Here is a 57,671-nt window from a genome sequence, read left to right on the forward strand (position 1 = left end):
TAATCCTTGCTAGTTTTTGCTAGCTTTTTCTATCCTTCAATCAATGGAATTGATTGGGTTTTATTTGGTGTGCTGTTTAGTTTTCAAAGATCGATGATGTTAACTGCTGCTCGCTTTTTATTACTTCGCGGTCACAGCAAAAAAAATTATATCAAATATGATTTTGTTTGTCAACAACTTTTTTCAAATATTTTTTGTTGCCTCGTTGTTTCATTAATATATCATATAGCAGTAAAAAAATCAAGCCGGAAATACTTTTAAGCAGAGAATGAATTGAAGGTTCCAACTCGAGCTGGTAAACTCGGTCTGGAACCCTCATCATTATGATGCACTTCTTTAGATTATTAGAATACAGGAACAATTTCTCCGTTATAGTTGTCTTCAATAAATTTCTTTATTTTTTCGGAGGTAAGCGCTTCTGCTAAAGCCTTCAAGTCTTCTCTGTTCCCATCCCCTTTTCTTATTGCAAGGACATTTACATAAGGAGAATCAGCGTCTTCAATTGCTATAGCATCTTCTGTAGGAGATAATCCTTTTTGAAGCGCAAAGTTTGTATTAATAACTGCACAGTCTACATCTTGCAAAACCATTGGAAGTGCTGCAGCTTCCATCTCCTGGAATGTCAGGTTCTTTGGATTGTTTTTAATATCCAATACAGTGGCTGATTGATTATTTACATCATTTAATTCAATGATACCATTTCTATGAAGAAGTGCCAAAGCTCTTGCTTCGTTACTTGGGTCATTAGGAATAGCGATTACTGCGCCATCTTTTAATTCATCTAATGAAGCAATTTTTTCCGAATAAATTCCCATAGGTTCGATATGAACTTTTGCAAGGACTTCTAAATCATATCCGAATTCTGCCATTTGTGATTCTAAGTATGGGATGTGTTGGAAAAAGTTTGCATCCACTTCTTTTTCATTGAGAGAACGATTGTGAATGTTATAGTCATCGATTACCTGGATTTCTAATGTAACACCTTTTTTCGCCAAATCATCTTTAATATGTTCTAACATCTGTGCATGGGGCGCTGATGTCGCAGATACTTTAAGAACTTTGCTTTCTTTTGTGCAGCCTCCCAATATTGCTATGGTAAATAAGGCTAAGGTTAATATTGATATGAATTTTTTCATTCCTAATCTCTCCTTCACGTTTTATTTTTTTATATTGATCTATTTTTTATTCATTGCTTTCGCAATGCTGTTGCCAATCCATTGAAGAATTTGAACTAAAATGATAAGAAGTATTACTGTGGCAATAATAAGTGAAACATCGTATCTGTAATATCCGTATTGGATTGCCACACTGCCAAGGCCTCCCCCGCCTACGGTTCCTGCCATTGCACTGTAACCTATGAGATTCACTACAGTAAGCGTAATACCAAGAATTATGGAAGCCATTGCTTCCGGTATAAGAACCTTCGTAATAATTTCCCACGTGCTTGAACCCATGGCTACGGCTGCTTCAACAATTCCTTTATCTACTTCTTTAAGTGAACTCTCAACGACTCTTGCCACAAAAGGTGCTGCTGCTATGGATAATGGAACAATGGTTGCTGTCGTTCCCAGACTCGTGCCAACAATCATTCTGGTAAAGGGAATCAGAGCAACAATCAAAATAGCAAAAGGAAAGGACCTTCCAATGTTTACAATTGTACCGAGGATACGGTTTAATTGTATTCTTTCTTTGATTCCTCCCTGATCTGTAATAACAAGTATTACGCCTAAGGGTAGCCCAATAATAGTAGAAATCAAAGTTGCTGCAAATACCATATAGAGTGTATTCCCGGTTTCTGTTAGTAAAAGCCAGAAAGCCTGGTCAGGATTTTGAAAGATCATTGGGAGATCACCTCACATTCCACGCCGTTTTCTTCCAGAAAAGCAACTGCGTTCTTGATTTCTTCTTTGTCTCCTATTAACTCAATAATTAAGCTTCCAATAAATGTTTGCTGTAAATGGTCAATGCCACCAAGAAGAATATTGGCATCTACTCCACATTTTTTGATCATTTTTGACAGGATCGGTTGAGATGTTTTAATTCCTTCAAAACTCAGACGGAATAATTTCCTTCTCTCATCTATTCTGTCCAGCAATTCTTCAGGTATATCGTGACTGATATTTTGAACGAAGCTTTTTGTTGTAGGATGGGTTGGATGAGCAAATACCTTAGATACCGGACCAGTTTCTACAACTTCTCCAGCCTCCATTACAGCAACCTTGCTACAGATCTGTTTAATAACTTCCATCTCATGGGTAATGATCACGATGGTTAATCCCAGAGTTTCATTAATCTTTTTAAGCAGTTTGAGGATAGACTGGGTTGTTTTAGGGTCCAGAGCAGAGGTTGCTTCATCACAGAGTAATACATCCGGATGATTGGCAAGGGCTCTTGCAATACCTACTCTTTGCTTTTGTCCACCGCTTAGCTGTGATGGATAGCTGTCTCTTTTTTCTTCTAACTCAACTAATTTAAGAAGTTCATCGATCCTTTTTTCTCTGTCTTCTTTTGGAACCTTGGCAATTTCCATCGGATAAGCTATGTTTTCAGCTACAGTTCGGGAATTAAGGAGATTAAAATGCTGAAAGATCATCCCTATTTTTTTTCGCATTTCTCTTAATTCCGCAGGGTTCAGGCTCATTATATTCTTGCCTTTTATATAGACTTCACCCTTGGTTGGTTCTTCCAGACGGTTAATGCAACGAACAAGGGTCGATTTTCCTGCTCCGCTTAAACCAATAATCCCAAAAATATCTCCCTGCTCAATGTGCATATTAATATTTTTTAAAGCTTCAACTTTATTGCTCTTACCCTTGAATTCTTTATAAACGCCTTTTATTTCTATCACGGTGCTCCTCCTTTGCCCCAACGGTTGCCTGATACGTAACTTCTATGTGTAACTTCTGCTTTTGAGCATTAAAAAACCTCTTTCAATGAAAGAGGTTATATGCTCTCTCTCATCTTATGCAGACAACCTCTGCATCTGGAATTGGCACCTTCGCATTTTGCGGGTTGCCGGGTTTCATTGGGCCAGTCCCTCCACCTCTCTTGATGAGCTCGAATATTAAGTTGAAGATAGTATAACAGTATCATCTGGCATTGTCAATAAAAAAATTTAATAGAGTTAAACATTCCCTGGGTATCCTTATTATTTAAATTTTACAAAAACAGTCCTCCAACGAATTTCAGCAGATAATTGTATTCATATAAATACTTTGCATATGTACTGTTTTCCAGTAAAAGAAATATCTTTTCGAAAGCTGGGTTTGATTGAAATATAAAAAGTACAATAAAAAACACCCAGATTTTCAACACTCCTGAAGCAAAGCCGAAGATCAGTCCAAAAAGACGATTCACTGAATTAATCACTGGTAGTTTTGATAAAATATCCATGATCCCGATAAGAATCCTAAGGCCGACACTCACTACGAAAAACACTATAACCATAGAAATGATATTAATGCATATGTTGGCAATATAACCTGCAATATAGTCCTTTAAGCTGTCCACCTGAAAAATACTGTATATTTCTGAATTATTGTTTTCAACCAGAACTCCCTTCAAAAATTTAGGTACATTCAGATCATTAATAAAATTAACCTGTCCCTCCAAGGTATTTATTTTAGTCCCCTCTGGCACCAGTATGGTAGGAGCTATTTGAGTTTTCATTTTATCGAACAGGGACGTAGAAGTTCTTAAATAGGCACTTACAATTGGATAAAGGGTATATGATAGAATCATCGAAGCAATAGAAGATATTAATTTAAAAAGGGAAAGTACCAATCCCCTCTTATAAGCAATCCATCCATTTACAACAAAAAAAGCCAATACTAAAATATCCGCTACATTCATAGCTTGCCTCCAAATTATCGTTTTATTTCCATTAGGTCAACAGAGTCTTTAGAAACTAAAGCAACTTTATTCCCATTCTTTAATGGGATCATTTCATCCACATCCTTTAATGCAGTATATTTAAAAATTTCTTTTCCTTTTGGGTCCAGTCCATAAAAAGTTCTGTTGACACCTACAATCACCATATTATCATCACCGTATAAATAAGTGACATCTCCTTCCGGATCAAACACATGTTTTTTGCTGCCTTCCGTACTATAAAAAACAACACTCCCATATTTTTCTCCCTGTTTGCCCGGAAATTCTTCCCCCAGGGCCAAAACCAAATAAGTGGATAAATTTCTTCTATTCTCTATATTCCAGGGTATTGCCTTGATATGGTTTGATAAGATCTCTTCTTTCACATTGTTATCTTCATCAATCCATAAGATTCGGTCATCGCCTAAAACAACCAAAGTATTATTTTGCAAATAAAACATTCCAGGAAAAATCGTATCCTCTTTTTCAATGGCAAATTCGATCAGATCTTCTTTCAGTATGCCGTTTTCTCCTAAGTCCAAAAAAATTAAATTAGACTTTAACCCCTTTGTATCTGGATTAAGATAACTTACAGGCATATGGTATCCATTATCCGATACGATAGCACTAAGGGGATAACCCGCATCTTCAATAAAAGTATTTCTGTCAATTCCTAAATCTTTACCCTGGGCATCATACACTTTAATCCTGTGCCCATCCTTTGTTGCTCCAATCACAGATAAATATCCTTTAGAATTAATTGAAAAATACTCTATAGGATTTTGTGTCGTGACTTGATATACTAATCCTTTATCATTTAAGACATAAATCTTTTTCCCGCCATCTTCTCCTACTGCAAGATATGGTTCATTGACAATCAGTTTTGGTAAATTCATAGAAAAAGTTTGGTTCCAGATTTCATCTCCATTTTGAGAAATTCGTTTAACGCCATCAGGACCACACTGTATTAAGTCATTGCCATAAACATTAAAGGTATATCTATCACTTAACTCTCGTTTTACCCATTGTTTTTCTAAATAAAGAGAGGGTTCATTTCCATTAAAAAAGGAAAGATGCAGGTCCTTGCCGGCAACTTCCGAGTAAATCAAAATCCCTGATGCAATCATGAGTAGAATAAGAGAAAAAATTTGGGCTCTCTTATCTTTCTTATTCTTATAGGCTTCTATACGGCTCAATTTTTTTCCCCCTATATTTTCATTTGTAATATATGGTACTATATCTTTCCCTCGATTTCAACGTTTCTATTTACTGTCTAAATCTTTTATTAACTCTATTCAATTTCCAGCCAATAAAATATAGGAGAATTATAAAGACTTCAAAGAGCCCCACATATCCAAATAAAGGATAAATTTGTCCAACCATTTTAGAGAAACCAATCTGGGCAATTATAATAGAAGTTAATATGAAAACAGGCAGAATGCTCTTATAAGAAATATTAAACTCCACAGACACTCTGTTGACAAATCCATATCCGCTGGAAACTGCCGTTGTGAATATGGCAGCGATTAAAACAAAGAAATAGATATACCGAATAGCAAAACCGTAATGAAGCACAATCCCAAGCATTGGTATTTCAAGAGCCTCCACCCTGTCATAGTATATTAATGTTGCCATAACAATGCAAAGTCCTAAAAATCCCAAAGTTATACCGCCTATAATGCCTCCCATTTTTGCTTGTTTCCTGGAATGAATAATAGGAAGCAGGCTGCAGAGAATCACAACTGCAGTAATGGTATTATAGGATACATAGACAATAGAAGAAGTGATCCAATTCCTCGTAAGAGCATGAAATACCGACACTACAGGAGAAGAAAATACTGCTGCTTCTCTAAATAAAACTATGTATAACCCTAAAAGAATACCTCCTATTAAAAGTAACGGTGCTAAAATCGTATTAATGACGATAACCCCTTCAACATCATATAAAAAGACAATAAGGCATAAGCCTGCCATGATTAAGATTCCTATTTGCACAGGAATTTGAAACTGTTGTCTAAGGAGTGCCCCCGTTCCTGCAAGCATTGCACAAAAAGTAGTAAACATAAACAAAGAAACGACCCACTCCATGATATTGCCTAAAAACTCTCCCATAATAGGGTAAATGAATCCTCGGTAATCCTTAATTTTTTGAACATAGACCATTTCAAGGACAGCCCATCCTATAAGAGCAAATAAAATTCCTGATAAAATCACTCCATAAATGCCCTCAATACCATAGGAAGTAAAAAACTGCATAATCTCCTGCCCTGAGGCAAAACCTGCGCCTAAAACAGTTCCAGTATATACACTGGCTATTTTTATTACATTAGATCTTTTATTTTTCACAAAAAATCCCCCATATATCTGTTTGTACAAATATATGAGGGATGTTCCCATTTCATTCAAAAACTATGTATGAACTTTTACAGTCTTCTATTAATGGCTGATGCTTTTATATAATTCCATATATTTTTTAGCAGAGTCTTCCCAGGAATAATCTGAATTCATAGCATTTTTAACCAAAAGCTCCCACTTGTCTTTATTATAATATACATTTAAAGCTCTTATGATTTCCCATAACATTGCATCAGAATTATAATCATTGAAAACAAAACCATTACCCTCACAAGTTTCTTCGTTAAACGATTGAATGGTATCTGCCAGCCCTCCAGTCTTTCGAACTATAGGAATGGTTCCATATCTAAGACTAATAAGTTGTCCTAAACCGCAGGGTTCGAATAAAGAAGGCATCAAAAACAAATCACTGCCTCCATAGATTTTTTGTGCCAAATCCACATTAAACAAGATATTGGCGCTTACCTTCTCGGGGAAAGTATCTTGCATGTATTTAAACATTTCTTCATATTGGTGTTGCCCTGTGCCTAAAACCACAAATTGAATATCTTCCTGCATCAGATCGTGCATTTTTTCTGCAATTAAGTCTAATCCTTTCTGGTCTACCAAACGGGAAATAAGGCCGATCATAGGAACATCTCTTTGAGGAAGGCCCAGATCTTTTTGAAGCCTATACTTATTTTCCTTTTTTAAATGCAAGCTTTCCTTAGAATAGGGGATATAGAGAGCCTTGTCAGTTTCGGGATTAAAAGCCTCATAATCAATTCCATTTACAATGCCGTAAAGTACACTGCTTCTTTTTTGAAGGACGCCATCCAGTCCATAACCGTATTGACTGGTTTTGATCTCTTCTGCATATGTTTTGCTTACGGTATTGATGGCATCAGAATAAACTAAACCAGCTTTCATATAACTTACATTCCCGTAGAACTCTACCCCCTCTGAATGGAAACACCAATCTGAAACACCCAGCAAATCCAGCGTTTCTCTTCCAAAGATCCCCTGATACTGTATATTATGAATGGTATAGAGTGTTGAAATGGATCTATAATAAAGATCTTCATGGTATCTTTCTTTTAAAAGCAAGCAAATAGGGCCTGTCTGCCAATCATTGCAGTGAATAATATCCGGTTTAAATCCGATTCTTGGCAGCATGTCCAAAACCGCTTTACAAAAAAAAGCAAATCTTTCGTGATCGTCATTATAACCGTATAAACCATCCCTATCAAAATAATTGTCATTTCCTATAAAATAAACAGGCACTGAAGAATCATATTCATAAATATGGGCAAACTGCTTTCTCCACTCCAAATAAACGGGAAATTCCGCAACAATCTCACTGTCATTTAAATACTGCTGAAGTACACATTTATATTTTGGTATGGCTACTCTTACATCGGCACCTAATTTTTTTAAAGCATAGGGAAGGGCTCCTGCTACATCTCCAAGTCCTCCGGTCTTAGCAAAGGGTATTGCTTCCGAAGAAACGAACAGTATTTTTAGATCATTTTGACTCATTTCAATCATCCCCCCACGTAATACTTTTTTTACTATTATATCATATTGCCATTATTCTGGATAGAAAAAAAGACGACAGAATCGTCAAAAAATTAACAAATATGTTTAAAAAAAGATCAAAAAATATATGTACTGACTTCTTAGAAAAAAATATTCAGTAAGTATAGAAGTATCATCCCCGGTATTCCAAGTACAGCAATAACAAATATGGTTGCCCAATTAATCCCTACATACCATCCAAAAGGAGATAGCAAGAAATTAAAAACCAGTAGTCCTAAAACTCCTCCTATACCCTGGATCAGGGTTCTTAGCAAGATCTTCAAAGGTTTCGTGAAAACCATAAAGGTAAGAATCACCAAACCTGCTATGATTAAAAATATTAACAGATCATCACTTGTCACTTAAATCCTCCTTGCTTTGACATGATTCCCTATAAAGCTTATAAAGATCTTCTAACTTTTAACTGCCACGTTCTCTTTTTCTTTCATCTTATTGAGATAGTATTTATATCTCGTCTGGAGTGCTTTCATTTCGTAGATACAGCTGTCGATCAAATCTTTTTCCGTCGTATTTTCGAAAGCATTGAATACCAGGTCTATTTGCCTTTTGGTTTTTAGCAGCTCTTCTTTAAGCTCGTCTTCTTCTGTAATATGGCATGTCTGTCTTGTCTTAAATTTGAATGGAAAAAAACCTTTTTTGGATATTTCAATAATCGAATTCAAACTATTTGCCCCCTTAAGATTTTCTTTACTTATTATAAGTATAGTCTGATATATTGGGGTTTATTCATAGCTTGGCATATAAAAAAGCACCTATTTATATAAATAGGTGCTTTTTTGATACAGTATAAGCAATTATTCTGTTTTTGCCATTGCTTGATAAGCTTCAAATCTTTCTTTTGCATCTTTTTCTGCCTGATCAAACAATTTTTCAGCAAGTTCTGGGAATGTTCTGGTAAGAGATGAGTATCTTACTTCTCCCAGGATGTATTCTTTGTAATCTGCTGTTGGTGCTTTAGAATCTAAGATAAATGGATTCTTGCCTTCTTCTTTAAGCAATGGGTTGTATCTGTATAAATGCCAGTATCCAGCTTCTACAGCTTTCTTGCTTTCTAATTGAGCACAGCCCATTCCGCCTTTGATACCATGGTTAATACATGGTGCATAAGCGATGATTAATGATGGTCCTGGATAGCTTTCCGCTTCTTTTAATGCTTTGATCAGTTGATTTTGGTTTGCACCCATAGCTACTTGAGCTACGTATACATATCCATAGGACATCATCATTCTTCCAAGATCTTTCTTTCTGATTGGTTTACCGGAAGCTGCGAATTTAGCTACGGAACCTGTTGGAGTAGCTTTGGAAGATTGTCCGCCGGTGTTGGAGTAAACTTCTGTATCGAATACAAGAACGTTTACATCTTCTCCGGAAGCAAGTACATGGTCTAAGCCGCCGAATCCGATATCATAAGCCCATCCGTCTCCTCCGAAGATCCATTGAGATTTCTTAACAAGGAATTCTTTCTTTTCAAGCATTTCTTCAAAGATTTCTTTTGCTCTTGCGTTGTCTCCAGCATATGCTTCCAACAGTGGTACCAATGTTGCTGTTGCTTTCTTAGAAGCATCTCCATTAAGCATATTGTCTACCCAATCTTTAAGAGCAGCTTTGATCTCTTCAGGAATATCTAAATCTATTGCTTCTACTGCAATATCTTTTAATCTTTCTCTGATTTGTTTTACAGCGATATACATACCGAATCCATATTCTGCATTGTCTTCGAATAAGGAGTTTGCCCAAGCTGGTCCATGTCCTTTTTCATTGGTTGTGTATGGGGTGGATGGTGCACTGCCAGCCCAAATGGAAGAACATCCTGTAGCGTTGGCAATGTACATTCTGTCTCCGAATAATTGAGTTACAAGTTTAGCATATGGAGTTTCTCCACATCCTGCACAAGCACCGGAGAACTCAAGCAATGGTTGTTCGAATTGGCTTCCTTTTACGGTGTCAACAGCCAATGGGTTTTCTTTCTTAGAAAGAGTCATTGCATATTCCCAATTTTCGATTTCTTTGGTTTGTGTTTCTAAAGGCTTCATAACTAATGCTTTATTCTTAGCTGGACATACTTGTGCACAGTTTCCGCATCCAGTACAGTCTAAAGTGGATACTTGAATCTTGTACGCGTAGTTTTCTAAACCTTTACCAATTGCTTTCTTTGTAACGAATCCTTCAGGCGCATTCTTTACTTCTTCTTCATTGAGTAAGAATGGACGAATTGCAGCATGAGGACATACATAAGAACATTGGTTACATTGGATACAATTTTCTACTTGCCATTCTGGTACATCTACTGCAATACCTCTCTTTTCGTATTTGGCAGTACCTTGTGGGAATGTACCGTCTTCTCTTCCTACGAAAGCACTAACAGGAAGGTTGTTTCCTTCTTGTCTGTTCATTGGTTCAAGGATATTCTTAATGAATTCAGGTACATCTTTGGTTGCAGCTGCTTCTTCATCTGCACTAGCTTGTGCCCAATGAGCAGGTACTTTAACTTCTTTAACTTTTTCGATTCCCTGATCAACAGCAGCAAAGTTCATGTTTACGATGTTTTCACCTTTTTTGCCATAGGAAGCTACAATAGCATCTTTCATGAATTTAACAGCATCTTCAATTGGAATAATGTTGGCAAGTTTAAAGAAAGCTGCTTGTAAAACTGTATTAACACGGTTTCCAAGACCGATTTCTTTAGCAATGGTAACCCCGTCAATGGTGTATAATTTAATATTTCTTTCTGCAATAATCTTTTTCATTTTTGCAGGAAGTTTTTGTTCTAACTCTTCAAGATCCCATCCGCAGTTTAATAAGAATGTTCCGCCTTCTTTTAAGTCGGATACCATATCGTATTTATCTACATAGGATGGGTTATGGCAAGCAACAAAGTTTGCTTTTTTGATTAAGTATGTAGATCTGATTGGCTCTTTTCCGAAACGAAGGTGAGAAATAGTAACCCCACCGGATTTCTTGGAGTCATATTCAAAGTATGCTTGTGCATACATGTCTGTATGGTCTCCGATAATCTTGATAGAGTTTTTGTTTGCACCTACTGTTCCGTCGGAACCAAGTCCCCAGAACTTGCAGCTGATTGTATCTTTTCCTGTTACGTCTAATTCTTCTCCTGTTGGAAGAGATTTGAATGTAACGTCATCTACGATACCGATTGTAAAGTGGTTCTTTGGTTCGTCTGCTTTAAGGTTTTCAAATACTGCTACAATTTGTGCAGGTGTTGTATCCTTAGAACCTAATCCATAACGTCCGCCAACGATCACTGGACGATCCGCTTTATCAACGAAAGCAGAGCATACATCAAGGTATAATGGTTCTCCAATAGCACCTGGTTCTTTTGTTCTATCTAATACAGCAATCTTCTTAACAGTTGCTGGTATTTGTTTTAAGAAATGTTCAATGGAGAATGGTCTATAAAGACGTACTTTTACAAGACCTACTTTTTCTCCTTTGCTGTTTAAGTAGTCTACTGTTTCTTCGATCGCATCCACTGCAGATCCCATAGCAACAATTACTCTGTCTGCATCTGGTGCTCCATAGTAGTTAAATAATCCATAATTTCTTCCTGTGATTTTGTTGATTTCATTCATGTATTCTTCAACGATAGCAGGTACTCTGTCATAGAACGGATTACATGCTTCTCTAGCCTGGAAGAAGATATCTGGGTTTTGAGCTGTACCACGAAGTACAGGATGTTCTGGATTTAAAGCATTCTTTCTGAATTGCTTTACAGCATCCATATCGATTAATTTCTTGTAATCTTCATAATCGATCACTTCAACTTTTTGAATTTCATGGGATGTTCTGAATCCATCAAAGAAATGCAGGAATGGCACTCTGGATTTAATAGCACTTAAGTGTGCCACAGAACCTAAGTCAATTACTTCTTGTACATTTGTAGATGCAAGAAGCGCAAATCCTGTTTGGCGGCATGCCATAACGTCGGAATGATCTCCAAAGATGGAAAGTGCATGGCTTGCTACCGCACGGGCACTTACATGGATTACTCCAGGAAGTAATTCCCCTGCTACTTTGTACATATTAGGAATCATGAGCAATAATCCCTGAGATGCTGTGAATGTAGTGGTCAACGCACCCGCTGCCAAAGAACCATGGAAAGTTCCTGCTGCTCCTGCTTCGGATTGCATTTCAACAACTTTTACTGTTTGTCCAAAAATATTCTTTTTGCCATTTGCAGCCCATTCATCCACATGTTCAGCCATGGTTGATGATGGTGTGATCGGATAGATACCAGCAACTTCTGTAAATGCATAAGCAACATGAGCCGCTGCGGTATTTCCATCCATTGTCTTCATTATTTTTGACATCTTATTTCCCCCTTACGATGAAAAAAATATTTTTACATACAATGGTATACAAAATATTGCATACTCTTATTATAGCACAGAATTAACATTAGTGAATAGTATTTTAATTTTTTTAGCCTAAAATGACGGAAAAAAACCGATAAACCCTTTCGGCTTATCGGTTTTGATTTAAGCTTTAAATCCTCTGTTGGCATTTTCCATTATAGATTCGTTTAAACTACCCTTTCCGTAGGTAAGTCCAGCATAAATCTGCTGTGCGTTCTCAATAACAGGACCTGCTACTTCTTCAGAAGCTACGGCCTCTTTCCAGCCTATTAAAAGGGTGTTTAAAAGTTTCTTCGCCTCTTCTAAGGGCTCTTCTTTTAAAGTAATATAGCTTTTAATGATCATTTTATTAATATATAGATATAGTCCCATTAAATCCAATGAGATACTATAGGATAAATCTAAGGATTCCATTAATTCTCTTAATAATTTCTGAGCCTTATCAATAGTCCTTTTGAATTTTTTCTCATCTTTTACCGCAAGTTGTTTTTGCGCTTCTTCTAGGGTTTCTATTATTAGTTCATAGGTGATCACAATAAGCTGACCCGGTGTAGCATTCACAATCTGTGCGGTTCTGTTTTCAATCATAGATTATCCCCTTAGCCTTGAAGTAGTTGTAAAATCTGCTGTGGTCTTTGATTTGCCTGAGCAAGCATAGCCATTCCGGCTTGAGAGATCACATTCTTTTGAGTGTATTCAGACATTTCTTCTGCCATGTCCGCATCCTGGATTCTGGACAGGGACGCTGTCATGTTTTCTGCAGCTACATCCAGGTTGGCTACGGTATGTTCAAGGCGGTTTTGATATGCCCCCAGTTTAGAACGTACGGAAGAAATCATATTAATCGCTTCATCTACTACAGTGATTGCCTTTTGTGCTCCATCGGCAGTGGATAAGTTAATCTTGTCAATTCCCAGTGCCTGTGGAGATAAGTTCTGGATACGAATTTCCATGAATTGTCCTTCGTTGGCACCAATTTGTAAATCCAGCGGACCAGCATCCAGTACTTTTACATTCACAGACTGTCCTGCTGCTCCCTGTTTTGCTTCGAATTTCATCTCAAAGCCGTCAATATCCGTAACCGTAACAACATTCCCTTTTGTCGCAACCGTTGCTGTCGCTGAAAAACCACCTGTAGCCGGACTAATAGTAGCTACTGCATCTGCTCCAGATACCTTTTCAGTTTGAAGGCCTAAAGCTGCTAATAATTTACTATTTGTCGCATTAATATCGATTGAGTATTCTGCGCCATATTCTTTAGCTTCCAGTTTCAGGAACATTCCATCGCCAAACTTTGTGGCAGCCCCATAGGTTGGTGGATTAGTAGTATCATCATATGAAACATGGGCTGTGATATTAACCCCTACTGTTTCACATAAAGTTCTTAATTTATTAAATACTTCATCTGCTGTATCGCCCACTTCAATCTTTACTTCTTCCCCGTTAATATTAATTGTACCTGCATTTACAGCAGTAATAGGGAATGAACCAAAATTAACTGCTCCGTTAGTAGTCGCAATAGCTTTTGCAGCATCGTTTTGAATATTAAGTGTGTAAGTTCCTGGCTGTACTGTATCACTTAAAGATATAATAGTTGCCACAGTTTCATCATCCGGGAATGCTCTTCTGTCGATTTCACCATTTAATAATTTTCTTTCATTGAATTCGATATGATCAGAAATTCTTTGAATTTCATCCTGAAGTTGTTTTACTTCATCCTGAACGGCTTTTCTGTCAGTGGCATCATAGGTTCCATTGGATACCTGAACCGCCAGTTCTCTGATTCTTTGAAGCATAGCATGGACTTCGTTCAGTGCCCCTTCTGCAGTCTGAATAAGAGAAATACCGTCCATGGCATTTCTGTTGGCTTGCTTTAACCCTCTTACCTGGGTATCCATCTTTTGAGCAATAGCCAGCCCTGCCGCATCATCGGCAGCACGGTTGATTCTAAGACCGGAAGACAGTCTCTCCATGGTCTTGTCCATCACAGTATTTGTTTTGTTTAATTGATGAAGTGCTCTAAGAGCTGGTATATTATGATTAATTTTCAATGAGAACACCTACCTTTTATTTATTTTCTCTACATTAATTATCGACTTATTATTTAAATCCTTTAGCATTTTTTCTTCATTTGCTTTTTGCCTGTCCATACTGTCAATAAAAGAAACCATTTCAAAAGCTACTTTTAATAGTGCCGGCGGGATTTTTTTGTCTTCTTTTTTCTCCATAGCCCTCTCCTAAATAATGATTTCGAATCCTGAATCCAAATGTTTCTTTAAAGGTATAAGCAAAGGATTCTTCTCCATATTTTCATTTGGCTCATCTTCTTGTATTTGTCCTTTTACCACCTTGTAGCCAATTTCTTCGATGGATTTTCTTAAAAGGCTTTCATGGGATCTTAGATAATCGGTGATTTCTTTTGACTCACCGCTTATTTTAAAGTCGACATTCTTCTCATCCATGTGAATATACATGCGGATGGTACCTATGTGTTCTGTACCCATGGATATAAATGCACTGATGCCGTCTTTTTGTGATTGCTTCTCGTGCTTTCTGTCCTTCATGACATAGATATTCATATTGGTAATTTTATTATTGATGACAACAGGAATTTGGTAAAAACCCTCCTGTTTTTGAATCTGCTTTTGAATATCCATGATTTTTTCAATAGTGTTACCCGTCTTCCATGCATTCTGTTTTTGTTCTGAGGAGGAGTGAAGGAATTCTTCTTTGATTTCCTGTACTTTTTCTTTAACTTCATCCAAGACTTCTTCTACTTCTTTTTCATCCTTCATGTCATTTATGGCTTCTCTTATGATGGTATGAATGTCTTCTTCTCCTCTGGCTTCCCTGATAATATGGCTGAATTTTTCTAAGTGCTCTCCAAATTCAAAGGGATTTTCAAACATGGAAGATACTATTTGCAAGTTTTTAATGTTCATTGGAATTTGATTTTTCTCCATGAAAAATAGTGTGGCTTGTTTCACTTTTTTAAGGCTTTCTAAAGTATTCAGGAATTCCTTTACCTCTTCATCTTTAACAGATGAAGTAAGTGGTGTACTGTCTTCTAAGCTTTTTGGTTCAAATGATTTATGATTCAATGCTTCTTTTACATATTCTCTGTAAATTGATTCTATGTCTTCTTCTAAGAAATCAGGATGACTGCTTAACCACCCTTTTAATTGATCGGGCGATGCAAGCTTAGCAAAATCTTTGATAATTCTTTCAAGGTATTCAGTTTTCATGGTTTCGCTGGGGGCGCTTAAATCAAGATTTTGTCTTGCAATGCTGATCTCATGATCGATGGCTTTTAAATCCTGTATGTTTTGGTTCGTCACTGCTATATTATTTTGATTTAAAATTTTTGCATAACGCATATTTTCCCTGACAGGTTCCATACCTGCTTCTTTTAGCGCAAGCCTTATTGACTCTTCTTCATTTTCTGTCAAGCCGGCTTCCTGATTGATGGATGGATCATTGTTTATGGGTTCATCATTTTGATCGGAGATTAATTCTAAGATCTGTTCTCTGTACAAATCCTTAAGAATCTTAGGATTTATACCTTCTTGATTTTGACTGCTCATCTCCAGATTACCCAGGGCATGATAGATCTTTATAATGTTTTCTCTTTGCTGTGCTGTTAATGAATCGGCTTGATCGATTTGCCCTGTAAATTTATTCAGCGCTTCTTGTAATTCTGGCCCTAACAGGTCTTTTCTTAATCCTTCAGTTTCCTTTATATCATTAATGATTTCCTGTAAGGTTCTTATTCCTTCCTCAGAATTGAGTTGAGGGTTTTCCTGACCAGAGGAAATCTGCACAGCCATTTTTTCCAGCATTGTGATATTGTCCCTGGTCACTTCCATGTTGTTTTGTCTTAAAATTTTTGCATAAAGAATGTTTTCTCTTGTTGGCTTAAGGTTTGCTTCTTTTAGTGCAAGCTTTATTGGTTCTTCCTGGTTTGCATGATCTTTTGAATGGATTTCGATTTCTTGATTATTTTCTTTGTTGTTACCCTTTAGCGCCATTTCTTCGCTATCTGATAATTCTTCTGATATCTGGTCCTTATATAAATCCTCCAGGACTTTAGAGCTTAATAATTCCTGGTTTTTAGTGATTTCTTTTTCGCCAAAGGCTTTTTCCAGCTGAGCTTTAATGCTTTTTTCAGGGAAATTGAGCTCTTTTACAACTCCAAATGCATCATCGATAGACACATCCATATCTTGCCTTTTCCCTCCGGTTCTGGCAAGATATTTTGCCCCTTCCATAAGGTTATTTAGCGTAAAATTCATATTGTTTTTCATCAGCCAGCCTATGACTTTGCCATTGGTTTTTTCAATGGTATGAAGCATACGGTATATTGCGATCATACCTTCTCTTTCTTCCTCTGTCAGGACTTTTTCTTGGTCCAATTCCAATATGAACTCACTGAGTTTATCCCGGACATCAGAACCCAACAGCTCTTCAAAATGGTTGATGTACTCTATAACCTCATCTATGGGAATTTGATCCGGCCTAAAGCCCTCTTTGATCATCTCTGCTGCAATAGCAGGATGAAGGTTGGCCCCAACATAGGTTACTTTTTCATCCAGAAGTTTTAGTTGAAGGATGTTTTCCTCTGTGACATCTATATTATTTTGAATCAATATTCTTGCACATCTTATGTTTTCTTTGGTCGGCTCTATTTCTTGAGCCCGAAGCAAATCCTCTATTTGCCCTTCAACTTTTCTGATGGTATCTCCAAATCTTTGCTCTGGTCTGGTCTGCATTTCTTCATAGGCAGATACTGCTGCTTCAGCTTTAAAGGGCTCGATTATTTCTCCGCTTATTTGTTCTTTGTACAAATCATCAATAATAAAGTTAATCTCTTTTTTGATCACCTTTGGAAGTACTCTTTCATCCAAGTCTTTGACAACTTCCAGCTTTTTATAGAGAGCTTCCATCTGTTCTATATTTTCTTCTGAAGGCTCTGCCCCTGCTTTTTTAAGACAATCACCGTAATATTCTTTTTCTAAAGCTTTGAGCTCTTCAACCACCTCTTGCAGAGGCGCCGTATCAATTTGAATTTTTTGATTGAGCTTGATGGCTGCTTCCAGAGTCATTTTTAAACGTATTTCTTCTATCTGCCTTTTAGCTGTAATAAAGCTGGGGCTAGTTTCTACAGCATCTTTTTCTGATTTTGCTTCATTTTTTTGTTCAGCTTGTGCAGCTTTTTCTTCTCTAAGGTTCTTAATATTGATAGGGATATTTTCCCTGATGACTTTTTTAATCGTTTCGTCATCTATTTCTTTTATATCTTGAACAATTTGATGAATTTCTTCGTAGGTTAAAGGATTTTCTACGGAACGAATTTGCTCTGTCAGTTCAATGGTTCCCGGATTTTTATTCTCTTTTAAGAGCCTTGTACTTTGATCCAGCACTTCTTCATCGTTGATCTTATTGATTTGCTCTTTTAATGTAACAATGGTCTGCACTCTTTCCGGATCCACTTCTATATGATTTTTTATCAGGATTTTTGCAGCTTCTATATATTCATCCTCAGCGGGAATCTTCTGGCTTTTTAAAAGAGATATGATTTCTTCTCTGGTGAATTCATAATCCATAGGCTCAGGATAAATTCCCGCATCTTCATAAGGAGATTTGGGCTTTGCTGCTGATTCTGCTTTTCCTGATGAAAAAATGGATGTGTACAAATTATTAAGAGTTGCCGGTAAATCTCTTTTAACAAATTGTGCAATGGCCTGGTCATCCATTGCTTTTACAGCTTCTATTTTCTCTTGTACTAAGATCAGAGAATCTATATTTTTCTTAGTAACAGGCAAATCGTTTTCAAGTAATGCTTTGACTGCTTTTTTGATATTTTCTTCTTCGTGATCGATATGCTTTTTTAATTCTTCTTCTATTTCTTTATCTGAAACTTTCTGTTTAGTTTTTGCACTTTTTGACAGAAATCGGGTGATCACATCAAGGGATATTTTCTCAACATCGTAAGGACTTTCAAGAAGCTCTTTGGCTTCTTCCTTGGTCATGGTGTTGATCAGTTGATCGATTTGCTTTTTTGCCTGAATCACTTGCTCGAAAGTTTCTTTTTCCACTGTGATGCCGTTTTCTATCATCTTCTGGGCAATTTCTATATTTTGATCCGATATGGGAATGGATTCTTTTCTTAGTATAGACTTTATTCTGTCATACTGCCTGATTGGACGTACTGCTTCCTCTTCTAATGGCTTTAGGCGAATTTCCCCCTCGGAAATACTTTCTATCTCAAGTTTAAGTGTATCTCCTGCTTCGCCCAGCTTTTGGCTAACTTTTACCTGCAGACGATTGCCTTCTACTTCTATTACCGCAGCATTTTCTTCGCTGGAAATAATCTTTCCTTCTAAGATATCTCCCTGCTTCCAATCCAGCGATATAGAGGTACTAACATCTATGTCATTTTGTCTAATCACTAAATCTCTGGCCTGTATTGAATTGATCATAGCATCCTCTCCTGCTTATTTACTACTTTACATTTCGGCTGATTGCTTAAAAATATTTAGGTTAAGAAAAAGGCAAGAAAAAACATCTGCTTATGCAGATGCATTACCAAGGGTTTGAATATATGAAATGATGGGCTCAATGGTCTTTTGATCCGTAAAGTCCACTTTGCTTCCAAAAGTCTCTAACACTCCTCTGTCCTCATCCGTCATTTCCTCTGGCTTTTTCCTGGATATTATGGACTTTAGCATACTCATCATAATCTTATGGATAAAGTTAAGTTTTTTATAATCAATGCCTCCCCGAAGATGAAAGATCTTGATCTTGTTTAGGATTTCTTGGGTAAAATTTTTTTCTAAGATAGGCTTAAATTTTTCTTTTTCATCCGTTGAGGATAAGCCTACAGTAAAAACAATGATCTGTTTATCTTTTATGCGCTGAAAATTTTTAGTAATAAGGGAAACACCATTAATACCGCTGGCATATAATCCTCCCCCGAAAACTATGGTATCGTAGGATAATAAGCTTTCAGGTTTAATCTTAGAACATTCATACAGGTCACAGTTTAATGCATTGGCAATCCATTCTGCATATTTCTTTGTACTGCCATATTTTGATTTGTATAGCACAACCGCTTTACTCATGTTCATCCCCCTCAATGTAAAATATTAAATAATATTACATTCCTCTGCTGCCGGTTTTAGTGTTATAAGCTATTTTAACAATTTTTTGAATAAAAGAAAAGCATAGCTTATAGCATATGCTTTTCTTTAGCATGTATGATTCAAAATTAAAATAAATGGATGTTGTCATTGCTCTCTAAAAATCTTTCTATTTCATCCGCTGTTGCAAACTTCAATACTTGTTCTGCAACAGCCTTCATTTCTTCCCTGGAATGCTGCCTGATCATCCATTTTACTTCCAGAACTGAAGCAGGATTCATGCTAAATTCATCCAGACCCATACCTATTAATACAGGTACCAATTTAGGATCGGATGCTGCTTCACCACACATACCAACCCAAACATTTTCTTTATGGGCTGCATCAATAATATTTTTAATGCTTCTTAATACGGATGGGTTGTATGGACTGTATAAATGGGATACATGGGGATTTAAACGGTCTACAGCAAGGGTATACTGTATGAGGTCATTGGTTCCAATACTAAAGAAGTCAACATGTTTTGCAAATAAATCTGCGAGTAAGGCAGCAGAAGGAGTTTCCATCATCATGCCTACTTCCATTTTTTCATTGAATGCAATACCTTCATTTCGGAGAGACTCTTTCACTTCCTCTAAAATCTGTTTTGCCTGAACCAATTCATCAAATATTGATATCATAGGAAACATCATTTTAATATTTCCAAATGCACTGGCTCTTAAAATAGCCCTTAACTGTGTCTTAAATAAATCGATGCGTTCAAGACAAAATCTAATGGCACGGCAGCCTAAGAAAGGATTCATTTCTTTTGGAAAGTCTAGATAACTTAACTCTTTGTCCCCACCAATGTCAAAAGTTCTGATGACCACAGGTTTTTCTTTCATTTTCTGAGCAACCGTCTTGTAAGCATCAAACTGTTCTTCTTCTGATGGGAAATCATTTCTGTTCATGTATAAGAATTCTGATCTAAACAGTCCTATGCCATCTGCATTTTTTTCTATCACACGATCAACATCAGCCGGACTTCCGATATTGCAAGCAACTTCCAGTCGAATGTTGTCTTTTGTAATGGCTTCACTGTTCTTTAACTGTTCAAACAGCTGAATGCGCTGTTCATATCTTTCTTTCTTTTCTTTGAAATGCTTTATTGTTTTTTCATCAGGATGAATATAGACTTTTCCTTCTGAACCGTCAAAAGCAACCATATCCCCATGCTTTACTTGCGAAGTGATGCCACTAAGGCCTGCAACGGCTGGAATTTCTAAAGATCTGGCTATAATGGCAGAGTGAGAAGTCTTGCCGCCTTCTTCTGTAATAAAGCCAATCACTTTATCTTTATCCATCTGTGCTGTATCAGAAGGTGTTAAATCCTTTGCTACAACCACAGCCGGTTCTTTAAGAAGTACAAGGCTATGATCCTCAATGCCTGATAAATTCCTTAGCATTCTTAGCGTAACATCTCTGATATCCAATGCTCTTTCTTTTAGATATTCGTTATCCATTTCTTCAAAAAGTTTAATAAATTCATCCGTAACTTCTTTTAATGCCCATTCGACATTTTTGAATTCTGTACGAATTTTCTCATTTACTTTTTCAATCAGTTCTTCATCTTCTAAAATCATGGTATGGGCAGCAAAAACCTGCGCTTCATGTTTTCCTACTTTTTTTAAAGCGTATTCGTACAGCTCCTGTAATTGCTGTTTACTTTTTTCTATGGCATCTTTAAATCTTTTTATTTCCTCTTCTGGATTCTGTATTGTTTCGTTTTTAATCTCAATGGCAATATCTTCTTTTAGAAATACTCTGCCTATAGCAATTCCGGGTGATACTCCAACTCCCTTAAGAAAGTCCATCCGTATCCCCCTTATTCGCCAAATTTGCTTTCTACAAGCTTTTTAAGTTCTTCTACAGCTAAATCCTCATCTTCTCCCTCTGCTGTAATCAATAATGTATCTCCTTTGGCTGCACCCATGCTCAGTACGGATAAAATGCTTTTAGGGTTATACTCTTTATCCTTATTTCCATTCTTGTATACTTTAATGTCTGATTTGAATTTAAAAGCAGTTTTTGCAAAAATACTTGCAGGTCTTGCATGTAAACCTTCCTCATTCATCAATGTTACTTCTACTTGCTTCATATTAAATCCTCCTTTATTTTTTTTAATGCTTTTGTAGTATTTACAATAATCTAAAAGGTTATAAAACCAGAAGTTCAAATTCTACTCGATCTTTCCAGAACTCAATCTGATCTTTTGTACCCATCTGGGTTCCTTCATTCGTAATACTGGCTGTAGCTGCTGCCACCGCCAGTTTGATAGCTTCTTTAAGGGATGCATTTTTTTGAATGGCGTAGGCAAGGGCTGCAACCATTGAGTCTCCAGCTCCTACCGTGCTTTTTACCTCTACAGGTATTGCTTTTGCAAAATATATTTTATCCTTTGTAATAAAAGCGCATCCATGGCCTCCCATAGACAATGCAATAATTTCTATGTCATAATCCAACAAATTCTTAGCGAATCGTATGGCTTCTTCCCTGGTTTCAAATTTTTTGTTATAAAGCATTTCCAGCTCATGGATATTAGGTTTGATGAGATATGGTCCAGCTTCAATGCCTTTTTTAAGCAGTTCTCCATCTGCATCCAAAATGGTCTTTATACCTTTTGCCTTCACTTTTTTAATCCAGCGCCCATATATATCTTTCCCAACGTTACTAGGTATACTGCCCGAAAAAACTACAACCCCATCTTCCGTTGCATATTTAAAGATTTTTTCTTCTATCTGGTCCAGTGCTTCTTGGGAAAGCGGAGTGCCTGGTTCATTGATATCCGTATACGTTTTTAAAGAAATATCTACTATTTTTGTATTGGTTCTTGTATTGCCTTCTGTATGCACAAAATCATGAGGTGTACCCAGTTCATCCAATTGTTTTTCAATAAAGTCTCCCACTGCACCGGCCACTGCACCGACAGCGATTGTCTCTCCGCCTAGACTATGTATAAGCTTGGATACATTGATGCCTTTGCCCCCTGCATCTTCTCTGACAGATAACACTCTGTTCACTTCAGAAATGCGAAAAGTATCTATCTGAATGGTTTTGTCTAATGCAGGATTTAATGTAACGGTTACAATCATAGATTTCACTCCTCATTGTCGTGTAAGTACCTTATAAACGAATTCTGCATCAGCTGTATTTTTCATCTGCTCTACGATCTTCTCGTCTTCTATAATGGCTGCGAGATTTGACAAAATGCTTAAATGCTCATCGTCAGTTCCTGCAAGGCCAACAACTAAATAAGCTTTTTCAGTTCCAAAATCTACTCCCTCTGGGAACTGTAAAATGGAAATGCCTGTTTGCTTTATTTCTTTCTTTGCTTCTCCAACTCCATGGGGGATAGCTACTCCATTGCCGATATAGGTCGATAAATCTTCTTCTCTTTGAAGCATCGCATCGATGTAATTTTCTGTTACATATCCGCTATCCGCTAAAACTCTTCCTGCCATTTTAATTGCATCTTTCTTGCCTACAGAAGGCAGCCCTAGCTTTATATTGTTCATTTTAAGTACAGGAAGTTTAAGACATTCAGCTCCATTCTGTATAGGTTCGTCAGCAGATAATTCCATAAAACCCCCCCTTAATTAATATTTAAACTCTTTTGCAAATAAAATCGCTCCAGGATTTCACTTAGTTCGCCATAAATCTCGTGTTCTAATTTTTCCCTGATTAGATAAGTAAATCTTGAGTTTTCCATTAATTCTTTTGTGATTTCACTTAAAACATCAAGACCCTCTTGTTCTGTTTTTTTCGGCGCCAGCATAACAGATATAATGGCTACAGGTTTATTATTACCATCTAGATCCTTAATATAAAAAATATTATTGGGACGTATAATCCAAAAATATAAGGAATCCACTGCAGCACTCAGGCAGTGAAGAAGCATAATCTCTTTCTGTTCTAATAAAGTTGAGCCTTGTTTTTCACGATGGATCAGATCATCTATGAGCATTTTGCGTGCCTGTTCGCCTTCCACCACTTGACTTGTAACAAATGCGATGGCTTCATCTACATTTTTAATGCTTACATCCCGTAAAAGTCGAAAATGATCTAATACTTGTATGATTTTTCTGTTATAGATATTGAGAATTTCAAGTTTTTCTTTCAGGGACATGGTTTTTTGCTTAAAATATGTTCCATTTTGATTTTCTTGCCGGTTTGCCAAAAACTTTTCCAGTTCTTCTTTGTTCTTCTCATTAAAAAGCGGGTTAACCACAACAACGGGTAAACTGCATTGGGGAATGGGTACTGTAGATACGATAAGCTCAACATCTCTGCTTTTAAGCATCTCACTGTCAATATTCAGGGTAGAAATGCAATCCACTATATGAATATAAGGAAATTCCTTTTCTATCCTGCTGGATAACATCCTTGATGCCCCAATTCCACTGGAACAGGCAACAACTATACGATGGTGTATAGCACTGCGTTCTTTTTTTCTATGCTCCATTGCAGCTCCAAAGTGCATTGCAATGTATGCGATTTCTTCTTCAGGTACATGGATGGCTTCATACTTTTCCATTACTTTCGCACATTCCCCTGCAACTTTAAAAAGCTGGGGATATGATTTTTTTATTTCTTGCAACAATGGATTTCTGATGTCTAAATTCATTTTCATCCTGTTGATTGCCGGTCCCAAATGTCGTACAAGCCCAACAAGAAGCTTTTCATTCTGTTCTAAATAATAGCCCAGGCCAATTTCGGCAATACGAATCATTTCTTTGGCCATTTTAATTAATTTAAAATCTTCTATCATAGAACTTTCAGTGCCAAATAGTGTGTCTTTGCCTCCGCAGCCTTTTACATGCATGGTTATATCAATAATTTCAGGCTCTGAAAATTCTATACTCAATTTGCTTCCTAAAGAATGAACAAGCTCTGAAACGATTTTGAATTCCTTTGTTGCTTTGATCTGTTGCAGTATTTTATACTCGAACGTAATCTTTCCGTGGTTTTTTATTCTTCTGATTGCGATTGCCATATGCACAAGCAATGCACAGTATGCATCGTCTGCCAATTGGTAACCTAGTTGCTTTTGGATCTCTGTAATCAATTCATCCAACCATTTAATCGTATTAAGATCCATAAATCCCAGAATTTTATCTTGTATCGTAGGCTCTGTATGATCCATAACTTTAACGGTCTGCCGTATGTTGCTTCTAATGAAGTTTAATATATAAGATTCATCTATATATTCATAAATTAAAGCTTTACAGGCCCGGCGAATATCTTTTTCTTCACCTTCAACATAGATTCCCAGCCCTCTTTTTTTGACAATCCGAAGGCTGAATTTCTCTAACCACTCTTCGACTTTCTCCAAATCGCTTCTTACTGTGCCCTCTGTAATGTCAAAGATATGAGCAAAGTAATACATCTTTATGATTTTTGCGTTCAGCAATAATTCACTTAATATAAGGGGTTGCCGTTCTTCTGCCAAAAATACTTTCTCTACTTTTTGGCTTTCAAGAATTTCCAAGATATGTTTCTTCTGTTTTTCATCAACTTTCAGCCGGATACCAGTCCCTTTTTTCTTGTCTAATTTATACCCATTGACTTTAAGCCATTGCTCCACATCGTCAAGTTCTCGCAATATGGTCCTTGAACTTACCTCCAACTGCCTGGCAATGGATTCAATCGTAATATAATTGGATTTTTCACATAATATACGAATGATTTTACTTACTCGGGGACTGATATACATTTAAAACGCCTCCTAAGGTTTTAACCTTTCAAACGATTTACCAAAAGATCATATTGGGGATCATTGATAAAGTTTTTTATGGAAATATGTTCAGCGTTGGGTGCCATGTTCCTGGCTTGTGGTGTGAATTTTTCATGACTAATAATGATCTGGGCATCTGCCGGAATCTGTTCTATAGGTGTATGAACAACACTAATATCCAGACCTGCTTTTTTAAGCTTATTCCTTAATATCGTTGCTCCTATTACACTGGATGCTATTCCTGCATCACATGCAACAATAATTTGCTTAACGTTTTTTTGCCCAGTCCATTCAGTTAACATAAATATACTTCCTCTCAACTTTTCTTTTACTGACCATCGACGTATCCTCGCTAAAATTGACTGTTTCTTTAATTCAAGTATAGCCGTTTTATACTGAAAATAACAAGTTAAAGATGCGTTATTATGTCACTAGAGAAAGTGACATCATTACATAAACATTCAACTAACTATAGTGTTGTCAGTTAGTCTTGTAATGCAATCATAGCAGTAAATATAAGGTTTTATTATAAAATAGGATATAGGCGAGTATGTATCCTGCCTGAAGATTTTATTGTATAAGAAATCCTTAAGAATTTTCTGTGCAATAAAAAAACATGATCTTATAAGTGTTTTATCTTATAAAACCATGTTGCTTAATGTAGTCCAGAAATAAAACTGTTCAAACTATAAAGTAAAGTCTTAAAAACTTTAAATAAGTTTTTATGTACAGATTTTACAGTTATATATGTTTATATCTGCCTTCAAACTTTTTAATGATAAATTCCCTGAAAGCATTCAGATCCTCTACATCTTTTTTCCTTACCAAGGATGCCTGGTTTCCCGTTAAATAGAAAATAAAATAATCTTTTGTTTCCATTAAAGCAAAAAATTGATCATACTTTAGCTCGCCAGTGGATTTAAGTCCCTCATTCTCTATAACCAGTCTGTCTTCATAAAATTTTAAGGTGTTTATGCTATCAAAAGCGCCTGTTTTATCTGTTTTGATGCGCTGTGCATTTTTCCTTTCAACTTTAAATATAACGACGACGATTGCCAGTGCAAACAAAAAGATCCAGCTTATAATAAGTTTTATAAAATTAAACTGGCCATTATCCAGACTCACTATGGTGCTCCCAATCAAAGCAAGGAATGCTATGAAAGGAATGATCGCCTTGTTTCTTCTGAAGGTTGCAATGTACAAAAATTTCCTGTAGTCTTCTTTGGACATCGTTGTATGAATAGTGATTTTAGGTTGTTCCATTTTATCCCTCCTGTGTTAATTATAATGATATCATCCCATTGATCTACATACGCGCAATATCAAATGTATTTGCATTTCTTCAACAGAGTGAGTTTATACTGTTATCTCAATTTGATTTCCCTCTATACCAATTATGCAGCTTTCATAATATCCGTCGCCAGTAATTCTTGGACCACTAATTACTTTATAGCCATCTTTTCTGAGGCGCTCTGTAAGTTCATTAACCTTTTCTATGCTTCCAACACTGAAAGCAATATGAATTAGCCCAGTACGGAACAAAGTTTTATCTATATCCTCCATATTCGGTTTATTCATAATTTCTAATCTTGCCCCATGATCAAATGTTAAAAAATATGATTTAAAATTAGTATTCTTATTATGGTATCCATCATTTGATTTCGCATTGAAGTAAGTGATAAAGAAATCCTTTGTCTTTTCCAAGTCATTTACATACATTGCAACATGTTCAATTCTCATTCTATACCTCCTGTAAATTATATATTTAGTTTTCATTAGATTACAATTGTGCAGTAAATTATAATTAAGTTATACACTAATTATAATATTAATTTCAAGATAATATATATACTGACATCCAACTTGGAGAAAACTAGAGCAAAAAAAACAGGAGAAATTTTAGGATTAAATCTAAAATTTCTCCTGTTCTAAAGAACTTTTTTACGCATTAAAAAACTTTATTACAGTTCCCGTCGTCCTTCCAATGCCCTTGATAGAGTAACTTCATCTACATATTCCAAGTCTCCTCCAACCGGAACACCGTTGGCAATACGGGTCACTTTAATGCCCAGAGGTTTTAAAAGTTTGCTGATATACATTGCAGTGGCTTCTCCCTCTATGTTGGGATTGGTTGCAAGAATGACTTCATTAACCTCAGTATTTTGTATTCTTTCTAAAAGTTCCTGAATTTTTATATCCTTAGGCCCAATACCCAGCATGGGTGAAATGGCGCCATGGAGTATATGATATAAACCCTTATACTCTTTCGTTCTTTCATAGGCTGCCATATCCCTTGGGTCTTCCACAACCATTATGGTTTTTTCATCTCTTTTAGGATCAGAACATATATCACATTTTTCTTTATCCGTTAAGGTATAACATACACTGCAATATTTTATATTTTTTTTTGCCTGAATAATTGCATTGGATAAATTTTCTACATTTTCATCCGGCATATGAATAATATGAAAAGCAAGCCTCTGCGCAGTTTTTGCTCCAATACCCGGAAGGCTGGAGAGAGCTTCTATCAGTTTCACCATGGGATCTCCATAATACCCCATTTAGAAAAGACCTCCTGGTAAATTGATTCCTCCTGTAATTCTTCCCATTTGCTGATTAGCGAGTTCATCCACTTGGCGAAGTCCTTCGTTAACAGCCGCAAGAATTAAATCTTGAAGCATTTCTACATCATCCGGATCAATAACTTCTGGCTTAATGGTAATAGACTGCATTTGCTTCTTGCCGTTAAATACAACTTCTACAGCACCGCCTCCTGCAGTTGCAGTGATTGCTTTTTCTTCCAGCTCCTGCTGCATCTTTTCCATTTCTTTTTGCATCTTTTGAGCTTGTTTTAATAAATTATTCATATTTCCAGGTATTCCACCGCCAAAACTTCTTTTTGCCATCAAAATCCTCCTCTTTACTTCTATATCATATTTATATTATCATGACTACTTAAAAAAATAAATATATTTACCATACTTCCAAATGAATGTTTTGATCCTGGAAAAACTGTATTACTTTTTCGATGTGATCTGTTTCTTCTGATGATTCTTTTACATTTCCATAGATTTCTTTATACTTCTTTTCATATTCTGCAATGGATATGAACTTTACATTCACTTCTTTTTTCAAAGTTTCTTCTATTTTTTCTATTATTGCATTCCCATGGTTCTTTTTTATAGCGTCTATGATCACAGAATCTTTAAACACAATGTAATAAATATCGTCTTCTAAATAACCAGCCTTGGTATCTGTAAGCAGTGCCTGCAGCATCGGATCAAATCCCAGCTTGATATCATTCCACAGATCGACTCCCTTTTTAATATCTTTAGAAACTGCTTTAGGTTTTACAACTTGAGGTTTAGTTTCTGTCAGAGCTTTGAGCTCAGGTTTAACTTCTTCTTTAGTGGCTACCATAAGCCCTTGAGACAGCTTTTGCTCCAACAGCTTAATTCTATCGAGCAAAACATCTCTGGATTCATCCATTATCGGCTGACAGATCTTTATAATGTTCACTTCAAGCAAGATTCTCTTTTGATCCGTATATTTTAATTCATTGGATAACTCTGAAAATATACGAATCCATCTTAACAGTGAAACCCCATCCACTTCTTTTGCCTGTTTCTTTAGAATCTCAACATGTTCTTTGGTCACATCCAGAATACTTTCCGGATTGCTTGTACTTTGTACGATCAGTAAATTTCTAAGATGAGAAATAAAATCCATAACAAATTGGCCAATATCCCGGCCTTTCATCATAATTTGATCAATGAGCTCTATGGCTTTTAAACTATCCTGATGATGCAGTATGGATGTAAATTCAAAGAAAATATCACTATCCACTGCCCCCAGCATATCCAATACATGTTCAAGAGTAATGGATTTTCCATAGTGGAAAGATATACACTGATCCAATATACTTAGGGCATCCCTCATGGATCCTTCTGATAAACGAGCGATATAATGCAGTGCTTTATCTTCAATATCAACATTTTCTTCCTTCATGTATTGCTTTAACCTTAAGGCAATGTCTTCGATAGAGATTCTTCTAAAATCGAATCTTTGGCACCTGGATAAGATGGTGGCAGGAATTTTCTGAGGATCAGTCGTTGCCAATATGAAAATAATATGGGCAGGAGGTTCTTCCAGAGTTTTTAAAAGTGCATTGAATGCTCCCGTAGAAAGCATATGCACTTCGTCAATAATATAGATCTTGTATTTGCCTTCTGTGGGAGAATACTTTACCTCTTCTCTTATCTCCCTGATATTATCCACTCCATTATTGGAAGCTGCGTCTATTTCGATGACATTCATACTTCTTCCTTCATCCATGGCTTTGCACAAACTGCATTGGTTGCAGGGCTGTCCGTCAACAGGTTCTTTGCAATTGACAACCTTGGCAAAAATCTTTGCAGTAGAAGTTTTCCCCGTCCCCCTCGTTCCACAGAAAAGGTATGCATGAGCAATTCGCCCGGATTTAACCTGGTTTTTTAAGGTCGTTACAATATGATCTTGTCCTAATACATCTTCAAAACTTTTAGGTCTCTTTTTTCTGTACAGGGCCATGTAGGACATAGTTACACCTCTTTTTATCCTTTCGCTTTAAGTGTTCGCATTTTTTAATAGTTTATCCTTATATTTTAACATAAAATCCATATTTGGCTAGAAGAAAGAATGAGGGCTTTTTTTATTACATAGGAAATCAAAAAGGATTTCCTATGTATTCCTATGTAACATTAAATAAAAAAACAGATGGCTTGACCATCTGTTTTATATTTATTTATTATTATGATCCGTGCACCTGCCTTCGACAATTCTCCCCAAGCGTTACCTTTGCAGTTAGCTCAAACTAGGCACCCTTACGGCACATAGAGACATTTACTTAGTGCTGCTTCCTTCCGGACCTGACACGGTTCGTAAACTTCTATTGCGTAAGACCCGATTCTCATCGCCACTTACAAAGGGCAGACCTTAAAGAGATAAGGCCTCAGGCAGGCATCACCCCTGCTACAGCGGATTGCAGGTTACAGGGCACCGCTAACTCCCCGGCTAGCACGGAAATCTTATTAACTATATCAAGTGATGCATTACCTAGTATACAGATTTTTAACTCATATGTCAACGTCCATTTATTCCCTTTTTAGGCGCATTTTTGAAAAGAATTCTTTTAAAATGCTGCTACATTCCTCCATACAGACTCCTTCCACAATTTCTACCTGATGATTGAAAGCCTTTTCTTGCAAAATATTAAGAATAGAACCTCCACAGCCTGCCTTGGGATTCCTTGTTCCAAAAACCACTTTATCCATTCTGGCTTGCACAATGGCACCGGCACACATCGGGCAAGGTTCTAAGGTCACATACATGGTACAGCCCTCAAGGCGCCAATCCCCTAAGTAAACTGCCGCTTCCTCTATAGCTTGAATTTCTGCATGGGAGAGAGGATTTTTCTTAGTATTTCTTTGGTTATATCCTCTGCCTATAATTTGGTTATTATAAGTAATAATTGCTCCAATCGGTACTTCATCTAGTTGAAAAGCTTTTTTGGCCAAAAGCAAAGCTTCTTTCATATAGTAGATTTCCAAATCTTCCATGACAAGTCTCCTTCTGTATATAGTACTATTTTGCCATAGAAACTATGAAAATTCAATTGCCTTACAATAAAATTAATGCTAATCTATTAGTATCATCCATTTTTACCAATATATTAATAGCGGGAGGTAGCCTATGAAAACAGATTTTTCTATAGTCCGCAAGGGGTATGACCCACAGCAGGTGGACTCTTACATCTCTACATTGCAAAGCCAAATAGATAACTACAAAGAAAAAGAACAAGCCATCACTCAGGCAATCGTAAGCGCTCAAATGATTTCAGACCAGCTCATATCCGACGCAAAAAAAGAAGCGGAGCAAATAAAAAATGATGCCAAGTGCCGCCTTTCTAAAATGAAAAATATGCTCGATCAAGCAGAAGAAAATTTAAAAGCTTTCCAAAAAGAATACCAAAAATTAGTCTCTAATTATCTTACTCAATTTGATGAAAAAAATATTCATCCTTTAATAGATGAAATCCATTCCATACGGGAGTCGCTTGATTTAAAAGAAGAAAATATAGATGAAAAAAGCTTTGAAGGAACCCAGGCTCAAAATTTGGTGGAAAAAGTAAATACAGAATTCTCTCAAGGCCTATCAAAAGAAGAAATGGATTCTTTATTTGGCAAAATTGAATAAAAAAACAAAGCCCAACATAAATCTATTTATGTCAGGCTTTATTAAAAGCTCGAAAGAGCTTATTTTTTATTAGGAACGATATTTATACCTTCAATATATTTGCCGATGGACGCGTTATTGAGAAAAAGTAAAGGAAATTCTGGTTTACTCTTTCCTTATGAAGATGGAAGGAACTATTTAAAAATCACTCCTAATAAAATTTCATTTAAAAAATTGAAACATAGAAGAAAGCTGCAAGCAAACCTCCAATAATTGGCCCTAATACAGGAACCCAGGCATAACTCCAATCGGAATCACCTTTCCCAGCTATAGGAAGAATCGCATGGGCAATGCGAGGGCCTAAATCTCTGGCTGGATTAATAGCATATCCTGTAGTTCCTCCAAGGGATACGCCAAGGGCTAAAATAACAAGTCCTACCGCAAATGTTCCAAGACCAGAAGCCATTTCAACGGTTCCTAATCCTAAGATAAAAAATACCAATGCAAAAGTACCAACGATTTCAGAAATTAAGTTTGCTCCATAACTTCTAATTGCAGGGCCGGTACAGAAAACACCCAGTTTTGTTCTTTGATCTTCTGTTTCGGCCCAGTGCGGGAGATATTGAATCCAAACAAGTACTGCACCCAGCATTGCACCTAGCATTTGTGCAATGATATAGATCGGTACATCCGCCCAAGAGAAGTTACCAATAGCAGCCAATGCAATAGTCAATGCAGGATTAAAATGCGCTCCGCTAATGCCGCCAAATATTAATGCAGGGATAAATACTGCACAAGCCCAGCCCCAGGTAATTACGATCCAACCAGAGTTTGCGCCTTTAGTCTTTTTGAGTATTACGTTTGCAACTACACCGTCCCCAAGAAGAATAAGACACATGGTCCCTACTAACTCAGCCAGGAAAGCTGACATATCATTACCCCCCAATAATATTTAAATATACCTCTCCATTAATTTGCCCATCCTAAGGATCTCTTTACAGCTTCTCTCCAGCCTTTTAACAGTTCTTTTCTTCTGTTTTCATCCATATTGGGCATAAAGCTTCTTGAAATTGTCCAGTTCTTTTTGATATCTTCTTTATCTTTCCAATAGCCTACTGCAAGGCCTGCCAGATAAGCTGCCCCTAATGCAGTGGTTTCAATTACTTGGGGTCTGTCTACCTGAACACCCAATACATCTGCCTGGAACTGCATTAAGAAGTTATTGGCACAAGCGCCTCCATCCACTTTTAAGGCTTTAAGGGTAATTCCTGAATCTTCTTCCATTGCTTTTAATACATCATTGGTTTGATAAGCCAAGGATTCCAGGGTTGCTCTTACGAGGTGTTCTTTTTTAGCTCCTCTTGTAAGCCCTACAATCGTTCCTCTGGCATATTGATCCCAGTAAGGGGCGCCAAGTCCAACAAAAGCAGGTACTACATACACGCCATTTGTATCTTCAACCGACTTCGCCAGGGCTTCTGAATCTGATGCCTTTTCAATGATTCCCAGTTCATCCCTTAACCATTGAATGGCTGCACCAGCTATAAATATGCTTCCTTCAAGGGCGTATTCAACTTTTCCATCTACTCCCCAGGCAATAGTTGTAAGCAGACCATTCTTTGATGTGACTGCTTTTTCTCCAGTATTCATGAGTAAAAAACAACCTGTTCCATAAGTATTTTTTGCAGTACCTGGATTAAAACATGCCTGGCCAAATAAAGCAGCCTGTTGGTCTCCGGCAGCTCCGGCAATAGGAATTTCTCCTCCAAGGATTTCAGGATCTGTATAACCATATACACAGCTTGACGGTTTTACTTCTGGCAGCATGGAAGATGGGATGTTTAATCTTTCGAGTATTTCCTTATCCCATTCTAAGGTATGGATGTTAAAGAGCATCGTTCTGGATGCGTTAGTATAATCGGTAACATGGACTTTTCCTCTGGTAAAATTCCAAATAAGCCAGGTATCTATATTTCCGAACAGTAAATTGCCTTTTTCTGCTTCTTCTCTTGCTCCTGGCACATTGTCAAGAATCCATTTTACTTTTGTTCCTGAAAAGTATGCATCTACTATAAGGCCTGTTTTTTCTCTTATAATTTTGTCGAAGCCTTCAGCTTTCAGTTCATCACAGAATTCGGAAGTTCTTCTGCACTGCCATACAATTGCATTGTAGATAGGCTCTCCAGTTTTTTTATTCCATACGACAGTTGTTTCTCTTTGGTTCGTAATGCCTATTGCCGCAATGTCTTTGGCTGTAACATTGAGTTTTTGCATAGCCTCCTTCGTAACTTCGATCTGGGTCACTAAAATTTCCATCGGGTCATGCTCAACCCATCCAGCTTTGGGATAAATTTGGGTGAACTCTTTCTGCGACAGACTTTGAATGAATCCCTTCTCGTTAAAAAGAATACATCTGGAACTGGTTGTGCCTTGGTCTAAGGCAATGACATATTTACCCATTGTAAAACCCCCCCTATGTATTAAAAACTTTTATCAAAAGAGCCTTAAGTCTTAAAGACTCTTTTCTTCAAATTCCCAAAGCTCCGAACAAGAAGTAGATATGGCTTTTGCCCCCGCATTCAGTGCAGCTATAGCATCTTTTTTACTTTTTATAAGCCCCCCTGCTATAATTGGCTGAGTGATTTCTTTTCCCAGAGTTTCTATGGCTTTGGCCGCAATACCAGGAAGCACTTCAACCGCATCTGGAGAAAAAGTATGGACACTTTTTATTCCCGTATCAAAAGAAAGCGTATCCAGCATAAATATTCTCTGTATTGTAAGCATGCCTAAATTAGAAGCATATTTAAGAGTCATTCCTTTGGTGGAAATAATACCATAAGGATTAATCACTTCTTTAATAAACTCAATCCCTTTTTGATCAGATTTTAAGCCTTCCAGCATATCAAGATGAATGAATACAATTTTATCATTTTCTTTCAAAGTCTCATTAATCTTTTTAATGCTCAAAATGCTGCCATAAAGTACAAAGACAATTTTTATACTGCTTTTACATATTAGGTCAAGATCTTCGTCATTTCTTATAGCGCCTACTATAGGATTATCTGCTAAAAGCATTTCAAAATTACTCATGTAACTTCACCTCTACTGAAACTGTATGACAAGCCTTATATATTTATAACTACTAATTTACATCTTTCTCTTAATAATTTTCAACATTTCTCGTGGCTACTATATTCACTCCCGTACCAAGAATGTTTTCGTATATAATATCCCCTACATGAACAGGCGCATGAACGGTCAGATCTTTTAAAGCTTTTAAGCATTCAAATATTTTATCTTTTGGTATATCCTTAGAAGTTTTAACTGAAACAGTGGGATATTTTCCCCCGACAACTTTAACTGTAGTCGTTACGATTCTTGTAGGATTCGTGCATTCTTTAACAGCGTAGGTCTCACCTATTTTGCAGGCATTGCCAGTTACTTTTACAGGAACATTTTCATTCAATTCTATCATAAGACTGCAGCCCATGGGACATCCAATACAGGTAAGCTCTTTTTTTTCCATAGGTTTTAACTCCTTTCCACCTTAAGAGTAATCGTTTTTGTGCCTGGATATTTACTAAATAGATCTGAAGTTAACTGAACCTCTTCCATTTCTCCAGGAGTCAGGATTCTTCTCTTTTTATGCAGAACTTTAGTATCGTCAAAATAAACCCCTATGGCTGCGCCTTTAAATACATCTCCAACTCTAAATCTTACAATAATATCATTTTCTACGGCAGAAGGATTTATAAAATGAGGAACTGTATATCTTACACCGTCAACAGCTTCTACTTTAATGGTTTCTCCCTTTTTAAGCAAGCCTTTTATATACCTGCTGGCATTTTTTCCTGCATGATAGCTTTCTAATGTCACATTGTCCACTAAATCGTGCACATGAAGGACATTTCCGCAGGAGAAAATGCCTTCCACACTGGTTTGAAAATTATTATCAACCACTGCTCCTCCTGTTATAGGGGATAGTTCTACACCCACTTTTCTTGATAATTCATTTTCAGGAAGAAGACCAACTGAAAGCAGTAGCGTATCACAGGGTATATATTCCTGGGTCTCTTTAATAGGTTTTCTGTTACTGTCTACTTTGGCAATCGTAACGCCTTCTAATCTTTCTTTTCCATGGATATTGACTACTGTATGGCTAAGCTTTAAGGGAATATTGTAGTCATCAAGACATTGAACGATATTTCTTTTTAAACCACTGGAATAAGGTAAAAGTTCAATTACCGCTTTAACTTTAGCCCCCTCAAAGGTCATTCTTCTTGCCATAATAAGACCTATATCACCAGAACCAAGGATAACGACTTCTTTTCCTGGCATATAGTTTTTCATATTGACGAATTTCTGTGCGGCACCGGCTGTCATAATACCCGAACATCTGCTTCCCGGTATTGTTAAAGCACCCCGTGGCCTTTCTCTGCAGCCCATGGCCAGTATAATGGCTTTCGCATGAATCTCTAAAAGGCCTTCTTTAGGGTTAATCGCATAAATGGTTTTATCTTCTGTTATATCTAATACCATCGTATCTAGTTTGTATTCTATAGACAGTTCATTGACTTGATCAATAAATCTTTGAGCATATTCCGGTCCTGTGAGCTCTTCCTTAAAGGTATGAAGTCCAAATCCATTATGAATGCATTGGTTTAATATGCCCCCAAGCTCTTCTTCTCTTTCCAATATGACAAGATGATCTATGCCTTCTTTCTTAGCCGCTATTGCAGCAGCAAGCCCTGCCGGTCCTCCGCCTATGATTACCAAATCATAATTCATATTCTTCCCCCTCCTTAAATAAATTCTTTATTCGTACCCACAAGTATTTTGGACGCTTTTCCAAATTTCGTTATTTCTGTTGGGGGAATATTTAATTGTAAGTGCAAAAGTTCCATAGTTCTGGATATGCAAAAACCTGCCTGACATCTTCCTGCACCAGCTCTGGTTCTTCTTTTGATGCCATCTAAATCCTTTGCCCCCAGAGGTCTGTTAATGGCATCTAAGATTTCCCCTTCTGTAACCGATTCGCACCTGCAAACGATTCTTCCATATTCAGGTCTTTCCTTAATCATTTTCCTTTTCTCTTCAAGAGACAGTTCATTAAATCGTACGATTCCCTTACGTTTTGGATTAAAGTTTTCATTTGGCTTAGGGTTAAGCTGATCTCTAATGATATCAGAAACCATAATCCCTATAAGAGGTGCACAGGTTAATCCGGGAGATTCAATGCCAGCTGCATTGATAAATCCTGGCACATCAGGAACTTCTCCTATAATAAAATCATCTTTTTCACTTCTGGCTCTTAGGCCGCTAAAGGAAGTAATGATGTTGCCTTTTGGAAGGGATTTAATACTAAGCGAAGCTCTTTCCATTATATCATCCAAGCCTTCCCTTGTAGTACTGACATCTTCTTTATCTTCTATATCTACTGCATTGGGGCCTACCAGTAAGTTCCCATCTACAGTAGGTGTCACTAAAACGCCTTTTCCAAACTTTGTAGGTAGTTGGAATAAGGTTTTATCCGTTAAGTTACCTACATATTTGTCAAAAAGGTTGTATTCCCCTTTTCTCGGTATAATGGTAAACTTATGTGCACTTACCTTATTGTTGATTTGATCTGCATAAACTCCAGCTGCGTTAATAAGAATTTTAGTTCGTATCGTTTTATCTTTAGTTTTTACTTCAAAACCATCATCTAATTTATGAATATCTGTTACTTCTGAATTAAAGTTAAATTCTACCCCGTTTTCCTTGGCATTTTCAGCCAATGCTATGGTTAGATTAAAGGGACATACGATCCCTCCTGTTGGTGCATATAAAGCAGCAACCACTTTATCCGATACATTTGGTTCCATTCTTCTTACTTCATCTCCTGATATAATCTGAAGATCTGGAACTCCGTTTTTTTCTCCTCTTTCTTTTAATGCATAAAGTCTATCCTTATCATTTTCATCAAAGCAAAGAACCAAGGAACCATTTCTTCTGAAAGGAAAGTCTAATTCTTCTGCCAGCTGATCAAACATTAAATTGGCTTTAGCATTAAGTTTTCCTTTAAGAGTTTCAGGAAGCGCATCATATCCTGCATGAACAATGGCACTGTTTGCCTTGCTTGTGCCGCAGCATACATCATTTTCTTTTTCCAACACCAAAGATTTAAGCTGATATTTTGAGATCGCTCTTGCAATTGCACAGCCAACGACTCCTGCTCCTACAATGACAACATCATACATAACTTCACCTCATTTCTTAAATTAAACAAAAAGAACCTAAGGACAACTCATCAAGTTGTATCCTTAGGTTCTCATCGTCTCAACCTAAATACATATATATTATTTATATTCTTGTATAATAATACTATATTCTATTTTTGGCCAAAATATAGTATTATGTTCATAATGTTAATGCAGAATATTAGAAAAGTCAAGCATCCTTAAATTATTTGAGTTTTCTACAAATGGTTGCAATCATTATTTGTGGAAGTTTAAATACATAACTTTTATCTTTTTATCCTGGAATTCAATTTTATATTCACTTATTTTAACAAAGATTCGTTTATAATTTAACGATTTTGTTCATAAAAAACAAAAATAAAAACCCCGCATTTACGAGGTTTTAAACATCGTTCCCGGCGGGATTCGAACCCACGGCCTACTGCTTAGGAGGCAGTCGCTCTATCCTACTGAGCTACGGAAACATACAATATAAAAGAAGGTTTTATAGTCATAATCATCTTTTATATTGTACATATTTTATATTTCTTAGTCAAGTAGTACTATGAAAATACAATTGTTCCCTGCATCCAGCATATGCCCATAAATCTCATTCCAACTAAAGGTGTTCCGACCAATTCTTTTTCATTGATGACAATTTCAATCTTCATTTCCATGGTTTCAACCAGCATCCAATATACTTTTTCTTTAGATTTAGAATTTATAATCGTTTCTACTTCTACAATCGTACCTAATACTGAATAGGTGGCATCCAAATACTCAATCGGAATAAAATACCCTTCTACTACAGACAAAAAGTCTTCATACTGAAGCCTTTCTTCTATAATTTCAGCAGTTTCTTCTGCTTCCATATCCAGTATTTCCTGGGCCTCCTCGTCGCCCTCTTTAGCCCTTTTTAACAGTTGTCTTCTCCATTCTTTTTGCTCTTTTTCATATTCCAAATCCGACTCTGTTTTTTCTACTGGAAGAATAACTGTTCCTTTAGAGGATAACCCAACAATCTTAATGCCTTCTATAAAGGCTTCTTGTTCATCCTCAACTTCAAGATATTCTATAACATTTTGAAGCTGAAATACAATTTCTGTTCCGGTTTGCTCTTCTTCACAAACTGCAAAATAATAATACTCTTCTACTTCTTCAACTTCTACCTGAGATACATCAATCATATACTTTGCTTCCGCATAAGGTTCACAGGTTTCTAAATCAATATCTTTGTCATTATCCAAAAGGCCCCTAAGTACAATACCGATTCTCTGCCCGTATTCTTTGAAATATTCTATAAACACATGATCTTTATCATGATTGGTTACAAACTTTTTCGTCGCACTTTTTAAAATCTGATCAATGATCTGATCCCACTGTTTTTTTTTCGTCGTACTTTTAAAACCTACTGCACTCATATATGTTTCCATAGTTTCCCTCCTTCCTATCCAAGAAATGTACAAAAGCACATCACTTGCGAAATAGGAAAGTTGTATCCTTAAATATTAAGATAAACTTTCCAATTTCATATTCATAAAAAAACTATAAGACACTAAAGTTCTTTATGGCTTTATCTTACAGAATTTTATATATTGGATTATTCTATTTTATAAAAAGAAGCATAAAAAACTTGCTATTTATATTAACATTTTTTAGGTTGTATATCAATAATTTAATCATTATATAGTAATATAAAAATAAAACCTCTACCTTGATTTTTATCAAAGGTAGAGGTTTTTATACCACACACAGAAGGATTCCAATCTCGACGCTCTGACTAAAGGCCAAGGAAAATATTTTATTCTTCAACTAATTTCAACTCCTTCAAACTTTTATCTTTATAAGTGATTCTATTCTTTTCATTTCATAAAACTATAGTATCAATTATTTTCCTTAAATCTATTTAGATTCCCCAATTCGTTCTTAAAAAAATGCCCGCTTCTTTTCTAAAAGGTTTGCATTCACTATTATATTTATTTGCCATTTTAAAATCCTCAAACAGAAGATAAAACAACAGTATTTGTGGTTTTAATTCTTGGTAAGTTCTTATTCTTCCTTTACTGTCTTCTATTATATATTCGATTTCCTGTTTGTCTTCATTGAATCTGTGCCATACTTTCCAGCCAAAAATATTATTGTAAAGAACATAGTTGACTATACCATCTTTTTCACAGATTTCAATATATGGAAACTTCCCTTTCTTCAGAATTTCATCCTTACTATATTCATATACTTTTAAACTTTTTCCTATTCTAAAAAAACGCGATTGCTCCATAACGCTCTCTCCCCCATAACTTATCCTAATTTTGATTGCTTATATTGTATTGTGACGTGATAAAACGATGAAATTTATATTATTGCATATAAATTTATACTGCAATATAGTAATCGACATTTTATCATATCATAATTATACAAATTTCGAAATAGGTCTTATAGAATATACAATGAAGGGGGGATAAACACAAAAAAACCTCTATCCTTGACTTTTGTCAAAGATAAAGGTTTTTCATACCGCACGCAGAAGGATTCGAACCCTCGACACTCTGATCCGAAGTCAGATGCTCTATCCAGCTGAGCTATGCGTGCATTTATTATTTATTAATGAGCGAAAATTATTATATCACATATGTCATATAAAAACAATGGATAATTTTTGAATAATTAATAATAAGGAAGGAGGCTATTTTGCCTCCTAATTAAAAATTCTATTGATCTATTCAGATTGAGCAATGAGTTTCTTTTTTAATCTTGCATATCTGGGCAATCCATTCTCTGTAGGAATCACAACTTCTCCCATAATAAGAGGCACAAGATACTCAATACACTCTTTAGTGACGAAATTTCCTTCTTTATTAATCCAGTGGCTCGGCAATTTCTTCTCAAAATTGGCAACTTCATGAATATCAACAAGCTCTGTTTCGCAAATATATGGATCGTTACTTATTCTTTTTAATCCTACCATATATCCAGATTTTCCCTGAACACCATAGATTACAGCCTGCTTCCCTACCATATAAGCTTCTTCTATATCTGTTTTGGATCCATAGTGCATGGCACATCTCTGGAGGATATTTAATTCAATTTTCTTTACTCTTTTCTCGATATGTTCTTTTACATATTGCTCCAGAACAGAACCAACGCCTCCTAATTGGGCATGTCCAAAATTATCATGTCCATCGACGGATTCTAAAGTGGATACATATCTTCCATCCTTATCCTTGATGCCTTCTGAAACAACAATCATGACTTTACCTTTTTCTTCGTATATTCTTCTTACATCCTTCTCAAATTGCTTAAAATCAAATGCTGCTTCTGGAAGATAAATTAAATCTGTAGCTTTTGTCAAAGCAGAAGCTGCAGCAAGCCACCCCGCATTTCTTCCCATCACTTCAACAATGGTAACAATATTGGACTTATAAGAATGAGCATCATGAGACATCTCTAAAATACTGGTTGCAATATACTTAGCAGCGCTTCCAAAACCAGGACAATGATCTGTACCTACTAAATCATTATCAATGGTTTTTGGTATGCCTATTACACGGATCTCATAGTTAATTTTTTGTGCGTAATCATGAATCTTCTTGACCGTATCCATACTGTCATTTCCGCCGATATAAAAGAAATATCGGATATTGTACTTAGTAAATACCTTAAAAATCTTTTCATAATCAGAAGAGTCATCCTGCTTTAACCGGTAACGACAGGAACCGAGAGCTGAGGAAGGCGTTGTTTTCAGGTATTTTAATTCCTCTGCCTCTTCTTCTGCAAAGTCAAAAAGCTCTTCGTTTAAGATCCCTTGTATACCATTTCTTGCACCAAAAACTTTTTCTATAGACTTTTGATTTAAAGCTTCAAAAATTGCCCCACAGGCACTGGAATTAATGGCTGTAGTAGGACCTCCGGATTGTGCAATGATACAATTTCCAGAAATCATATGTTCACTCCTTACTTATTTTTATCTGTATCGATAAATCCTGATTTTTCTAAAGGACTTTGATAATTGCTTTCACAATTTCTTCATTATACATCGCTATAGAGGCATTGTAAATAAGGCGATGTATTTCTTCTGGAAAAATCAATAAAATGTAAACTAAAAAAGCCCTGCATTTAGTTTGCAAGACTTAAGATATCATATTCTTTCTAAACTTTCATTCTTTCAAAAATATGATTAAGACTATATTCATAATAATCATGTAAATCATTATGTCTGGGCATATATTTATCTGCTATGACAGTACTAAAAATCATAGAAATCAAAAGTAAGAGGGTATATTCTAAATTGATGTCTTTACTGAATTCCTTTTTTTCAATACCTTCCTTTAAAAGAGTTTCTAAAACTTTTCCCAGAGAAAATTCATTTAATTCTTCCACTCTGGATGGGGCATGACTTATATTAGGGAATTGGTAGGCAATCTCGGCACCGGTTAATTTGATTTCATTGTCAAATTCTATAGCTTCTTTTAAATAACTACTAAAAAGGCTAGGATATTTTTCATTTTCTTCAACGATCTTATGATATACAAACTTAATTTTCTCCTTAGCAGTTTTATTAATAAAAGACTTTTCTTCCATCTCAAGTCTCAAATGAACGCCCCATAATTTTATATAATATTTAAAAATATGGCTTTTGGTAGCAAAGTGATTAAAAAAAGTTCCCCTGGATATTTCTGCAAATCGACAAATTTCATCCACCGTAATCTCATTAAAATCCTTTACTGAAATCCTTTCCATCACCACTTGTAAAATGTTTAATCTCGTTTTGGCATAATTGATTTCTCGTAGGGAAAAGCTGTCTACAAGTGATCTCATTACTTCCATCCTCTCCTAATGTTCTGCTGTTATTTTATCCTTTGGGAATAATTTTAATTCTATAATTTAAAATGAAATCTGTCAATTTTTTTAATAATAAAGAAATAAAAAAGGTAAAGCAATAAAACTTTACCTCTTTTATTTCTTTATTATATTATTCATTATTCAAAATCATCCGGATTAAAGTTTTCAGCAAAATTCATTTTTGTATTCGATTGATGTCCTTTATTTGCCTTATTGTTCGCAATATCGGTAAATTCTGTGTTTGTCTTGTTTTTAGTCTTCAAATCAGTATTCTTGGAATCAAGATCAGCAGAATATTTTTTACTTGTCATAAAACCACCTCCATTCAAACATAGTTTGGATGGTTTTATCACGTTATATTCATGATTTTAAAATGTTCTTCTTACTCTACCATTTTTAATACTTTATGAAATTCTTCTGTCATAATTTTCTTCGTTGAATCATTCATATCTTCTACCCATTTATATAAAACAGCATATTTACTTCTATTATATTCTTTGTAAATTCTTTGCCCTTCTTCTGTTAATTCAATATGTAGAACTCTTCTGTCAAAATCATTCTGCTTTCTTCTTACGATTCCCTTTTTTTCTAGTTTATCAATTAAAAAAGTCATTCCGCCTTTAGTCATAGACATAATTTCTGCGATATCTTTCATCATTTTAGGCTTTTGGCTGCTGCCTACTATTTCTATAATTCGCATTTCATTTGGAGATAGTTTATAATTCAGGTGTCCTTCTCTTAAAATAGAACTTTGATTCTCAGAAATATTGGTAATAATCTGAGTCAAATATTCCATTAAAACATCTTCCATCTTTCTCCCTCCATTTTTATACCTTTTTTATACCTTTGTTTACTTAAATAGGTTTTTTTGAATATTATACTATAGTATAACAATCAACCTTCAATTTTTCAACTATTTTCATTCAAATATCAAAAAATTTTAAATTAAAACTAAAAGGCATAAAAAAAAACTCTACATTAAATGTAGAGTTTGGACGGAGAAGGAGGGATTTGAACCCTCGCGCCGATTACTCGACCTATGCCCTTAGCAGGGGCACCTCTTCAGCCACTTGAGTACTTCTCCATGACTTCTGGTACAAAGTATAGCATACTGATTTTCTCTTGTCAACGGCTTCCACAAATCCCCTAAAAATTCATGTATTATATTGACTTATATATGTTATCATAATATTATAATATTGAAACAAATATTGGGGTGAACTTATGGACATAAAATCCTTAGAAAAAACGGCAGAAATCCTGAAAGCTCTCGGTCATCCGGCAAGACTTTGTATCGTAAAAGGACTTTTGGAAAACGGCGGATGCAATGTATCCTATATGCAAAATTGTATTGGTCTTCCTCAATCCACTGTATCTCAACATATATCCAAATTAAAAGCTGCAGGTATTATAGAAGGGGTAAGATGTGGACTGGAAATTACCTATAAAGTTGTCGATGAAGACGTCATTAAAGTTATGAATGCATTATTTCCTTCAGAAAAAAAATAAAGAGCAAATGCTCTTTATTTTTTTGCGATTTTTTCCACATTACCCATATAAGGTCTTAAGGCCTTAGGAATGATGATACTTCCATCTTCCTGCTGGAAGTTTTCTAAGATGGCTGCGGTAGTTCTTCCGATTGCAACACCACTTCCATTTAAGGTATGAACAAACTGCGCCTTGTCTTCTGCCTTATCTTTATATTTTATATTGGCTCTTCTTGCCTGAAAGCTTTCAAAATTACTGCAGCTGGATATTTCTACATATCGATTATAGCTGGGCATCCATACTTCTATATCGTATTTCATAGCCGCTGTAAAGCCAAGATCTCCTATACATATCTTTACTACCCTATAGGGAATTTCTAATAATTGAAGGATTTCTTCTGCATCTCTTGTGAGCTTTTCTAATTCTTCATAAGAATCTTCAGGCTTTGTAAACTTAACCAGTTCTACTTTATTAAACTGATGTTGGCGAATAACACCTCTGGTGTCTCTTCCGGCAGATCCAGCTTCCGCTCTGAAGCAAGCCGTATATGCGCAGTGCTTAATTGGAAGTTTGGAACCATCTAAAATTTGATCTCTGTACATATTCGTTACAGGTACTTCAGCCGTTGGCACAAGGAAGTAATCTGTGTTTTCTACTTTGAATGCGTCTTCTTCAAACTTTGGCAGCTGACCTGTTCCAATCATACTTCTTCTGTGTACCATAAAAGGAGGGAATACTTCTTCATATCCGTGTTTTTCTGTATGAACATCGAGCATAAAATTCATAAGTGCTCGTTCAAGTCTTGCGCCAAGCCCCTTATAAACTGTAAATCTTGCCCCTGTAATTTTGGCTGCAGTTGCAAAATCTAATATATCTAGATTTTCTCCTAATTCCCAGTGAGGCTTTGGCTCAAATTCAAATTGTCTTGGAGTTCCGAATTTACGAACTTCTACATTATCCTCGTCACTGTCTCCCATGGGAACAGAAGGATGTGGGATGTTTGGAATGGTTAAAAGCAGATTTTCTAATTTTTCATCTACTTCTTTTAATTCCCCATCTAATTCTTTGATCTTACCAGACAATTCTTTCATTTCTTCTAGAATTTTAGAAACATCTTTTCCTTCTTTTTTAAGGATTGGAACTTGCTTTGAAACAGCATTTTGCTTGCTTTTAAGCTGTTCCACCTCCTGAAGAATTGCTCTTCTTTTTTCATCCAGTACCAAAAAGTCATCCAGATTAAAATCTTCTTTTCTAAATTTTAGAGCTTCTTTTACTTCTTCAAAATTGTTTCTAAGCAGTTTAACATCTAACATCTTTATACCTCCTTTTAAATTTAAAAGCCCCCGTCCTAATTAAAGGACGAGAGCTGTCTCGCGTTGCCACCTTTTTTGTTATACATTAAGAATAATATATAACCTCTCTTAAGTGAGATAAAGGTCACAACCCTTCTGATTTATCATCAGCAGCTAAGAAAGTGGATCGTTTTATATTCTAAATCGGTTTCCACCTACCACCGACTCTCTGTATTAGAATGATAAAACTATTCTTTCCTCATCACTATTTTTTCATTCTTAAATTGATTTTATTATAGCATATAAAAAATTTTTTTCAACGTATAAATTTTATGTATAAAACTTAATGTAAGTGGTTATCCTTAAAGTGTACCCAATGTAAGGTACATCGCTAAATCCCCCCTCAACCTGGTGCTTCTCCCCCCTGAAGCCCAGGTCTTTTTTTATTTTGATTTTTCTTTACTTTGAATCAGGTATTATATACAATATGAATAGGGTGACTGAGGGAGGGGTTATCATGGAACGTATTATAAAGGTTCCAGTGGAGATGTTAGAACCTGGAATGATTCTTGGAGAAGATATAGATCATTTTTTTGGAAATATTCTTCTTAAAAAAGGTCATGTTCTGGATCAGCATTTGATTGACAAATTGGCAGAATTCCATGTTGAGTATGTATATATAAAAAAAGCTATGGAAGAAGAATATAGCTATACATCTCCAAATAATGTAATGTTTGACGAAATGGCATATATTAATTATTACGAAGAAGCCATTAAAATCATGTCCCAAATCTCTCATGATATAAGGCTTGGAAAAACATTAAAAATTCGAACTGTACGCAATGTTATCCATAGACTTTTAGAACAGGCTTTTGCAAAAAATAATATTCTTTATTGCTTAAATCTTATTAAAAACTTTGATGATTATACTTATACCCATTCTATTAATGTATGTCTTCTTGCCACCACTTTGGGGAAATGGCTGGGACTTTGTGATAAAGATTTAAATCAATTAGCCTATAGTGCCCTCTTTCACGATATCGGAAAATATAAAATTCCCCCTGAAATATTGAATAAACCCGGTAAATTGACTCCTGAAGAATATGAAATCATGAAACAGCATCCTGCTTACGGATATGAAATAGTCAAAAATATAATAGGGATCAGCCCTGATGTGGCCTATGGGGTTTTAATGCATCACGAAAAGATTAATGGAACAGGCTACCCTTTAGGTCTTGTAGGCAATCAAATTCATTTTTTTGCTAAAATTATTAGCATAGCCGATATTTATGATGCTCTTACTTCTGACAGAGTCTATCATAGAAAGATCTCTCCTTTCCAAGCTGCTGAAAGAATTTCCAGAGAAAGCTATTCAAATATTGATCCCGATATTTCATCAACATTTTTAAATAATATTTCTACTTTTTACATAGGATGTACAGTGGTTTTAAACACCAATGAAAAAGGTAAAATCATATATCTGTATCCAAACAAACCAACCCGTCCTTTAATAGAATTAGAAAATGGTGAATATATAGATTTAACAAAGGATGAATATTTAGATGTCATGATTGAGGATTTATTGTCTTCTTAAAGGAGATATTAAATTTTTTTATGACGAATTGTTAAATTTTTGTCATTCTTTTTTTAAGTATTTTATTGTTAAAAATATACAATTTGCATACTGTATACATGATCAAATCTTACAATTTGCAGGCTTTTTGCCCTATTTTTATGTGAGATATTTTTTTGGATTTTAATTGACAATATGTAGATTTCTATGATATTATAGGGTCGAAAGTTTAATAAATAACAAACTTTCTTTTTATTTTAATAATATTGTTAATTATTTAACACACTATTCTAAGGAGGTTATGGTATGGAAGAAAAGAAAAACAAAAATAACGTTGAAGTGAATGTAACTTCTATGATTGATACACTTGTTAAGAACGCGCAAAAAGCTTTAGATGAATATATGAATTTAGATCAGGAAACTGTTGACCGCATTGTTAAAGCCATGGCATTGGCAGGACTTGATCAACATATGTATTTGGCTAAACTGGCAGTAGAAGAAACCGGCAGAGGTATCTATGAAGATAAGATCACTAAAAATATTTTTGCAACAGAGTATATTTACCACAGCATAAAATATGAAAAAACTGTTGGTGTTATTGAAGAAAATGAAGAGGAAGATTACATGGAAGTTGCTGAGCCTGTAGGAATCGTTGCAGGAGTAACTCCAGTAACCAACCCTACTTCAACAACCCTTTTTAAATCCATTATTGCAGCAAAAACAAGAAATCCCATCATTTTTGCATTCCACCCCTCTGCACAAAAATGCTCCGCTGAAGCTGCAAGAATCGTTCGTGAAGCAGCAATCAAAGCAGGAGCTCCAGAATATTGCATTCAATGGATTGAACACCCATCTGTTGAAGCTACTCAATCTTTAATGAATCACCCAAATGTATCTCTGATCCTTGCAACCGGTGGTTCCGGTATGGTTAAAGCCGCATACTCATCCGGTAAACCAGCTCTTGGCGTTGGACCTGGAAACTGCCCTTGCTTCATAGAAAAAACTGCAAATATTGAAAGAGCTGTAACAGATTTAATTCTTTCCAAATCCTTTGATAATGGTATGATTTGTGCTTCTGAACAAGCTGTAATTATTGAAGCTCCAATCTATAAGCAAGTAACCGATTATATGAAGGCGCACAAATGCTATTTTGCAACCAAAGAGGAAATCAAAAAATTAGAACCTGTAATCATTAACATGGAAAAAATGGCTGTAAATCCAAACATCGTTGGTATGCCTCCTTATAAGATTGCAGAATTAGCTGGTATCACCATTCCAAAGGATACTAAAGTGCTCTGCTGTGAAATCGATGGTGTAGGAGAAAAATATCCTTTATCCAGAGAAAAACTTTCTCCAGTTCTTGCAGTAGTTAAGGCCAAAGATGTTGAAGAAGGCATCAGAATGGCGGAAATTATGGTTGAACTTGGAGGTTTAGGCCATAGTTCTGTAATCCATTCTAATGACGATAAAGTAATTGAAGAATTCTCCAATCGCCTGAAAACAGGACGTATTATTGTCAATGCCCCTTCTACCCACGGAGCAATAGGAGATATCTATAATACGAATATGCCTTCTCTGACACTTGGATGTGGCTCTTACGGAAGAAACTCCACCACATCCAATGTAACGGCTGTTAACTTAATTAATAAGAAAAGGGTGGCAAAAAGAAGAGTGAATATGCAATGGTTTAAAGTTCCAGAAAAGATTTATTTTGAAGCAGGTTCTGTTCAATATTTAAGCAAGATGCCAGATATAAGCCGTGCTTTTATTGTAACAGATCCATCTATGGTTAAGCTCGGATACGTAGACAAAGTATTGTATCACTTAAGAAAAAGACTTGACTATGTACATTGCGAAATCTTCAGTGAAGTAGAGCCCGATCCTTCTTTAGAAACCATTCAAAGAGGCGTAGAGTTAATGAATAACTTTAAGCCTGATGTCATCATTGCTCTTGGTGGTGGTTCTGCTCTTGATGCTGCTAAGGGAATGTGGCTCTTCTATGAACATCCGGAAGCAGACTTTACAGGCATGGCACTGAAATTCATGGATATCAGAAAGAGAATTTATAAATTCCCAAAAATGGGTAAGAAAGCAAAGATGGTGGCAATTCCAACCACATCCGGTACTGGTTCTGAAGTAACTTCCTTTGCAGTTATAACCGATAAATCTAAGAATATTAAATATCCTTTGGCGGATTACGAATTAACTCCTGATGTAGCAATCGTAGACCCAGAATTTGTTATGACCGTTCCTCCTTCAATTACTGCAGATACCGGACTTGACGTATTAACCCATGCAGTTGAAGCTTTTGTGTCCATCTTAGCTTCTGATTATACTGATGCACTGGCTATGAAAGCTATCGAATTGGTATTTGAATATCTTCCAAGAGCATATAAAGATGGAAGCGATGCTGTAGCAAGAGAAAAAATGCATAATGCTTCTTGTATTGCAGGTATGGCATTTACCAATGCATTCTTAGGAATTAACCACTCCCTGGCTCACAAATTAGGAGGGGAATTCCATATTCCTCATGGTCGTGCCAATGCAATCCTTCTTCCTTATGTTATAGAATACAATGGAGAAACTACTCCAACCAAATTTGTTTCTTGGCCAAAATATGAAAAATTCGTTGCTCCTGAAAAATACGCATTAATTGCAAAACGTTTAGGACTTCCTGCTTCAACTCCTGAAGAAGGTGTTAAATCCTTAGCAAATGCAGTCAGAAACTTAATTAAAGAACTGAACATGCCAGCAACAATTAAAGATTGTGGTGTAGAGGAAAGTGCATTCCTGCAAAAAGTTGAATACTTGGCAGATCGCGCTTTTGAAGACCAATGTACAACCGCAAACCCAAGACTTCCTCTTGTAAGCGAATTAGTAGAAATCTACAAAAAGGCTTATTACGGAAAGTAAAATTAACATCAAAAAACTCAGCCAGGCTTAATACTATGGCTGAGTTTTTATTTCTATATCATAACTTCCGTCAGGCCTTTTTTTTATTTTTACCGGTTGCTTTGTATCCTTCGTTTTATATTCCCCATTTTCTAAAATTAAATCAATGGAGGAAGAACTTTTCTCTCCATTGATATATAGCGGCATTCCATCTGGTGCAGTAATTCTGATCGTATTTTCCTGGCTTTTAGTTATCTGTTTTGAAATACTTCTAACAGGAACATAAATACCTACAAATATAAATAAGACAATGATGAGCAGTAAAATTTCTTCCAGGAGCTGATATAAGAGTCTTTTATATATTTCCCTGTGCTCTGTCATAGAAAAACCCCTTATCATTGCTTCTATTCTATTGTATTCGTAAGTACTTGTATAACATACTTTATAATATAAACTTTTCTATAATTTCTTTTATGGCATGGTGATTATTATCATTTTCTGTTATATACTGTGCTGCTTTCTTAATATCCGGATGGGCATTCGCCATGGCAATTCCAAGGCCTGCTTCTTTGATCATATATAAATCATTAAAACTGTCTCCCACACATATAATCTCTTCTCTTTTTAATCCTAATTTCTGTCCTAATTTTCTTACCGCTAATCCCTTATTGGCATGAATGCTGGTAAATTCTAAATAGAAGGGCTTCGAAAAGAACATATGGAGCTTTCCCTCTGTCCAGGTTCTTAACTTTTCTGCTATTTTTACCAGTTTCTCATGTTCATCGTAAAAAAGAACTTTTATAACGTCCCTCGTAATACCAGTAGAAAAATCTCCTATTTCTACGGATCTTAAACCGGTTATACTGGTATATCTTTTTGAGTATTCATTGCTTTTTTCTACAAGTAGCTCATGATCAAGATAGGTCTGTGCATATATATTTTCTTTTTTGGCAAAGGAAAATAAATACTGTGCATATTCTAAAGGAACATCTTCTTCGCTGATGATGTTTAAATCTTTGGTTTCAAAAATCACTGCACCATTATATGAAATACCATATTCATCTTCTTTCTTAAGGCCTAACTCTTCTAAATAAGGGTTGATGGAAATACTGGCTCTTCCTGAGCAAAGTACAATTTTTACACCCTTTTCAATTGCTTTTTGTATTGCGTCTTGATTTTCTTTTGTTATTTTTAATTCATCATTTAAAAGTGTATCATCCATATCAATTGCTACCATTTTATATCTCATTTTACTTTTCCTTTCCTTAAAATGATCTTTTGAGTTCTTTTAATTTGACATTTTCTATGGAATATTATATAGTATGTATTGAAAGAACATGTTCTTTTAACTGAATATGCGTCCGCTAGGGGAGCCTTTTTGGCTGAGAGTGTGCATCTATGCACTAACCCTTTGTACCTGATCCAGATAATGCTGGCGAAGGGAAGCGAAATTTTGGTAAACCTCCTGCGGACAAAATTAAAGGAGGATTTTTTTATGTTTGGTGAAGAAGCATTACAAAACTTTATTGAGTCACCTCTAGGTAAGACGATCATTGTCTTAGTCGCTTTAATTCTTGTGGCCTTGTTTGCGGGAAATCTTTATAAAAAGAAGAATCTTTCCGTTAAGGCATTAGCTTATTCCGGACTTGCCATCGCCCTGGCCACCATCCTGTCTAATTTTACTTTGTTTCAACTGCCCCAAGGGGGTTCTGTTACACCATTTTCCATGATGTTCATTGTTCTTATAGGCTATTGGTTTGGACCTTTTGAAGGGATCTTGGCAGGTGTAACGTATGGACTTTTACAACTTGCCCTGGGAGGATATGTTGTTCATCCTGCACAGCTTTTATTAGATTATCCTTTGGCTTTTGGGGCTCTGGGATTTTCCGGATTCTTTAAAAAAGGCTCTTATTCTCTTATTTATGGCTATATTGCAGGGGTAATGGGGCGATTTGTATGCAGTTTCTTATCCGGATGGATTTTCTTTGGCTCCTATGCATGGGAAGGATTTGATCCCATTACTTATTCCATACTTTATAATTTGTCCTATATTGGAATAGAAATGGTATTAACCATTCTTCTGTTTATGATTCCATCCTTCAGATTTGCACTCAATCATATTAAGAAAACCGTGAATGTCAACGAATATGCTTAAAAATCTTAAGAAAATCCGTTGTAATCGCCAAAAAGCAATTACAACGGATTTTTAATGCCTTATACTTTAAATCATTTATATTAAATGATACAACATCTTTGTGTATATTTCAACAAAATTCATGTTTCATAGCTTTCATATAAATTTATAACATTCATGACATTTAAATTCCCTTTATTAATTAGCATACGTCATACTAATTGAATAAGGGAGTAAAATCTATAGACCTTATTAAAACAGTGGAGAATATACCCTATTGTTTAAAATCTGCTCGATTTCATCTATGCTTTTATTCTGTGCGTTTATAATAAGTACTCCGTGATGTTTATGGTTCGATCTTTTCTCTATGGAAGATGTCAATTCCGGCCTTGTATCCTCATTAATTTCTATCCAATTGGGATGATTAATATATATGTAAGCATCCACCGGATATGGATACTCGTCTTCATAGACTACCTGATACCCTCTTTGCTCTAATTTATCTTTGAATCCTTCTAAACCTCTTTCTATGGCTACAACCATAAAAACACCTCCATAGTTATAGTGTCTCCATGGAGGTATCTGTTATTCTTTAATTTATATTCTCTTGCCTTTATTTTTTAGTTGTGCTATTTGCAGAGCCTGTGCTTCTTCTGCAGACAGTACATATGAACTTTTTCCGTTTTCTATTGGCTTTGCATAGGTATAGGAACCTTCCCTGCTATGTATGCCATTGAGTACTATCCCATCATCATAATCATCTAAAAGCGCAATGGCATAACATAGATCTCCACCCATATCACCAAAAGCATTGTAACGGACAATTCCTGCTTTTTGAATACAACTTTTTAGGTTTCTTTTGATTTGATTACATTCCTCTACGATTCTTTCATTGTCTTTTTCAACTTGCATAACCTTCTCTATATAATCCAGCAGGAGGTCTTCTATAGGTCTTTCTTTCTTGCCCCCCATGAAGTAATTGTACTTTTTGTTGAGCTTACTCAATCTTACCGATAATATGATGACAATAATAAATAAAATGATTGAAAAAGCACTTACTCCTATTAATATTACGCTGCTGTACTCTGAAATGATCCTCATAATGTCCACTTATTTCACCTCTGAACCCCTATTTTCAATAGATTGAATTAAATATAAAATTCTTTCCAAATCCTCATCGGAATAATATTCTATTTCTATTTTTCCTTTTTTTCTACCCTTAGTAATTTGAACTTTCGTTCCTAAGATATTCTTCATTTTATTTTCAATTTCTTTGAATATTGGCGGCATTGCTTCATTTTTTTTCTTTTTTCTCGGTTTTTCCAGTATATCTTTGATCAGTTTTTCTGTTTCCCTTACACTCAGGTTGTCTTTAAGTATTTTGTCAACAACTATAATTTGTTCTTCTTTACCTGGAAGAGCTAGAAGCGCTCTGGCATGCCCTTCGCTAATACTTCCTCTGACTAAAAGTTCTTGAATGCTTTCATCTAATTGAAGGAGTCTAAGGGTATTTGCAATGGCTGAACGACTTTTGCCTACCCTTTTTGCCACTTCCTCCTGCTTAAGAGAAAAAGAATGAATGAGCGTTTCATACGCCTTTGCTTCTTCTATCGGATTCAAATCTTCCCTTTGCAAGTTTTCTATTAAAGAAATCTCCATCACTTCATCATTACTATAATCTTGAATAATTACAGGCACTTCACTAAGTCCTGCCATTCTTGCAGCTCGCCAACGCCTTTCCCCTGCCACAATTACATAAAAACCACCTTGCTTTTTTACAATCAAAGGCTGAATGATTCCATGTTCCTTGATCGACTGCGATAGTTCTTCCAGTTTTTCTTCATCAAAATTTTTTCTTGGTTGCTCTTTATTAGGCTCTATCTCATTTATAGGAACTATTTTGATTTGTCCCACACTACTTTCTTCCGGCAAATCAGATATGAGAGCAGAGAGTCCTTTTCCTAATCCTCTTTTTGCCACTATGCTTCCTTCCTTTCTAATATTTCTGCGACCAGTAATCTGTAACTTTCTGAGCCTTTTGATTTTTCATCATACATCATGATCGGCAATCCATGGCTGGGAGCTTCCCCTAGTCTTACATTCCGCGGAATGAGCGTTGTATATATTTCTTTTGAAAAATATTTTTTAACTTCTTCCACTACCTGCAGGGACAGATTGGTCCTGGCATCATACATTGTAAAAAGAATCCCTTCTATATAGAGATTTGGATTAAGTTTTTTCTGAACCAATTTTATGGTGCTGATTAAATGGGTCAATCCTTCTAAGGCATAATATTCACATTGAATGGGAACCAGTACGCTATCTGCAGCAGTTAGTGCATTAAGCGTCAGTATATTTACCGCAGGAGGGCAATCAATAAAGATATAATCATAATCTTTATTAATTTTCTTAAGAGCATTGCCAAGCACATACTCTCTTTTTTCGACTTCCAATAATTCTATTTCTGCTCCCGCCAAATTCATATTGGAAGGGATCAACTCCAGATTCTTCATAGGCGTCTTTAATTTAATATCATTGATGCTGATTTCTCCAAGAAGTACATCATAGATTGTTTTAGTGAGTTCATTTTTTTGAATGCCTAATCCGCTAGTGGTGTTTCCCTGGGGATCTATATCAATGGTAAGAACTTTATATCCCTGTTCTGCTAAACCAGCAGATACATTAATATTGGTAGTTGTCTTTCCTACTCCACCTTTTTGATTAAAAACTGCAATTACCTTTCCCAAGCTATTTCCCTCCCGTGGCTTTCTTTTGATTAATTATACCACGATTTTAGTATAAATGAATCCTATCTATAATAAAATTTAAAAATGTTTCACGTGAAACAAAAAATTAAACTGCCGCCATAGACTATTATATCGCCTACAAACAGCAGTTTAAATAGGTATTTTATATATTTGCAAAAACCTCTAGTTTCCTATGGCATACTTTGATTTCAAGAGGTAAATCCGGGCCTTTTTCGCCGTCCACATCTGATTCGAAAAAATATTTTTCAGTTTCCAAACAAGAAATTTTGAATTCACTTTTCCTTAAGAATAAAACATTAGGATCGTCTAAATGTTCTCCTTTTAAGATTTTTAGAAATAATACAGCCAATTCATGAAAAGGTCTGGCTTTTATGCCTACAAAATCAAAAAAACCGTCATCTACAGCAGCACCTTTAGCCAAGCGTTCAAATCCGCCAGCACTATTCCCATTCAACACCAAAAAAAGATAAAACAAATCTTCTATAACCGTATCTTCACTTTCTATTCTAAGGGCAAAAGGCCTGAATTTGGGAAGTTGCTCAATTCCTTTGATGTAGTACGCCAGCTTCCCTAAGGTATTCTTAAAATGAAGATCTATCGTTTGAGATACGTTGGTAAAAAGGCCACCGCAGCAAACATTGATAAAATAATTATCATTAACCTCTCCAATATCCACTTTTTTAATGTTATTTCTTAGAATAATATCGCAACACGCACCAACATCCTTTGGCAAATTAAGATGTCCTGCAAAATCATTGGCGGTACCAAAAGGAAAGATGCCTAAAGGGATAGTTAAATTATTTTTTACCATCGCGTTAATAATTTCATTCACTGTTCCATCCCCACCGGCAACAGCTAAAATTGAATAATCATCATTGCTGATCTTTCCTACGGCCTCTGTAATATCTCCTTTTTTATTACTTCTAAAAATACTCACATCATAACCAGCAGTTTGAAACTTATGAATAAATGTATCGAGCTGCAGGTGAAAACTTTTATCTCCTGATGCCGGATTATAGAATAATTTGATTCGCTTCAAACCTCATCCCCCTTTTACATCTTTTCAGGGCTTTTAACACCTAAAAGATAAAGACCAGAGGATAATACAATTTTTACACTATAAACAAGAGCCAATCTAGCTTTTTTAACTGCTTCATCTTCTGTTAAAATTGGATTGTCATGATAAAACTTATTGAAAGCTTGAGCAAGATCCACTACATAACGAGCAATAAATGAAGGTTCTAACTTTTCTGCAGCGTCTTTTACCTTTTCTGGGAACTGACCGATAAGACGGATCACTTCAATAGATGCAGGGTCTGTTAATACATTAAAATCTATATTCTCTTCATCTACTTTAATGTCTGATTTTCTCAAAACACTGCAGGCTCTGGCATGAGTGTACTGAACATAAGGGCCAGTTTCACCATCAAAATTAAGAACCTTATCCCATGAAAACACCACATCTTTGATTCTGTTATTGCTTAAGTCATTAAAGACTACTGCTCCAATTCCTACTTGTTCTGCAACAGTTTCTTTATCTTCCAAATCAGGATTTTTATCATTGATAATCTGTTTCGTTTTCTCAATAGCTTCTTTTAAAAGTTCTTCAAGCAAAACTACATTTCCTTTTCTTGTAGAAAGCTTTCCGGTTTCCATGCTAACAAGACCAAATGGTACATGAACCAATCTGTCATACCAGTCATAACCCATTCTTTTAATAACTTCAAACCATTGAGCAAAGTGCAGATTCTGTGCCAAGGCAGTAACATAAATACATTTATGAAAGTCATATGTATTCTTTCTATAAATGGCAGCAGTAATGTCTCTGGTGGCATATAAAGTACTTCCATCTTTTTTGGTAATCAAACATGGAGGCATATTGACATCTTCTAAATCAACGATTTTAGCCCCTTCACTGTCTTTAAGAAGTCCCTTTCTGTCTAATTCCTCAATAATAGCTTCCATTTTATCATTATAAAAACTTTCTCCGGCATAAGAGTCAAATTCCACACCAAGTAACTTATAAACCTTATTAAATTCTTCTAAACTAATATCTTTAAACCAATTCCAGAGAGAAAGGGCTTCCTCATCCCCTCTTTCCATCTTAGTAAACCAGCTTCTGGCTTCGTCCTCTAGGGATGGGTCTTTTTCAGCTTCTTCATGAAACAATACATAAATACGCATTAATTCTTTGATTCCACCCTGCTCTACTGCTTCCTTGCTTCCCCATTTTTTATAAGCCACAATTAATTTTCCAAATTGAGTACCCCAGTCCCCTAAGTGGTTAACACCTATACAATTGTATCCTAGATGCTTATAAATCCGATAAATACTTCCTCCGATCACTGTAGATCTTAGATGTCCCACATGGAAAGGCTTAGCAATATTAGGCGCTGAATAATCAACAACAATATTTTTTCCTTCCCCTTCATTGGAACTTCCGTATTTTTCTTTAGACTTTAATACACTTTCGAGAATAGCAGAAGCAAATTTAGCTTTATCAATATAAAAATTAATATATCCTGTAACATTTTTTATTTCTTTGATAAAATCCGGTTTTTCAAGAACTTTAACAGTTTCTTCTGCAATCATTGCCGGTGATTTCTTAAAAAGTTTTGCCAGACGAAAACATGGAAAGGCATAATCCCCCATATCGGGACTTGGAGGAATTTCTAACATAGAGATAATTTCCTCTTTCGATAAATCATTAAATTGCTTGTATAAAAGATCTGCGATCTGTACTTTAAAATCCATTATATTCTTCCTTTCTAATATATATGTCAAAAACTCTCGTCAAGAGACGAGAGTGCTTAATTTCCCTTATATGATTGTATCTTTATACATAAAAAAAATCAAGGCGTATATAATATCTTTTCGTGATATAGCCTCAATAATCAAACATTTTAATACAGAAGACATAATTTAATGAATATCAACAATACGTTCTTTGATAGCATAAACAGCTGCCTGTGTTCTGTCACATACATCTATTTTTCTAAATATATTAGATACATGGTTTTTGACAGTTTTTTCACTGATGCAAAGCTTTTGAGCAATTTCTTTATTTAATAACCCTTCTGTAATCAGCTGAAGTACTTCTATTTCTCTGCTGGTCAATCTATTCTTTAGCTCTGATTTTGGATTAGAGGGCGTTGGCGTTTGA

Annotated in this window: 54 protein-coding genes, 3 tRNA genes, 1 other RNA gene, 2 riboswitches and 1 other annotated feature (1 of these 61 running past the window's edge); of the genes, 5 read left to right on the plus strand and 53 right to left on the minus strand. The window is 35.7% G+C overall.

All coding sequences use genetic code 11. The features are described 5' to 3' along the window. Positions 1-344: 344 nt before the first annotated feature. The 28 genes from JOD07_RS08675 to tadA all read right to left on the minus strand — a co-directional run bounded on the left by JOD07_RS08675 (position 345) and on the right by tadA (position 30,685). Positions 345-1,136 (minus strand): MetQ/NlpA family ABC transporter substrate-binding protein, encoded by a 792-nt coding sequence (locus JOD07_RS08675; protein WP_158741840.1) that lies wholly within the window; start codon positions 1,134-1,136, stop codon positions 345-347. A 39-nt stretch (positions 1,137-1,175) separates the two neighbouring features. Then, complete coding sequence (locus tag JOD07_RS08680) at positions 1,176-1,841, minus strand: methionine ABC transporter permease (RefSeq protein ID WP_204613546.1); 666 nt, start codon at positions 1,839-1,841, stop codon at positions 1,176-1,178. Beyond that, entirely contained in the window at positions 1,838-2,848 is a 1,011-nt protein-coding gene (locus JOD07_RS08685; RefSeq protein WP_201800621.1) for a methionine ABC transporter ATP-binding protein, read from the minus strand. The genes JOD07_RS08680 and JOD07_RS08685 overlap by 4 nt, the downstream gene beginning before the upstream one ends. 106 nt (positions 2,849-2,954) lie before the next feature. Continuing rightward, a riboswitch (SAM riboswitch) is annotated at positions 2,955-3,058 on the minus strand. Between the two features lie 101 nt (positions 3,059-3,159). Continuing rightward, entirely contained in the window at positions 3,160-3,852 is a 693-nt protein-coding gene (locus JOD07_RS08690) for a CvpA family protein (RefSeq protein ID WP_158741838.1), read from the minus strand. Positions 3,853-3,866: 14 nt separating this feature from the next. Beyond that, positions 3,867-5,066, minus strand: coding sequence for a DUF5711 family protein (locus JOD07_RS08695; RefSeq protein ID WP_158741837.1), 1,200 nt, complete (start codon positions 5,064-5,066; stop codon positions 3,867-3,869). 70 nt (positions 5,067-5,136) lie between these two features. Then, positions 5,137-6,216, minus strand: a complete 1,080-nt coding sequence (locus tag JOD07_RS08700) for a YkvI family membrane protein (RefSeq protein WP_243144657.1) — start codon at positions 6,214-6,216, stop codon at positions 5,137-5,139. Positions 6,217-6,306: 90 nt separating this feature from the next. Next, positions 6,307-7,743 (minus strand): glycogen synthase GlgA, encoded by a 1,437-nt coding sequence (gene glgA / locus JOD07_RS08705; protein WP_158741836.1) that lies wholly within the window; start codon positions 7,741-7,743, stop codon positions 6,307-6,309. Between the two features lie 140 nt (positions 7,744-7,883). After that, positions 7,884-8,144, minus strand: a complete 261-nt coding sequence (locus JOD07_RS08710) for a pro-sigmaK processing inhibitor BofA family protein (RefSeq protein ID WP_158741835.1) — start codon at positions 8,142-8,144, stop codon at positions 7,884-7,886. Positions 8,145-8,195: 51 nt separating this feature from the next. Further along, positions 8,196-8,465, minus strand: coding sequence for a DUF2508 family protein (locus JOD07_RS08715; protein WP_204613548.1), 270 nt, complete (start codon positions 8,463-8,465; stop codon positions 8,196-8,198). Between the two features lie 132 nt (positions 8,466-8,597). Further along, a complete protein-coding gene (nifJ, locus tag JOD07_RS08720; RefSeq protein ID WP_204613550.1) occupies positions 8,598-12,131 on the minus strand; it encodes a pyruvate:ferredoxin (flavodoxin) oxidoreductase in 3,534 nt (1,177 codons plus the stop codon). A 168-nt stretch (positions 12,132-12,299) separates the two neighbouring features. Continuing rightward, positions 12,300-12,764 (minus strand): flagellar export chaperone FliS, encoded by a 465-nt coding sequence (locus JOD07_RS08725; protein ID WP_204613552.1) that lies wholly within the window; start codon positions 12,762-12,764, stop codon positions 12,300-12,302. A gap of 11 nt (positions 12,765-12,775) precedes the next feature. Continuing rightward, positions 12,776-14,227, minus strand: coding sequence for a flagellin N-terminal helical domain-containing protein (locus tag JOD07_RS15670; RefSeq protein WP_158741830.1), 1,452 nt, complete (start codon positions 14,225-14,227; stop codon positions 12,776-12,778). Positions 14,228-14,236: 9 nt separating this feature from the next. Continuing rightward, entirely contained in the window at positions 14,237-14,404 is a 168-nt protein-coding gene (locus JOD07_RS08735) for a hypothetical protein (protein ID WP_158741829.1), read from the minus strand. A 9-nt stretch (positions 14,405-14,413) separates the two neighbouring features. Continuing rightward, positions 14,414-18,655 (minus strand): DUF6240 domain-containing protein, encoded by a 4,242-nt coding sequence (locus JOD07_RS08740; protein WP_204613554.1) that lies wholly within the window; start codon positions 18,653-18,655, stop codon positions 14,414-14,416. Positions 18,656-18,745: 90 nt separating this feature from the next. Beyond that, on the minus strand, positions 18,746-19,297 hold the full coding sequence (locus tag JOD07_RS08745; RefSeq protein WP_158741827.1) for a flavodoxin domain-containing protein: 552 nt from the start codon (positions 19,295-19,297) through the stop codon (positions 18,746-18,748). 146 nt (positions 19,298-19,443) lie between these two features. Then, positions 19,444-21,168, minus strand: coding sequence for a phosphoenolpyruvate--protein phosphotransferase (ptsP, locus tag JOD07_RS08750; RefSeq protein WP_204613556.1), 1,725 nt, complete (start codon positions 21,166-21,168; stop codon positions 19,444-19,446). 11 nt (positions 21,169-21,179) lie between these two features. Beyond that, positions 21,180-21,452 carry an HPr family phosphocarrier protein gene (locus JOD07_RS08755; protein ID WP_158741467.1) on the minus strand — a complete coding sequence of 91 codons (273 nt, stop codon included), beginning with the start codon at positions 21,450-21,452 and terminating at the stop codon, positions 21,180-21,182. A gap of 58 nt (positions 21,453-21,510) precedes the next feature. Next, positions 21,511-22,446, minus strand: coding sequence for a 1-phosphofructokinase (gene pfkB / locus JOD07_RS08760; protein ID WP_158741468.1), 936 nt, complete (start codon positions 22,444-22,446; stop codon positions 21,511-21,513). A gap of 12 nt (positions 22,447-22,458) precedes the next feature. After that, positions 22,459-22,935, minus strand: coding sequence for a PTS mannitol transporter subunit IIA (locus JOD07_RS08765; protein ID WP_158741469.1), 477 nt, complete (start codon positions 22,933-22,935; stop codon positions 22,459-22,461). Positions 22,936-22,946: 11 nt separating this feature from the next. Further along, complete coding sequence (locus JOD07_RS08770) at positions 22,947-25,067, minus strand: BglG family transcription antiterminator (RefSeq protein WP_204613558.1); 2,121 nt, start codon at positions 25,065-25,067, stop codon at positions 22,947-22,949. Positions 25,068-25,087: 20 nt separating this feature from the next. After that, positions 25,088-25,390, minus strand: coding sequence for a hypothetical protein (locus tag JOD07_RS08775; protein WP_204613560.1), 303 nt, complete (start codon positions 25,388-25,390; stop codon positions 25,088-25,090). 439 nt (positions 25,391-25,829) lie between these two features. Further along, complete coding sequence (locus JOD07_RS08780; RefSeq protein ID WP_243429288.1) at positions 25,830-26,351, minus strand: YcxB family protein; 522 nt, start codon at positions 26,349-26,351, stop codon at positions 25,830-25,832. A 93-nt stretch (positions 26,352-26,444) separates the two neighbouring features. Beyond that, entirely contained in the window at positions 26,445-26,828 is a 384-nt protein-coding gene (locus JOD07_RS08785; RefSeq protein ID WP_158741472.1) for a VOC family protein, read from the minus strand. Between the two features lie 221 nt (positions 26,829-27,049). After that, a complete protein-coding gene (recR, locus tag JOD07_RS08790; RefSeq protein ID WP_158741473.1) occupies positions 27,050-27,649 on the minus strand; it encodes a recombination mediator RecR in 600 nt (199 codons plus the stop codon). Continuing rightward, positions 27,650-27,994 (minus strand): YbaB/EbfC family nucleoid-associated protein, encoded by a 345-nt coding sequence (locus JOD07_RS08795; protein ID WP_158741474.1) that lies wholly within the window; start codon positions 27,992-27,994, stop codon positions 27,650-27,652. A 67-nt stretch (positions 27,995-28,061) separates the two neighbouring features. Continuing rightward, the gene (dnaX, locus tag JOD07_RS08800; protein WP_204613562.1) at positions 28,062-29,666 is read right to left on the minus strand and encodes a DNA polymerase III subunit gamma/tau; all 1,605 of its coding nucleotides are present in this window, start codon (positions 29,664-29,666) and stop codon (positions 28,062-28,064) included. A 218-nt stretch (positions 29,667-29,884) separates the two neighbouring features. Then, positions 29,885-30,149: signal recognition particle sRNA large type (ffs, locus tag JOD07_RS08805), an RNA gene on the minus strand. 71 nt (positions 30,150-30,220) lie between these two features. Beyond that, positions 30,221-30,685 (minus strand): tRNA adenosine(34) deaminase TadA, encoded by a 465-nt coding sequence (tadA, locus tag JOD07_RS08810; protein WP_158741476.1) that lies wholly within the window; start codon positions 30,683-30,685, stop codon positions 30,221-30,223. Positions 30,686-30,818: 133 nt separating this feature from the next. On the opposite strand from tadA, the gene JOD07_RS08815 reads away from it, so the two are divergent. Then, positions 30,819-31,322 (plus strand): DivIVA domain-containing protein, encoded by a 504-nt coding sequence (locus tag JOD07_RS08815; protein WP_158741477.1) that lies wholly within the window; start codon positions 30,819-30,821, stop codon positions 31,320-31,322. 205 nt (positions 31,323-31,527) lie between these two features. On the opposite strand, the gene JOD07_RS08820 is transcribed toward JOD07_RS08815, so the two are convergent. From JOD07_RS08820 to JOD07_RS08890, 15 genes are all read right to left on the minus strand, one after another. After that, positions 31,528-32,232, minus strand: coding sequence for an MIP/aquaporin family protein (locus tag JOD07_RS08820; RefSeq protein WP_158741478.1), 705 nt, complete (start codon positions 32,230-32,232; stop codon positions 31,528-31,530). A gap of 38 nt (positions 32,233-32,270) precedes the next feature. Then, on the minus strand, positions 32,271-33,761 hold the full coding sequence (glpK, locus tag JOD07_RS08825) for a glycerol kinase GlpK (protein WP_204613564.1): 1,491 nt from the start codon (positions 33,759-33,761) through the stop codon (positions 32,271-32,273). A 51-nt stretch (positions 33,762-33,812) separates the two neighbouring features. After that, positions 33,813-34,391, minus strand: coding sequence for a glycerol-3-phosphate responsive antiterminator (locus JOD07_RS08830; protein WP_158741480.1), 579 nt, complete (start codon positions 34,389-34,391; stop codon positions 33,813-33,815). Between the two features lie 70 nt (positions 34,392-34,461). Next, on the minus strand, positions 34,462-34,827 hold the full coding sequence (locus JOD07_RS08835) for a DUF1667 domain-containing protein (protein ID WP_158741481.1): 366 nt from the start codon (positions 34,825-34,827) through the stop codon (positions 34,462-34,464). A gap of 5 nt (positions 34,828-34,832) precedes the next feature. Then, positions 34,833-36,089 (minus strand): NAD(P)/FAD-dependent oxidoreductase, encoded by a 1,257-nt coding sequence (locus tag JOD07_RS08840; protein WP_158741482.1) that lies wholly within the window; start codon positions 36,087-36,089, stop codon positions 34,833-34,835. Positions 36,090-36,103: 14 nt separating this feature from the next. Beyond that, positions 36,104-37,540 carry an NAD(P)/FAD-dependent oxidoreductase gene (locus JOD07_RS08845; protein WP_158741483.1) on the minus strand — a complete coding sequence of 479 codons (1,437 nt, stop codon included), beginning with the start codon at positions 37,538-37,540 and terminating at the stop codon, positions 36,104-36,106. A 390-nt stretch (positions 37,541-37,930) separates the two neighbouring features. Beyond that, a tRNA-Arg gene (locus tag JOD07_RS08850) sits at positions 37,931-38,004 on the minus strand. Between the two features lie 78 nt (positions 38,005-38,082). Next, a complete protein-coding gene (locus tag JOD07_RS08855) occupies positions 38,083-38,952 on the minus strand; it encodes a DUF3881 family protein (protein ID WP_158741484.1) in 870 nt (289 codons plus the stop codon). Between the two features lie 473 nt (positions 38,953-39,425). Beyond that, positions 39,426-39,797, minus strand: a complete 372-nt coding sequence (locus JOD07_RS08860) for a hypothetical protein (RefSeq protein ID WP_158741485.1) — start codon at positions 39,795-39,797, stop codon at positions 39,426-39,428. 240 nt (positions 39,798-40,037) lie between these two features. Further along, a tRNA-Arg gene (locus tag JOD07_RS08865) sits at positions 40,038-40,111 on the minus strand. A gap of 127 nt (positions 40,112-40,238) precedes the next feature. After that, positions 40,239-41,462, minus strand: a complete 1,224-nt coding sequence (locus tag JOD07_RS08870; protein WP_204613566.1) for a 6-phosphofructokinase — start codon at positions 41,460-41,462, stop codon at positions 40,239-40,241. Between the two features lie 206 nt (positions 41,463-41,668). Beyond that, positions 41,669-42,337 carry a TetR/AcrR family transcriptional regulator gene (locus JOD07_RS08875; protein ID WP_204613568.1) on the minus strand — a complete coding sequence of 223 codons (669 nt, stop codon included), beginning with the start codon at positions 42,335-42,337 and terminating at the stop codon, positions 41,669-41,671. Between the two features lie 161 nt (positions 42,338-42,498). Further along, entirely contained in the window at positions 42,499-42,672 is a 174-nt protein-coding gene (locus tag JOD07_RS08880) for a hypothetical protein (RefSeq protein ID WP_158741488.1), read from the minus strand. A gap of 71 nt (positions 42,673-42,743) precedes the next feature. Beyond that, a complete protein-coding gene (locus tag JOD07_RS08885; RefSeq protein ID WP_158741489.1) occupies positions 42,744-43,172 on the minus strand; it encodes a MarR family winged helix-turn-helix transcriptional regulator in 429 nt (142 codons plus the stop codon). Between the two features lie 185 nt (positions 43,173-43,357). Beyond that, positions 43,358-43,445, minus strand: a tRNA-Ser gene (locus JOD07_RS08890). A 140-nt stretch (positions 43,446-43,585) separates the two neighbouring features. On the opposite strand from JOD07_RS08890, the gene JOD07_RS08895 reads away from it, so the two are divergent. Next, positions 43,586-43,870: an ArsR/SmtB family transcription factor gene (locus JOD07_RS08895; protein WP_158741490.1), complete on the plus strand. Its 285-nt coding sequence runs from the start codon at positions 43,586-43,588 to the stop codon at positions 43,868-43,870. Between the two features lie 14 nt (positions 43,871-43,884). Here the strand turns inward: JOD07_RS08895 and serS are convergent, their stop codons facing one another. Beyond that, a complete protein-coding gene (gene serS / locus JOD07_RS08900) occupies positions 43,885-45,162 on the minus strand; it encodes a serine--tRNA ligase (RefSeq protein ID WP_204613570.1) in 1,278 nt (425 codons plus the stop codon). Between the two features lie 39 nt (positions 45,163-45,201). Further along, positions 45,202-45,413 (minus strand) — a binding site (T-box leader). A 245-nt stretch (positions 45,414-45,658) separates the two neighbouring features. On the opposite strand from serS, the gene JOD07_RS08905 reads away from it, so the two are divergent. Both JOD07_RS08905 and adhE read left to right on the plus strand, forming a co-directional pair. Further along, on the plus strand, positions 45,659-46,735 hold the full coding sequence (locus JOD07_RS08905; protein ID WP_158741492.1) for an HD-GYP domain-containing protein: 1,077 nt from the start codon (positions 45,659-45,661) through the stop codon (positions 46,733-46,735). A gap of 285 nt (positions 46,736-47,020) precedes the next feature. Beyond that, positions 47,021-49,627, plus strand: a complete 2,607-nt coding sequence (gene adhE / locus JOD07_RS08910; RefSeq protein WP_204613572.1) for a bifunctional acetaldehyde-CoA/alcohol dehydrogenase — start codon at positions 47,021-47,023, stop codon at positions 49,625-49,627. A 33-nt stretch (positions 49,628-49,660) separates the two neighbouring features. Here adhE and JOD07_RS08915 read toward each other — a convergent pair whose 3' ends face one another. Beyond that, the gene (locus JOD07_RS08915) at positions 49,661-49,987 is read right to left on the minus strand and encodes a hypothetical protein (RefSeq protein WP_158741494.1); all 327 of its coding nucleotides are present in this window, start codon (positions 49,985-49,987) and stop codon (positions 49,661-49,663) included. A gap of 61 nt (positions 49,988-50,048) precedes the next feature. After that, entirely contained in the window at positions 50,049-50,855 is an 807-nt protein-coding gene (locus JOD07_RS08920) for a Cof-type HAD-IIB family hydrolase (protein WP_158741495.1), read from the minus strand. Positions 50,856-50,962: 107 nt separating this feature from the next. Next, positions 50,963-51,067, plus strand: a riboswitch (TPP riboswitch). 34 nt (positions 51,068-51,101) lie between these two features. On the opposite strand from JOD07_RS08920, the gene thiT reads away from it, so the two are divergent. Continuing rightward, positions 51,102-51,761, plus strand: coding sequence for an energy-coupled thiamine transporter ThiT (gene thiT / locus JOD07_RS08925; protein ID WP_201800611.1), 660 nt, complete (start codon positions 51,102-51,104; stop codon positions 51,759-51,761). Between the two features lie 231 nt (positions 51,762-51,992). Here thiT and JOD07_RS08930 read toward each other — a convergent pair whose 3' ends face one another. The 7 genes from JOD07_RS08930 to JOD07_RS08960 form a co-directional block, all read right to left on the minus strand. Beyond that, positions 51,993-52,283 (minus strand): YkuS family protein, encoded by a 291-nt coding sequence (locus JOD07_RS08930; RefSeq protein WP_158741497.1) that lies wholly within the window; start codon positions 52,281-52,283, stop codon positions 51,993-51,995. Positions 52,284-52,337: 54 nt separating this feature from the next. Continuing rightward, a complete protein-coding gene (locus tag JOD07_RS08935; RefSeq protein ID WP_158741498.1) occupies positions 52,338-52,841 on the minus strand; it encodes a DUF4446 family protein in 504 nt (167 codons plus the stop codon). Positions 52,842-52,850: 9 nt separating this feature from the next. Beyond that, positions 52,851-53,723, minus strand: coding sequence for a ParB/RepB/Spo0J family partition protein (locus tag JOD07_RS08940; RefSeq protein WP_158741527.1), 873 nt, complete (start codon positions 53,721-53,723; stop codon positions 52,851-52,853). Beyond that, on the minus strand, positions 53,720-54,487 hold the full coding sequence (locus tag JOD07_RS08945; protein WP_158741499.1) for a ParA family protein: 768 nt from the start codon (positions 54,485-54,487) through the stop codon (positions 53,720-53,722). Before JOD07_RS08945 ends, JOD07_RS08940 begins: the two co-directional genes overlap by 4 nt. A gap of 163 nt (positions 54,488-54,650) precedes the next feature. Then, complete coding sequence (locus JOD07_RS08950; RefSeq protein WP_158741500.1) at positions 54,651-55,547, minus strand: YegS/Rv2252/BmrU family lipid kinase; 897 nt, start codon at positions 55,545-55,547, stop codon at positions 54,651-54,653. A 14-nt stretch (positions 55,548-55,561) separates the two neighbouring features. Continuing rightward, complete coding sequence (gene argS, locus JOD07_RS08955) at positions 55,562-57,262, minus strand: arginine--tRNA ligase (RefSeq protein ID WP_204613575.1); 1,701 nt, start codon at positions 57,260-57,262, stop codon at positions 55,562-55,564. Positions 57,263-57,430: 168 nt separating this feature from the next. Then, a protein-coding gene (locus JOD07_RS08960) for a response regulator (RefSeq protein ID WP_158741502.1) crosses the window boundary here: on the minus strand, positions 57,431-57,671 show its 3' end. Its footprint extends 422 nt past the window's final position; the window shows 241 of its 663 coding nt (coding positions 423-663); the start codon falls outside the window, past its right edge — the gene reads right to left on this strand; the stop codon is at positions 57,431-57,433.

Origin of the sequence: Defluviitalea raffinosedens, from assembly GCF_016908775.1 — a bacterium.
Lineage (GTDB): Bacteria > Bacillota > Clostridia > Lachnospirales > Defluviitaleaceae > Defluviitalea > Defluviitalea raffinosedens.

Excerpts from the sequence above, each read along its gene's own strand:
- JOD07_RS08755 (WP_158741467.1), bottom strand. The coding sequence starts at position 21,452 with ATGAAGCAAGTAGAAGTAACATTGATGAATGAGGAAGGTTTACATGCA.
- JOD07_RS08740 (WP_204613554.1), bottom strand. The coding sequence starts at position 18,655 with ATGATCAATTCAATACAGGCCAGAGATTTAGTGATTAGACAAAATGAC.
- tadA (WP_158741476.1), bottom strand. The coding sequence starts at position 30,685 with ATGGAAGATTTGGAAATCTACTATATGAAAGAAGCTTTGCTTTTGGCC.
- JOD07_RS08835 (WP_158741481.1), bottom strand. The coding sequence starts at position 34,827 with ATGGAAAAAAAAGAGCTTACCTGTATTGGATGTCCCATGGGCTGCAGT.
- JOD07_RS08860 (WP_158741485.1), bottom strand. The coding sequence starts at position 39,797 with ATGGAGCAATCGCGTTTTTTTAGAATAGGAAAAAGTTTAAAAGTATAT.
- JOD07_RS08815 (WP_158741477.1), top strand. The coding sequence starts at position 30,819 with ATGAAAACAGATTTTTCTATAGTCCGCAAGGGGTATGACCCACAGCAG.
- argS (WP_204613575.1), bottom strand. The coding sequence starts at position 57,262 with ATGGATTTTAAAGTACAGATCGCAGATCTTTTATACAAGCAATTTAAT.
- pfkB (WP_158741468.1), bottom strand. The coding sequence starts at position 22,446 with ATGATTGTAACCGTTACATTAAATCCTGCATTAGACAAAACCATTCAG.
- dnaX (WP_204613562.1), bottom strand. The coding sequence starts at position 29,666 with ATGTCCTACATGGCCCTGTACAGAAAAAAGAGACCTAAAAGTTTTGAA.
- thiT (WP_201800611.1), top strand. The coding sequence starts at position 51,102 with ATGTTTGGTGAAGAAGCATTACAAAACTTTATTGAGTCACCTCTAGGT.
- recR (WP_158741473.1), bottom strand. The coding sequence starts at position 27,649 with ATGGGGTATTATGGAGATCCCATGGTGAAACTGATAGAAGCTCTCTCC.
- JOD07_RS08845 (WP_158741483.1), bottom strand. The coding sequence starts at position 37,540 with ATGTATGATGTTGTCATTGTAGGAGCAGGAGTCGTTGGCTGTGCAATT.
- JOD07_RS08935 (WP_158741498.1), bottom strand. The coding sequence starts at position 52,841 with ATGAGGATCATTTCAGAGTACAGCAGCGTAATATTAATAGGAGTAAGT.
- JOD07_RS08820 (WP_158741478.1), bottom strand. The coding sequence starts at position 32,232 with ATGTCAGCTTTCCTGGCTGAGTTAGTAGGGACCATGTGTCTTATTCTT.
- JOD07_RS08795 (WP_158741474.1), bottom strand. The coding sequence starts at position 27,994 with ATGGCAAAAAGAAGTTTTGGCGGTGGAATACCTGGAAATATGAATAAT.
- JOD07_RS08830 (WP_158741480.1), bottom strand. The coding sequence starts at position 34,391 with ATGAGTAATTTTGAAATGCTTTTAGCAGATAATCCTATAGTAGGCGCT.
- JOD07_RS08915 (WP_158741494.1), bottom strand. The coding sequence starts at position 49,987 with ATGACAGAGCACAGGGAAATATATAAAAGACTCTTATATCAGCTCCTG.
- JOD07_RS08735 (WP_158741829.1), bottom strand. The coding sequence starts at position 14,404 with ATGGAGAAAAAAGAAGACAAAAAAATCCCGCCGGCACTATTAAAAGTA.
- JOD07_RS08895 (WP_158741490.1), top strand. The coding sequence starts at position 43,586 with ATGGACATAAAATCCTTAGAAAAAACGGCAGAAATCCTGAAAGCTCTC.
- JOD07_RS08765 (WP_158741469.1), bottom strand. The coding sequence starts at position 22,935 with ATGGAATTATCTGCTGACGAACCTATACAGAATGGAGCTGAATGTCTT.
- JOD07_RS08745 (WP_158741827.1), bottom strand. The coding sequence starts at position 19,297 with ATGAGTAAAGCGGTTGTGCTATACAAATCAAAATATGGCAGTACAAAG.
- nifJ (WP_204613550.1), bottom strand. The coding sequence starts at position 12,131 with ATGTCAAAAATAATGAAGACAATGGATGGAAATACCGCAGCGGCTCAT.
- serS (WP_204613570.1), bottom strand. The coding sequence starts at position 45,162 with ATGTTAGATGTTAAACTGCTTAGAAACAATTTTGAAGAAGTAAAAGAA.
- adhE (WP_204613572.1), top strand. The coding sequence starts at position 47,021 with ATGGAAGAAAAGAAAAACAAAAATAACGTTGAAGTGAATGTAACTTCT.
- JOD07_RS08680 (WP_204613546.1), bottom strand. The coding sequence starts at position 1,841 with ATGATCTTTCAAAATCCTGACCAGGCTTTCTGGCTTTTACTAACAGAA.
- JOD07_RS08885 (WP_158741489.1), bottom strand. The coding sequence starts at position 43,172 with ATGGAAGATGTTTTAATGGAATATTTGACTCAGATTATTACCAATATT.
- JOD07_RS08775 (WP_204613560.1), bottom strand. The coding sequence starts at position 25,390 with ATGTTAACTGAATGGACTGGGCAAAAAAACGTTAAGCAAATTATTGTT.
- JOD07_RS08675 (WP_158741840.1), bottom strand. The coding sequence starts at position 1,136 with ATGAAAAAATTCATATCAATATTAACCTTAGCCTTATTTACCATAGCA.
- JOD07_RS08855 (WP_158741484.1), bottom strand. The coding sequence starts at position 38,952 with ATGGAAACATATATGAGTGCAGTAGGTTTTAAAAGTACGACGAAAAAA.
- JOD07_RS08870 (WP_204613566.1), bottom strand. The coding sequence starts at position 41,462 with ATGATTTCTGGAAATTGTATCATTGCACAATCCGGAGGTCCTACTACA.
- JOD07_RS08780 (WP_243429288.1), bottom strand. The coding sequence starts at position 26,351 with ATGGAACAACCTAAAATCACTATTCATACAACGATGTCCAAAGAAGAC.
- JOD07_RS08725 (WP_204613552.1), bottom strand. The coding sequence starts at position 12,764 with ATGATTGAAAACAGAACCGCACAGATTGTGAATGCTACACCGGGTCAG.
- JOD07_RS08880 (WP_158741488.1), bottom strand. The coding sequence starts at position 42,672 with ATGACAAGTAAAAAATATTCTGCTGATCTTGATTCCAAGAATACTGAT.
- JOD07_RS08840 (WP_158741482.1), bottom strand. The coding sequence starts at position 36,089 with ATGAATTATGATTTGGTAATCATAGGCGGAGGACCGGCAGGGCTTGCT.
- JOD07_RS08920 (WP_158741495.1), bottom strand. The coding sequence starts at position 50,855 with ATGAGATATAAAATGGTAGCAATTGATATGGATGATACACTTTTAAAT.
- glpK (WP_204613564.1), bottom strand. The coding sequence starts at position 33,761 with ATGGGTAAATATGTCATTGCCTTAGACCAAGGCACAACCAGTTCCAGA.
- JOD07_RS08905 (WP_158741492.1), top strand. The coding sequence starts at position 45,659 with ATGGAACGTATTATAAAGGTTCCAGTGGAGATGTTAGAACCTGGAATG.
- glgA (WP_158741836.1), bottom strand. The coding sequence starts at position 7,743 with ATGAGTCAAAATGATCTAAAAATACTGTTCGTTTCTTCGGAAGCAATA.
- JOD07_RS08785 (WP_158741472.1), bottom strand. The coding sequence starts at position 26,828 with ATGAGAATTGAACATGTTGCAATGTATGTAAATGACTTGGAAAAGACA.
- JOD07_RS08930 (WP_158741497.1), bottom strand. The coding sequence starts at position 52,283 with ATGGTTGTAGCCATAGAAAGAGGTTTAGAAGGATTCAAAGATAAATTA.
- JOD07_RS08875 (WP_204613568.1), bottom strand. The coding sequence starts at position 42,337 with ATGAGATCACTTGTAGACAGCTTTTCCCTACGAGAAATCAATTATGCC.
- JOD07_RS08690 (WP_158741838.1), bottom strand. The coding sequence starts at position 3,852 with ATGAATGTAGCGGATATTTTAGTATTGGCTTTTTTTGTTGTAAATGGA.
- ptsP (WP_204613556.1), bottom strand. The coding sequence starts at position 21,168 with ATGGACTTTCTTAAGGGAGTTGGAGTATCACCCGGAATTGCTATAGGC.
- JOD07_RS08770 (WP_204613558.1), bottom strand. The coding sequence starts at position 25,067 with ATGTATATCAGTCCCCGAGTAAGTAAAATCATTCGTATATTATGTGAA.